At 62.1% G+C, this 56,408-nt stretch carries 56 protein-coding genes and 1 pseudogene (1 of these 57 running past the window's edge); 37 read left to right on the top strand and 20 right to left on the bottom strand.

Features of this window, described 5'->3' with window-relative positions; translation table 11 throughout:
- Together FJ548_RS12330 and ald are read right to left on the bottom strand one after the other, a co-directional pair.
- Window positions 1–336: the 5' end (the start) of an outer membrane beta-barrel protein gene (locus FJ548_RS12330; protein ID WP_181168785.1), read on the bottom strand. It extends 951 nt beyond the left edge of the window; 336 of the gene's 1,287 nt are visible here — the first part of the coding sequence; its start codon is at window positions 334–336; its stop codon lies beyond the left edge, outside the window.
- A 206-nt stretch (window positions 337–542) separates the two neighbouring features.
- Entirely contained in the window at window positions 543–1,658 is a 1,116-nt protein-coding gene (gene ald / locus FJ548_RS12325) for an alanine dehydrogenase (RefSeq protein WP_115143555.1), read from the bottom strand.
- 158 nt (window positions 1,659–1,816) lie between these two features.
- On the opposite strand from ald, the gene FJ548_RS12320 reads away from it, so the two are divergent.
- Window positions 1,817–2,290, top strand: a complete 474-nt coding sequence (locus FJ548_RS12320; protein ID WP_015317948.1) for an Lrp/AsnC family transcriptional regulator — start codon at window positions 1,817–1,819, stop codon at window positions 2,288–2,290.
- Here FJ548_RS12320 and FJ548_RS12315 read toward each other — a convergent pair.
- Window positions 2,287–2,937, bottom strand: coding sequence for a 5-formyltetrahydrofolate cyclo-ligase (locus FJ548_RS12315; protein ID WP_140777984.1), 651 nt, complete (start codon window positions 2,935–2,937; stop codon window positions 2,287–2,289). The genes FJ548_RS12320 and FJ548_RS12315 overlap by 4 nt on opposite strands.
- A 166-nt stretch (window positions 2,938–3,103) precedes the next feature.
- Here FJ548_RS12315 and FJ548_RS12310 point away from each other — a divergent pair, with 166 nt between their 5' ends.
- A complete protein-coding gene (locus FJ548_RS12310) occupies window positions 3,104–4,369 on the top strand; it encodes an NAD(P)/FAD-dependent oxidoreductase (protein ID WP_140777983.1) in 1,266 nt (421 codons plus the stop codon).
- 149 nt (window positions 4,370–4,518) lie between these two features.
- A complete protein-coding gene (locus FJ548_RS12305; protein ID WP_140777982.1) occupies window positions 4,519–6,498 on the top strand; it encodes a bifunctional 2',3'-cyclic-nucleotide 2'-phosphodiesterase/3'-nucleotidase in 1,980 nt (659 codons plus the stop codon).
- Window positions 6,499–6,940: 442 nt separating this feature from the next.
- Here the strand turns inward: FJ548_RS12305 and FJ548_RS12300 are convergent, their stop codons facing one another.
- Window positions 6,941–8,197: a cyclopropane-fatty-acyl-phospholipid synthase family protein gene (locus tag FJ548_RS12300; protein WP_140777981.1), complete on the bottom strand. Its 1,257-nt coding sequence runs from the start codon at window positions 8,195–8,197 to the stop codon at window positions 6,941–6,943.
- 418 nt (window positions 8,198–8,615) lie between these two features.
- Between FJ548_RS12300 and FJ548_RS30740 the strand changes: the two genes are divergently transcribed.
- From FJ548_RS30740 to FJ548_RS12275, 6 genes are all read left to right on the top strand, one after another.
- Window positions 8,616–8,750: a hypothetical protein gene (locus tag FJ548_RS30740; RefSeq protein ID WP_264296520.1), complete on the top strand. Its 135-nt coding sequence runs from the start codon at window positions 8,616–8,618 to the stop codon at window positions 8,748–8,750.
- Between the two features lie 170 nt (window positions 8,751–8,920).
- A complete protein-coding gene (locus FJ548_RS12295; protein WP_140697754.1) occupies window positions 8,921–9,211 on the top strand; it encodes a Dabb family protein in 291 nt (96 codons plus the stop codon).
- Between the two features lie 160 nt (window positions 9,212–9,371).
- Entirely contained in the window at window positions 9,372–10,262 is an 891-nt protein-coding gene (locus FJ548_RS12290; RefSeq protein WP_140777980.1) for a VOC family protein, read from the top strand.
- The gene (kdsA, locus tag FJ548_RS12285; RefSeq protein ID WP_140697748.1) at window positions 10,259–11,104 is read left to right on the top strand and encodes a 3-deoxy-8-phosphooctulonate synthase; all 846 of its coding nucleotides are present in this window, start codon (window positions 10,259–10,261) and stop codon (window positions 11,102–11,104) included. The genes FJ548_RS12290 and kdsA overlap by 4 nt, the downstream gene beginning before the upstream one ends.
- Before the next feature lie 86 nt (window positions 11,105–11,190).
- A complete protein-coding gene (locus tag FJ548_RS12280; protein WP_140611609.1) occupies window positions 11,191–11,394 on the top strand; it encodes a dodecin family protein in 204 nt (67 codons plus the stop codon).
- 85 nt (window positions 11,395–11,479) lie between these two features.
- Entirely contained in the window at window positions 11,480–11,845 is a 366-nt protein-coding gene (locus tag FJ548_RS12275; RefSeq protein ID WP_140697745.1) for a PRC-barrel domain-containing protein, read from the top strand.
- Window positions 11,846–11,904: 59 nt separating this feature from the next.
- Here the strand turns inward: FJ548_RS12275 and FJ548_RS30735 are convergent, their stop codons facing one another.
- The gene (locus FJ548_RS30735; protein WP_140697743.1) at window positions 11,905–12,027 is read right to left on the bottom strand and encodes a hypothetical protein; all 123 of its coding nucleotides are present in this window, start codon (window positions 12,025–12,027) and stop codon (window positions 11,905–11,907) included.
- A gap of 199 nt (window positions 12,028–12,226) precedes the next feature.
- Here FJ548_RS30735 and eno point away from each other — a divergent pair, with 199 nt between their 5' ends.
- The 10 genes from eno to FJ548_RS12220 all read left to right on the top strand — a co-directional run bounded on the left by eno (window position 12,227) and on the right by FJ548_RS12220 (window position 22,312).
- On the top strand, window positions 12,227–13,501 hold the full coding sequence (eno, locus tag FJ548_RS12265) for a phosphopyruvate hydratase (RefSeq protein ID WP_140611615.1): 1,275 nt from the start codon (window positions 12,227–12,229) through the stop codon (window positions 13,499–13,501).
- Window positions 13,502–13,662: 161 nt separating this feature from the next.
- Window positions 13,663–13,986: a septum formation initiator family protein gene (locus FJ548_RS12260; protein WP_140611617.1), complete on the top strand. Its 324-nt coding sequence runs from the start codon at window positions 13,663–13,665 to the stop codon at window positions 13,984–13,986.
- A 194-nt stretch (window positions 13,987–14,180) separates the two neighbouring features.
- Window positions 14,181–15,218 carry a pyruvate dehydrogenase (acetyl-transferring) E1 component subunit alpha gene (pdhA, locus tag FJ548_RS12255; RefSeq protein WP_140611619.1) on the top strand — a complete coding sequence of 346 codons (1,038 nt, stop codon included), beginning with the start codon at window positions 14,181–14,183 and terminating at the stop codon, window positions 15,216–15,218.
- 13 nt (window positions 15,219–15,231) lie between these two features.
- On the top strand, window positions 15,232–16,623 hold the full coding sequence (locus FJ548_RS12250; protein WP_140611621.1) for a pyruvate dehydrogenase complex E1 component subunit beta: 1,392 nt from the start codon (window positions 15,232–15,234) through the stop codon (window positions 16,621–16,623).
- An 18-nt stretch (window positions 16,624–16,641) separates the two neighbouring features.
- Window positions 16,642–18,015: a pyruvate dehydrogenase complex dihydrolipoamide acetyltransferase gene (locus FJ548_RS12245; protein WP_140777979.1), complete on the top strand. Its 1,374-nt coding sequence runs from the start codon at window positions 16,642–16,644 to the stop codon at window positions 18,013–18,015.
- 166 nt (window positions 18,016–18,181) lie between these two features.
- Window positions 18,182–18,817: an SGNH/GDSL hydrolase family protein gene (locus FJ548_RS12240; protein ID WP_140606856.1), complete on the top strand. Its 636-nt coding sequence runs from the start codon at window positions 18,182–18,184 to the stop codon at window positions 18,815–18,817.
- A gap of 15 nt (window positions 18,818–18,832) precedes the next feature.
- Window positions 18,833–20,278 carry a dihydrolipoyl dehydrogenase gene (lpdA, locus tag FJ548_RS12235; protein ID WP_140777978.1) on the top strand — a complete coding sequence of 482 codons (1,446 nt, stop codon included), beginning with the start codon at window positions 18,833–18,835 and terminating at the stop codon, window positions 20,276–20,278.
- Between the two features lie 102 nt (window positions 20,279–20,380).
- Complete coding sequence (locus FJ548_RS12230) at window positions 20,381–20,638, top strand: GlsB/YeaQ/YmgE family stress response membrane protein (RefSeq protein WP_140606858.1); 258 nt, start codon at window positions 20,381–20,383, stop codon at window positions 20,636–20,638.
- A 134-nt stretch (window positions 20,639–20,772) separates the two neighbouring features.
- The gene (gene lipA / locus FJ548_RS12225) at window positions 20,773–21,738 is read left to right on the top strand and encodes a lipoyl synthase (RefSeq protein ID WP_140606859.1); all 966 of its coding nucleotides are present in this window, start codon (window positions 20,773–20,775) and stop codon (window positions 21,736–21,738) included.
- 115 nt (window positions 21,739–21,853) lie between these two features.
- The gene (locus FJ548_RS12220; RefSeq protein ID WP_140606860.1) at window positions 21,854–22,312 is read left to right on the top strand and encodes a type II toxin-antitoxin system RatA family toxin; all 459 of its coding nucleotides are present in this window, start codon (window positions 21,854–21,856) and stop codon (window positions 22,310–22,312) included.
- 72 nt (window positions 22,313–22,384) lie between these two features.
- On the opposite strand, the gene FJ548_RS12215 is transcribed toward FJ548_RS12220, so the two are convergent.
- Together FJ548_RS12215 and FJ548_RS12210 are read right to left on the bottom strand one after the other, a co-directional pair.
- Window positions 22,385–22,873, bottom strand: coding sequence for a CinA family protein (locus FJ548_RS12215; RefSeq protein WP_140606861.1), 489 nt, complete (start codon window positions 22,871–22,873; stop codon window positions 22,385–22,387).
- Window positions 22,870–24,099 carry a bifunctional 2-C-methyl-D-erythritol 4-phosphate cytidylyltransferase/2-C-methyl-D-erythritol 2,4-cyclodiphosphate synthase gene (locus tag FJ548_RS12210; RefSeq protein WP_140606862.1) on the bottom strand — a complete coding sequence of 410 codons (1,230 nt, stop codon included), beginning with the start codon at window positions 24,097–24,099 and terminating at the stop codon, window positions 22,870–22,872. The genes FJ548_RS12215 and FJ548_RS12210 overlap by 4 nt, the downstream gene beginning before the upstream one ends.
- Window positions 24,100–24,239: 140 nt before the next feature.
- Between FJ548_RS12210 and dusB the strand changes: the two genes are divergently transcribed.
- From dusB to hflX, 8 genes are all read left to right on the top strand, one after another.
- Entirely contained in the window at window positions 24,240–25,268 is a 1,029-nt protein-coding gene (dusB, locus tag FJ548_RS12205; RefSeq protein WP_140606863.1) for a tRNA dihydrouridine synthase DusB, read from the top strand.
- Window positions 25,265–26,413 (top strand): nitrogen regulation protein NR(II), encoded by a 1,149-nt coding sequence (locus tag FJ548_RS12200; protein WP_140606864.1) that lies wholly within the window; start codon window positions 25,265–25,267, stop codon window positions 26,411–26,413. The genes dusB and FJ548_RS12200 overlap by 4 nt, the downstream gene beginning before the upstream one ends.
- The gene (gene ntrC, locus FJ548_RS12195) at window positions 26,410–27,870 is read left to right on the top strand and encodes a nitrogen regulation protein NR(I) (RefSeq protein WP_140606865.1); all 1,461 of its coding nucleotides are present in this window, start codon (window positions 26,410–26,412) and stop codon (window positions 27,868–27,870) included. Before FJ548_RS12200 ends, ntrC begins: the two co-directional genes overlap by 4 nt.
- A 129-nt stretch (window positions 27,871–27,999) precedes the next feature.
- Window positions 28,000–30,285 (top strand): PAS domain-containing sensor histidine kinase, encoded by a 2,286-nt coding sequence (locus tag FJ548_RS12190; RefSeq protein ID WP_181168783.1) that lies wholly within the window; start codon window positions 28,000–28,002, stop codon window positions 30,283–30,285.
- On the top strand, window positions 30,275–31,636 hold the full coding sequence (locus FJ548_RS12185) for a sigma-54 dependent transcriptional regulator (protein WP_140606866.1): 1,362 nt from the start codon (window positions 30,275–30,277) through the stop codon (window positions 31,634–31,636). The genes FJ548_RS12190 and FJ548_RS12185 overlap by 11 nt, the downstream gene beginning before the upstream one ends.
- Before the next feature lie 99 nt (window positions 31,637–31,735).
- Entirely contained in the window at window positions 31,736–32,599 is an 864-nt protein-coding gene (locus FJ548_RS12180; protein WP_140777977.1) for a D-amino-acid transaminase, read from the top strand.
- A gap of 145 nt (window positions 32,600–32,744) precedes the next feature.
- Window positions 32,745–32,990, top strand: coding sequence for an RNA chaperone Hfq (hfq, locus tag FJ548_RS12175; RefSeq protein WP_006202172.1), 246 nt, complete (start codon window positions 32,745–32,747; stop codon window positions 32,988–32,990).
- On the top strand, window positions 32,991–34,382 hold the full coding sequence (gene hflX / locus FJ548_RS12170; protein WP_140606869.1) for a GTPase HflX: 1,392 nt from the start codon (window positions 32,991–32,993) through the stop codon (window positions 34,380–34,382).
- Between the two features lie 60 nt (window positions 34,383–34,442).
- Here the strand turns inward: hflX and mazG are convergent, their stop codons facing one another.
- Together mazG and FJ548_RS12160 are read right to left on the bottom strand one after the other, a co-directional pair.
- Window positions 34,443–35,267: a nucleoside triphosphate pyrophosphohydrolase gene (gene mazG / locus FJ548_RS12165; protein ID WP_140606870.1), complete on the bottom strand. Its 825-nt coding sequence runs from the start codon at window positions 35,265–35,267 to the stop codon at window positions 34,443–34,445.
- An 80-nt stretch (window positions 35,268–35,347) separates the two neighbouring features.
- On the bottom strand, window positions 35,348–36,532 hold the full coding sequence (locus tag FJ548_RS12160) for an amino acid aminotransferase (RefSeq protein WP_140777976.1): 1,185 nt from the start codon (window positions 36,530–36,532) through the stop codon (window positions 35,348–35,350).
- Window positions 36,533–36,663: 131 nt separating this feature from the next.
- Between FJ548_RS12160 and FJ548_RS12155 the strand changes: the two genes are divergently transcribed.
- The 5 genes from FJ548_RS12155 (at window position 36,664) to FJ548_RS12135 (ending at window position 40,479) form a co-directional block, all read left to right on the top strand.
- A complete protein-coding gene (locus tag FJ548_RS12155; protein WP_140606872.1) occupies window positions 36,664–37,257 on the top strand; it encodes a histidine phosphatase family protein in 594 nt (197 codons plus the stop codon).
- A 125-nt stretch (window positions 37,258–37,382) separates the two neighbouring features.
- Complete coding sequence (locus tag FJ548_RS12150) at window positions 37,383–37,904, top strand: sigma-70 family RNA polymerase sigma factor (protein WP_246678634.1); 522 nt, start codon at window positions 37,383–37,385, stop codon at window positions 37,902–37,904.
- The gene (locus FJ548_RS12145) at window positions 37,901–38,674 is read left to right on the top strand and encodes an anti-sigma factor (protein WP_140606874.1); all 774 of its coding nucleotides are present in this window, start codon (window positions 37,901–37,903) and stop codon (window positions 38,672–38,674) included. Before FJ548_RS12150 ends, FJ548_RS12145 begins: the two co-directional genes overlap by 4 nt.
- A gap of 41 nt (window positions 38,675–38,715) precedes the next feature.
- On the top strand, window positions 38,716–39,432 hold the full coding sequence (locus FJ548_RS12140) for a Bax inhibitor-1/YccA family protein (RefSeq protein ID WP_140606875.1): 717 nt from the start codon (window positions 38,716–38,718) through the stop codon (window positions 39,430–39,432).
- 174 nt (window positions 39,433–39,606) lie between these two features.
- Window positions 39,607–40,479 (top strand): aldose 1-epimerase family protein, encoded by an 873-nt coding sequence (locus FJ548_RS12135; protein ID WP_140606876.1) that lies wholly within the window; start codon window positions 39,607–39,609, stop codon window positions 40,477–40,479.
- Between the two features lie 76 nt (window positions 40,480–40,555).
- Here the strand turns inward: FJ548_RS12135 and FJ548_RS12130 are convergent, their stop codons facing one another.
- Window positions 40,556–41,467: an agmatinase gene (locus FJ548_RS12130; protein ID WP_140606877.1), complete on the bottom strand. Its 912-nt coding sequence runs from the start codon at window positions 41,465–41,467 to the stop codon at window positions 40,556–40,558.
- A gap of 374 nt (window positions 41,468–41,841) precedes the next feature.
- Between FJ548_RS12130 and FJ548_RS30400 the strand changes: the two genes are divergently transcribed.
- Both FJ548_RS30400 and FJ548_RS30395 read left to right on the top strand, forming a co-directional pair.
- The gene (locus FJ548_RS30400) at window positions 41,842–42,255 is read left to right on the top strand and encodes a hypothetical protein (RefSeq protein WP_226890623.1); all 414 of its coding nucleotides are present in this window, start codon (window positions 41,842–41,844) and stop codon (window positions 42,253–42,255) included.
- Window positions 42,210–42,461, top strand: coding sequence for a GNAT family N-acetyltransferase (locus FJ548_RS30395; protein WP_246678632.1), 252 nt, complete (start codon window positions 42,210–42,212; stop codon window positions 42,459–42,461). The genes FJ548_RS30400 and FJ548_RS30395 overlap by 46 nt, the downstream gene beginning before the upstream one ends.
- A 13-nt stretch (window positions 42,462–42,474) precedes the next feature.
- Here the strand turns inward: FJ548_RS30395 and FJ548_RS12120 are convergent, their stop codons facing one another.
- The 7 genes from FJ548_RS12120 to FJ548_RS12090 form a co-directional block, all read right to left on the bottom strand.
- The gene (locus FJ548_RS12120) at window positions 42,475–43,293 is read right to left on the bottom strand and encodes an MBL fold metallo-hydrolase (protein ID WP_140777974.1); all 819 of its coding nucleotides are present in this window, start codon (window positions 43,291–43,293) and stop codon (window positions 42,475–42,477) included.
- Window positions 43,290–44,090, bottom strand: coding sequence for a TatD family hydrolase (locus FJ548_RS12115; RefSeq protein WP_140777973.1), 801 nt, complete (start codon window positions 44,088–44,090; stop codon window positions 43,290–43,292). The genes FJ548_RS12120 and FJ548_RS12115 overlap by 4 nt, the downstream gene beginning before the upstream one ends.
- Window positions 44,090–45,643: a methionine--tRNA ligase gene (gene metG / locus FJ548_RS12110; RefSeq protein WP_140777972.1), complete on the bottom strand. Its 1,554-nt coding sequence runs from the start codon at window positions 45,641–45,643 to the stop codon at window positions 44,090–44,092. The genes FJ548_RS12115 and metG overlap by 1 nt, the downstream gene beginning before the upstream one ends.
- Window positions 45,644–45,782: 139 nt before the next feature.
- Window positions 45,783–46,838: a DNA polymerase III subunit delta' gene (locus tag FJ548_RS12105; RefSeq protein WP_140777971.1), complete on the bottom strand. Its 1,056-nt coding sequence runs from the start codon at window positions 46,836–46,838 to the stop codon at window positions 45,783–45,785.
- A complete protein-coding gene (tmk, locus tag FJ548_RS12100) occupies window positions 46,835–47,509 on the bottom strand; it encodes a dTMP kinase (RefSeq protein WP_140606882.1) in 675 nt (224 codons plus the stop codon). Before tmk ends, FJ548_RS12105 begins: the two co-directional genes overlap by 4 nt.
- Before the next feature lie 82 nt (window positions 47,510–47,591).
- Window positions 47,592–48,755: a D-alanyl-D-alanine carboxypeptidase family protein gene (locus tag FJ548_RS12095; RefSeq protein WP_140698911.1), complete on the bottom strand. Its 1,164-nt coding sequence runs from the start codon at window positions 48,753–48,755 to the stop codon at window positions 47,592–47,594.
- Between the two features lie 97 nt (window positions 48,756–48,852).
- Window positions 48,853–50,079: a septal ring lytic transglycosylase RlpA family protein gene (locus FJ548_RS12090; protein ID WP_140777970.1), complete on the bottom strand. Its 1,227-nt coding sequence runs from the start codon at window positions 50,077–50,079 to the stop codon at window positions 48,853–48,855.
- 493 nt (window positions 50,080–50,572) lie between these two features.
- Between FJ548_RS12090 and FJ548_RS12085 the strand changes: the two genes are divergently transcribed.
- The 3 genes from FJ548_RS12085 (at window position 50,573) to FJ548_RS30730 (ending at window position 51,597) form a co-directional block, all read left to right on the top strand.
- On the top strand, window positions 50,573–50,998 hold the full coding sequence (locus FJ548_RS12085; RefSeq protein ID WP_140698917.1) for a hypothetical protein: 426 nt from the start codon (window positions 50,573–50,575) through the stop codon (window positions 50,996–50,998).
- A gap of 61 nt (window positions 50,999–51,059) precedes the next feature.
- Window positions 51,060–51,383: a hypothetical protein gene (locus FJ548_RS12080; protein WP_140698920.1), complete on the top strand. Its 324-nt coding sequence runs from the start codon at window positions 51,060–51,062 to the stop codon at window positions 51,381–51,383.
- A gap of 82 nt (window positions 51,384–51,465) precedes the next feature.
- A complete protein-coding gene (locus tag FJ548_RS30730) occupies window positions 51,466–51,597 on the top strand; it encodes a hypothetical protein (protein WP_281407067.1) in 132 nt (43 codons plus the stop codon).
- Between the two features lie 70 nt (window positions 51,598–51,667).
- Here FJ548_RS30730 and FJ548_RS12075 read toward each other — a convergent pair whose 3' ends face one another.
- The 3 genes and pseudogenes from FJ548_RS12075 to FJ548_RS29830 all read right to left on the bottom strand — a co-directional run.
- Window positions 51,668–52,975 carry an HlyD family type I secretion periplasmic adaptor subunit gene (locus FJ548_RS12075; RefSeq protein WP_140698924.1) on the bottom strand — a complete coding sequence of 436 codons (1,308 nt, stop codon included), beginning with the start codon at window positions 52,973–52,975 and terminating at the stop codon, window positions 51,668–51,670.
- Window positions 52,975–54,723, bottom strand: coding sequence for a type I secretion system permease/ATPase (locus FJ548_RS12070; RefSeq protein ID WP_140698927.1), 1,749 nt, complete (start codon window positions 54,721–54,723; stop codon window positions 52,975–52,977). Before FJ548_RS12070 ends, FJ548_RS12075 begins: the two co-directional genes overlap by 1 nt.
- A 24-nt stretch (window positions 54,724–54,747) precedes the next feature.
- A pseudogene (locus FJ548_RS29830) lies at window positions 54,748–56,408 on the bottom strand (hypothetical protein); the annotation flags it as partial.

Here is a 56,408-nt window from a genome sequence, read left to right as displayed (position 1 = left end):
GTCGGCGCCTGGGACGCTGATCGATGGGCCGATATTCCCGAAATTGGCATCGATAAAGCCGCCCAGCAGGAAGCGCTCGGACATCATGTAGTCGTAGCCGGCAGTCAGTTCGCCGAATACGCCATTGCCGCCGACGCCGTTCAAGTCGAAGCCCGGCACGCTGAACTTGTGCACGCTGGCGCCGAAACCGCCACCTATGCCGACATAAGCTCCGCTCCAGTTAAAAACGCTCGCTTCCACCGGCTGCACGACATCTGCCGCATTGGCCGCCGACATCAAGGCCACAGCAGAAACAGCGCCGAGGAGAATAGATTTCGCAGAAACGCGAATAAACATAGCCCGCACCCCTAATAATAAACCCAGCATGTCTCTATCAGAGAGTCGGCCAGCTTAGGTATGACAAAAATGCAACAATAGCGTGCAAAGCACCTTACGGCATGCACGGATGCCGTCAGCCGGCAGACGCGGTTGATTGCCCACCTCCCAAAGAAAAACCCGCCGGCATAGGACCGGCGGGTGACACTGGAGAATCTTGAGTGAAATCAGGCGGCTAGAACGGCCTTCGGCTCGACGAGTTCATAGCCAAGCGCTTCGGCGACCGCGCGGTTGGTAATCTTGCCCTTGTGGACATTGAGACCGTTGCGCAGGTGATGGTCGTCAATCAGGGCCTTCAGGCCCTTGTCGGCGAGTTGCAGGCCATAATGCAGCGTTGCGTTGTTCAGCGCGTGAGCCGAGGTGACCGGCACCGCGCCAGGCATGTTGGCGACGCAATAGTGGATGACGCCGTCGACCTCGTAGGTGGGTTCTGCATGGGTAGTCGCGTGCGAGGTCTCGAAGCAGCCGCCCTGGTCGATGGCCACGTCGACCAGCACCGAGCCTTTTTTCATACCGGACAGCATTTCGCGGGTGACGAGCTTGGGTGCAGCGGCGCCCGGGATCAGTACGGCGCCGACGACGATGTCGGCCGAGAAGCATTCTTCCTCCAGCGCCTCGACGGTCGAGTAACGTGTGTGGACACGGCCCGCGAAGAGGTCGTCGAGCTGGCGCAGCCGCGGGATCGAGCGGTCGATGATGGTGACGTCAGCGCCAAGGCCGGCGGCCATGCGGGCCGCGTGCAGGCCGACGACGCCGCCGCCGAGCACAGTCACCTTGCCGGGCAGCACGCCAGGGACGCCGCCGAGCAGCACGCCGCGGCCGCCATTGGCCTTTTGCAGCGCCGTGGCTCCGGCCTGGATCGACAGGCGGCCGGCGACTTCCGACATCGGCGCGAGCAGCGGCAGGCCGCCACGGTCGTCGGTCACGGTTTCATAGGCGATCGCTGTGACACCCGAAGCGAGCAGGCCCTTGGTCTGCTCCGGGTCCGGAGCCAGGTGAAGATAGGTGTACAGGATCTGGCCGTCGCGCAGTTGGACCCATTCATTGGGCTGCGGCTCCTTGACCTTGACGATCATGTCCGACTTGGCGAACACGTCGGCGGCTGTCTTGGCGATGGTGGCGCCGGCGGCGCGATAGGCGTTGTCATCGGCACCGATGCCGGCGCCGGCTCCGGCCTCGACCAGAACTTCGTGGCCATGGGCGACATATTCGCGGACCGAGCCAGGCGTGAGGCCGACACGGTATTCATGGTTCTTGATTTCCTTTGGGCAACCGACACGCATTTTTCTTCTCCCTGATCCGGCCCTTCCGGGCTCACTCCCTGAATGAACGGAGTGAACCATGAATCGGCCTGCAAGTGTTTGCGAATGCGCTTGCGCGGACAGTCAGGTTTCGATAATCGTTGCGCGAAATGGAATAATTTTCGCAGGAATCACGAAAAATGCCACTCGACAGGATTGATATCGCCATTCTGGAGACATTGCAGAAGGATGGGCGGATGCCGAACGCGGCGCTTGCCGAAAAGGTCGGCCTATCCCAGTCGGCCTGCTCGCGCCGGCTCGACAATCTGGAGAAGTCGGGAACCATCCGTGGTTATCACGCCCGCCTTTCCAACGCAGCCCTTGGCCATCAGATGACGGCGATCGTCCACATATCCCTGTCCGGACAGTTCGAGAAGACGCTGTCGGATTTCGAGGCGGCGATCAAGCGTTGCCCCAACGTGCTGTCGTGCCACCTGATGTCCGGCGAATACGACTACATCCTTCGCATCGCGGCAAAGGATCTGGTTGATTACGAGCGCATCCACAAGGAGTGGCTGTCGGCGATGCCGCATGTGACGAAGATCAATTCGTCCTTTGCGTTGCGCGAAATCGTCGACCGGACGGCGATGGGGCTGAAGCCGGAAATGGCTTAAGCCTCCGTCACGATCCGATCCATCGGAATGTCGTGCGGCTGCGGATAGATGGTCGCGATGCGCTGCAGGTTGTAGCCGACGCCAATGACCAATGGCTTGAACGGCATGGCGGCCAGCGTGCGGTCGAAGAAACCGCCGCCATAACCCAGGCGATAATTGGTGGGATCGATACCGACGATCGGCGAGATGACGATGTCGGGCAGCACCGGATCACCCTCGGCAGGGATCGGGATGTTCCAGACCCCCTTTTCCAATCGATCGCCCGGTTTGTAGGCGCGAAACATCAACGGCCGCCCCTTTTCGACGACGATAGGCAGTGCGGTACGGCCACCTCGTTCGTTTATGGCGGCCATCCAAGGCCGCAGATCCGGCTCGCCGCGAAACGGCCAGTAAAGGCTGACCATGCGGCCCGCTATGTCGCCAATGATCGCGTCAAGGCCATCCGCAATGCGTTGCGACATTGCTGTTCGCGTGTCGGCCGAAATTGCGAGCCGGGCGGCGATCAGCCTTTCGCGTTCAGCTTTGCGCCATCGCCTTACGTCGGTCCAGTCGCTCAGAGGCGCCCGGAACTCGGGATCGAGTTCGTGCATGAAGCAGGGCGGCGAGGAATACTGCGCCGGACCTTGGTCGTCATGATCATTGGCCATGCCTCACCTCATCGCGTGTTCGATGACGCTATACCTCGCGACACGATACAACATGTGCATTCACGACATGGAACGGCGAGTCTCAGGCACTGTACTTATGTTGCTGCATTGCACAAGAACGCCTACATCCAAGGCAGGCAATCTTGGCCCGTCGGGGTGAACCGAGATGAACGAAGCCAGACATCAAATTGTGGTAGTTGGCGCGGGTTTCGGCGGCCTCGAATTTACCCGCGCGCTTGCCGGCGCACCGGTTCGCATCACCATGATCGACAAGCGCAACCATCATCTGTTCCAGCCGCTGCTCTACCAGGTGGCGACGACGGCACTGGCGACCTCCGAAGTTGCCTGGCCGATCCGCCACCTTCTGCGCAAACGCAAGGATGTCACCACGCTGCTCGCCAATGTCGTCGGCGTCGACCGGGCCGGCAAGCGCGTGCTGCTCGATGACGGCAGCGCCGTCGCCTGCGACACGCTGGTGCTGGCCACCGGCGCGCGCCACGCCTATTTCGGCCATGACGAATGGGAGCCTTTCGCGCCCGGCCTTAAGACGCTGGAGGACGCCACCACCGTTCGGCGGCGCACCCTGCTGGCCTTCGAACAGGCGGAGCGGCAGACTGATCCCGCCAAACGCCAGGCGCTGCTGACCATTGCCATTGTCGGTGGCGGCCCGACCGGTGTGGAACTCGCCGGCACCATCGCCGAGCTGGCGCATGACACATTGCGCGGTGAGTTCCGCAACATTGATACGCGCGAAACGCGCGTCGTGCTGATCGAAGCCGGCGACCGGATCCTGGCCAATTTCGCGCCAAAACTTTCCGAATACGCCAGGAAGGCGCTCGAGCGGCTCGGCGTCACACTTGAACTCGGACAGGCCGTTACGTGCTGTGATGCGGAAGGTGTCGTCTTCGGCGACACGCATCTGCCGGCCCGAACGATCCTTTGGGCAGCCGGCGTTGCCGCTTCGCCCGCCGCCGAATGGCTGGGAGCGAAAGCGGACCGAGCGGGCAGGGTGCTCGTCGAGCCCGACCTCAGCGTGCCCGGCAGCCCGGAGATTTTTGTTATCGGCGACGCCGCCCTTGTCTTGCGGCCCGACGGACGCCCAGTACCCGGTGTGGCACCTTCCGCCAAGCAGGAGGGTCGACATGTCGCGGCCACTATCAAGGCCAGGCTGGATGGCGATGCCACCACGCGACCCTTCCACTACAAGCATGCGGGCGACCTGGCGACGATCGGCAAGCGCGCCGCCGCGATCGATTTCGGCTGGATTAAGCTTACGGGCTGGCCGGCCTGGTGGCTGTGGGGCATCGCACACATCTATTTCCTGATCGGGTTCCGTAACCGGCTCGCGGTTTCGTTGAGCTGGCTATGGATCTACGTCACAGGCCAGCGTAGCGCCCGGCTGATCACGCAGGGCGAGGACGACAAGACCTGAGTTTCGTCACGGTCCCATTCATGCGCGCGTCATCTGTTGCTGATGGGATGATGTCCGGGTGCACGCAGCTCCATGAGTGGACTTGAGCCGGTTTCGGCGCGAAGTTCGCTTGGGGCAGGGCGTGTCACGTCGTCTAAGAAGGAGAGAACATGTCACAGCTGCTCCATTCCGTTTCCCGCCGTGGTTTCCTTGCGGGGGCCGCCGCCACAGGGGCGTTGATCGTGCTTCATCCCTTCTCCGCCCGGGCGCAAGCCAATCAGGCGCACCTTCGGATCATGGAAACCACTGATATCCATGTGAACGTACTGCCCTATGATTACTACGCCGACAAAGCCAACGACACGATGGGCCTGTCACGCACGGCTTCCCTGATCGACGCGGTGCGCAAGGAGGCCGTGAATTCGATGCTGATCGACAATGGCGATCTTCTGCAGGGCAATCCGATGGGCGACTACATCGCCTATGAAAAGGGCCTCAAGGACGGCGATCTGCATCCGATCATGAAAGGCATGAACCTGCTGGGTTACGAGTGCTCGACGCTCGGCAACCACGAATTCAACTACGGCCTGTCCTTTCTGGACAAGGTGCTGGCCGGCGCCAATTTCCCGTTCGTGTGCGCGAACCTGATCCGGGGCACCAAGCTTGCCGCCAACCCGCGCGACGACAAGCTCTACTTCAAGCCCTACATAATCCTCGACAAGAAAATCAAGGACGGGTCGGGCGCCGAGCAGCCGATCAGGATCGGCATCATCGGTTTCGTGCCGCCGCAGATCATGGTCTGGGACCTCAAGAACCTCGAAGGCAACGTCAAGACGCGCGACATCGTCGAGGCGGCCAAGGCCTGGGTGCCGCAGATGAAGGAAGAGGGCGCCGACATCGTCATCGCGCTCTCGCATTCCGGCATCGACGTGAAGCAGGGCGACATGATGGAGAACGCTTCGTTCTTTGTTGCCGGCGTCGATGGCATCGATGCGGTCTTCACGGGCCACCAGCATCTGGTGTTTCCCGGCAAGAAGGATTTCCAGTCGCTCGAAGGCGTCGACACGCAAAAGGGCACTCTGCAAGGCAAGCCCGCCGTGATGGGCGGTTTCTGGGGCTCGCATATGGGGCTTATCGATCTGATGCTGGAGCGCGACGGATCGAAATGGAACGTCGTTTCCGCAACATCGGAGGCGCGGCCGATCTTCGAGCGTGTCGACAACAAGAACAAGCCGACCGTCGCCGACGACAAGCGCATCATCGCGGCACTCGAACAGGACCATCAGGCGACGCTCGCCTATGTGCGCCGCCCAGTCGGCAAGACCTCCGCGCCGCTCTATTCCTATTTCGCGCTTGTCGCCGACGATCCATCGGTGCAGGTCGTCAGCCAGGCGCAGACCTGGTACCTCAAGGATATTCTCAAGAGCACGCAATGGAAGGATGTGCCGCTGCTGTCGGCCGCCGCTCCCTTCAAGACTGGCGGACGCAGCGGCGCCGACTACTATACCGACGTACCGGCGGGCGACATCGCGATCAAGAACGTCGCCGACCTCTACCTCTATCCGAATACGATACGGGCAGTCGAAATCACCGGGGCGCAAGTGAAGGAATGGCTGGAAATGTCGGCCGGCATCTTCAACAGGATAGAAGCTGGCAAGGCCGACCAGGCGCTGATCAACACTGAATTTCCGTCCTATAATTTTGATGTCATCGACGGTGTTTCATACAAGATCGATCTGTCCCAGCCGCCGAAATATGATGCCAAGGGTGGGGTGGCGAATGCCGGCTCCAAACGCATCGTCGAACTGAAATTCAATGGAAAACCGATTGATCCGGCGGCGAAATTCGTCGTTGCAACCAACAATTACCGGGCCGGCGGCGGCGGCAATTTCCCCGACATCAATGCCTCGAAGATCATCTACGAGGCACCGGACACCAACCGCGACGTCATCGTTCGCTACATCGTAAGCCAGGGCACGATCAACCCGTCGGCGGACGGCAACTGGTCGTTCGCGCCGCTACCAGGAACCAGCGTCATGTTCGAGACAGGCGTCAAGGCAAAGGACTTCATTGCCGATCTGAAGTCGCTGAAGATCGAACCGGCGGGCGAGGGTGAAGCCGGTTTTGCTAGATATCGCATCCTGCTCTGATCCAGCGGCCGACAAGGGATCCGTCTTTGCCCGCGTCCCCCGCGCGGGAGATGACCTCGCCGCTTGCCCGATGGCATCATCGCATCTCCCGGCAGCCCCGTTGGGACTGCCGGGGTATGGCATCTGTTTGAAGGCTGATCGCGGCCTGCCGCTGGCAATGCAAAGCCGCGCTTGTGACGGGCAGGCCGGTCCGACGCCCTGATTGTGTGCGTCAAAGTTCTGCAAAAAAGGGCGGCCATGGGGCTGGTCATGCCCCTATGGCATCGGACCACTGGTGGCCTGAACGCTTGGGGCTGCTGGGAATCGGAGTGTTGTGAGTGCGTCCTGTGGGGTAACTGCTGGTGCACTGACACGGACCCCATAATGGGACCGCATCGCGGCAGGGATGCGGGCCTGTTCCCTGGCCGCACGGCGTCTGCAGGCCCTGGCGACGAGTGCGGACTTACGCTTTGTAGACCACCTGGCGCACATCGATGTAGCTGGCACGAAAACCAGCTTCGCAATAATGCAGATAGAACTCCCAGAGTTTCTTGAAGCGATCGTCGAAGCCGAGCGGCACGATCTTCTCCCATGACGCCCGGAAGCGATGCCGCCATTCGGCGAGCGTGCGCGCATAGTCGTCGGGAAACACGCGTTCGCGCAGATGCGCAAGGCCATGGTCCTTGCCGAGCGCCTTCAGGATCGACGGCGTCGGCAACATGCCGCCTGGAAATACGTAGCGCTGGATGAAATCCGGCCTGGCACGGTAGGTGTCGTAGGCGGCTTCGTTGATGGTGATGATCTGCAGGCCCGCAGTGCCGCCTGGTTTCAGGCAGGCCTTCATCTTGGAGAAGAACACGGGCCAATATTTCTCACCGACCGCCTCGAACATCTCGATCGATGTAATGCGGTCGTAAGTGCCTGTTTCGTCGCGGTAATCCTGCAGTTTGATATCGACCTTGTCGGCAAGCCCGGCCTTGGCGATACGCGCCTTGGCGAAGTCGTGTTGCTCCCGGCTGATCGTCAGCCCGGTAACGCGGCAGCCGATTTCGCGTGCCGCGAATTCGGCAAAGCCGCCCCAACCGCAGCCGATCTCCAGCACATGATCCTTCCCACCTATACCCGTATCCCTGGCCAGCGCCCGATATTTGGCAGCCTGGGCGCTTTCGAGGTCATTGGCGCCGTTCGCATAAAGTGCGGAGGAATAGGTCATGCTCGGGTCGAGCCATTCCCCGTAGAAGGCGTTGCCGAGATCGTAATGCGCCGAGATATTGCGCTTCGAGCCCGAACGTGTGTTGTCATTGAACCAGTGGCGAATGCGCTGAACCGTGTTGATCAGCCAGTTCGCCCCGCCGGCAACCTTCTCGCCGAGGGCGGAGTTGACCACGAACAATTCCAGGAAACTGGTCACGTCAGGGCTTTCCCAGTCACCGTCCATGTAGGATTCGGCAACGCCGATCGTGCCGCCGGAAAAGGCCCGGCCCGGCAGGCGCCAGTTCTTGAGCACCAGCTCGGCATCGGGGCCTGGCGCCTTGCCTCCAACAAGAACGGCACGGCCGTTCGGCATCCTGACCTTCAGCGAACCGCGCGGCAGATTCATCGCGGCAGACAGCACCATCCGCGCCTTGGCCGGCAGGCCCTTGACGATCTCGGCGAAATTGAATTCGTCGAGCCTGACCGCGTCGTCCGGCGTCGTGCCAGAATGTTCCTTGTGAGCCATGCCCCACCCCTCCGCGGCGCCAGCGGACGATCGCCGGTTCCGTTTCTCGCAGTTCATTCGCCAGGTTCGAATGCCGTGCCTGATCCTGGCAGCTCATCGGATCGGTCACATGCGGGTCCAAACAAAAGCGCATGCCCTTTTTTGACCAGAGCTTCAGCGCTTCCAGCGAATTCCCGCGACAATCTTCCATGCCATGAAGGGGAACTTCAAGAGGCAGGCCGCGAGCTGGGCTGTGCCACGGGCGTCTGGCATCTGTTCGCCTTGCATCGACTTGTTGCTGCCAGGCTGCAGACACCGTCAGGGCGTGCTGAACGGCTCCTGTCCGCAGCCTGTTTGGAGTGCAGGATTGGCGCCGGCGGCGATTGGATAGATCAAAAAAGTCTATGTCCGCCGCAGTGCCTTTGCGATAGCTTTAGCCATGCGTTACGTAATCGTCATTGCGGCAATCGCGTTTTTCCTGATCTGGGACGGTCTCTACAATCAAGGCCGGTATCTCGACATCACGGTCAGGGAGATTTCCCATGTGACGCGCTACGTCACCGGCAAGGCCTAGTATTCCCTCCAAGGATAGCAGCCAGGTGCTTCACCCGAGGTGTCCGTCGCCGTGAGATGATGTTCTCGGCCTGTCCGGGGCGCGTCGCAAGGACGCGTGGCGCCACGAACGGTTGACGCGAAGAGACCGCCGTCACAAAAGACCTCGGCATTCAGATCGAGGAGGCGGGATTGATCCGGCATATCGTTTTCTTCAGCGCGAGGCGCAAGGAAGATGTGGAGGCAGTGCGTACCGGGCTGTTGGCCCTCGGCAATATTCCGCACTCCAGTCTCTTCGAGGTCACTTTGAACACCAAGGTCGATCCGTTGTCGGATGAAGTCGACGTCGTCGTCTATGCCGAGTTCGCCGACGACGCAGCGCTCGCCGCCTACAAGGCGCATCCGCTTTATGCGCAGACCACCAGCAAGGTGAAACCATTGCGCGAACTGCGCTATTCCGCGGATGTCGTAGCCGGCGGCTGATCGAGCGTATGCCTCGACAGATGCCGTTTGCGGCGCTCATGGGGCATCCTGGACGTCAATCCCCAGGGGCGGCAGAGGAGAGGCTACGTCTGGCGCCGCCATGGCGGGGATTGCAATCACGTCTTGAACCGTTTTGCGGAATGATGCACATCGCGCCTGCATGACCCGAACAACAGCAGCCGGCATTCATCCGCTCGATCATCTGGTGCTGCCGACGCAGAGCCTCGATGTGGCCCGAGCCCGGCTCAGTTCACTTGGCTTCGTCGTCGCTCCGAACGGCATTCATCCCTTTGGCACGGAAAACTGTTGCGTTTTCCTGGCCGACGGCACCTATCTGGAGCCGCTGGCGATTGGCAGTGAACTGGCAGCAATTGATGCGGTTGCCGCGGGCAATGTCTTCGTCGCGCGCGACCGCCTCTATCGCGACAGCCGCGGCGATGAGGGATTTTCTGCTGTGGTTCTGGGTACCGACAGTGCCGATGCCGATCATGCGCGCTATGTCGAGGCCGGACTGTCGGCGGGGGACACGCTGAGCTTTTCACGCGCTTTTACCGACACGGCGGGCCGAAGCGATACCGCATCGTTCAAGCTTGCCTTTGCCGCGGCCCAAGGCCAAACGGACGCCTTTCTTTTTGCCTGCCAGCGGATCAATGCGCCTGATGTGGACCGCAGCGCTTTGCAGGCCCACGCCAATGGTGCCATTGGCATTGTGGAAGTGGTGGCGATCAGCGACCAACCGGCCGAACAGAATCGGCTGATTTCCGTGGCGGTGGGGAGTCCCGCCGCCAGTGGGCAGGGCCGTACGTATCACTTGCCGAATGCAATCCTGAGCGTAGTCGATCCCGCGTCCTTCACCGCGCGCTTTGGTGTTTCGGCCGGTTCACCCACCAAGCTTCGCTTTGCCGCGGTCGTCTTTGCTGTCCGCAGCGCGGGTGCCATGTCGAGGCTGCTTGCAGCCGGTGCCATCCAGCACGATATAGCAGGCACTGACATTGTCGTGCAGCCGGCGTCCGGGCAGGGCGCCGCTTTCGTTTTCCGGGAGATCCAATGAGCAACCCCCTGGCGCCCAATTCGTCGGTAACCGTCGGCAATGTCGTGTTCGACAACAAGGCAGCCCTGGCGCTGATCGCCGGCCCGTGCCAGTTCGAATCGCGCCAGCATGCCTTCGACATGGCCGGCGCGCTGAAGGAGCTGACCGGCAGGCTCGGCATCGGCCTCGTCTACAAGACCAGCTACGACAAGGCCAACCGCACGTCGCTGTCGGCGACGCGCGGCGCCGGTATCGACGCCGCACTTCCCGTCTTCGACGAGCTGCGCAAGGAATTTTCGCTTCCGGTGCTGACCGATGTCCACACCGAGGAGCAGTGCGCGATCGTCGCGCCGCATGTCGATGTGCTGCAGATACCGGCTTTCCTGTCGCGTCAGACCGACATGCTGGTCGCCGCCGCCAGGACGGGCAAGGTGATCAATGTGAAGAAGGGGCAGTTCCTTGCTCCCTGGGACATGAAGAACGTGGTCGGCAAGATCACCGGTTCCGGCAACCCCAATGTCTTGACCACTGAACGCGGCGCGTCCTTTGGCTATAACACGCTGGTGTCGGACATGCGCGCTTTGCCGATCATGGCCGAGATCGGCGCTCCGGTGATCTTCGACGCCACGCATTCGGTCCAGCAGCCGGGCGGGCAGGGCGGATCGTCTGGCGGAGAGCGCCGCTTCGTCGAGACGCTGGCCCGCGCGGCCGTCGCCGTCGGCGTTGCCGGTGTCTTCATCGAGACCCACCAGGATCCCGACAATTCGACCTCTTCCGATGGGCCGAACATGGTGCCGCTCAAGGACATGCCGGCGCTTCTGGAAAGGCTGATCGCATTCGACCGGGTGGCGAAGGGCCGCTGAGCCGGCGCTTCCTGGCGGTGCTTGTGGTTGAAAGGGGCCGGTTGTACGCTTGGCCGGCAAATGAGCGTCCTGGCAGGAGGAAAGCCATGTCCGTCGCCCGTGTCACCGAAATCACCTCATCGTCGAAGAAGAGTTTTCAAGACGCCATCGAGAAGGGAATCGCCCGCGCCTCGAAAACCCTGAAGAACGTCGAGGGCGCCTGGATTCAGGATCAAAAGATCGTCGTCGCGGGCGGCAACATTTCGGCCTATCGCGTCAACATGAAGGTGACTTTCATCCTGGCGGAGTGACCGGGCCGCAGCCGAAAAAAGTCGGGAACTTTCGCTCTCGCCCCTCATTGTCAAGCAGAAATCAACGACAACGAGGAGCATGATAATGACGACCCAGACAGGCCATACCGAAGCCATCGCGGCTTCACGAGTCATCGGCACATCGGTTTACAATACCGAGGGCAAGAGCATCGGCAGCATCGAGGACATCATGCTCGACAAGACGTCGAATGGCATCATGTTCGCGGTGATCGGGTTCGGCGGCTTTCTCGGCATTAGCGAGAAGTATCACGCGATCCCCTGGGCGAGTCTCGACTACGACGAGGACATGGGCGGCTATGTGGTGCCCTTCTCCAAGGAGCAGCTGAAGGCGGCGCCTGCCTATTCGATCAACGAACTCGCCGGCGCTGATGGGGAACGTGCACGCGACGCATCCTATGAGTATTACAAGGTCGCGCCCTATTGGCATTGATCGCACAAATAGGGAAGGGCTCCGTTTCGACGGAGCCCTTCCTTGTTTCAACGCAACGCCTATTCGCTAATGTGCAAGGCCGGCAAAGCACCGGCCTTCGGCTGTGACGGCTGATTGTCGCACGACGTCAGGAATGCAGCCGCGATCAGAAACAGACTGACAATACCGCTCAACTCAGACATGGCGAAACTCCTCCTGTTTCGCCCCGCGCGACAACAGCCATAGCCCGGAATGCGCGTCTGACGGCATGACTTATGATGACAGAGATTTGCGCTTCGTGAATCGGACGGGCGGCACTATTTGGCCATGGCCCGATTGCCTTTTGCGTCGCTTTGGCTAAGACGGGCGCGACCTTTCGTCAGATCAATCGGGGACATCGCAATGACCGCCATCATCGATATTGTCGGGCGTGAAATCCTGGACAGCCGTGGAAACCCGACCGTCGAGGTCGATGTCGTGCTCGAAGACGGTTCGATGGGCCGTGCGGCGGTGCCGTCGGGCGCCTCGACCGGGGCGCATGAAGCCGTCGAGCTTCGCGATGGCGGCGCCCGTTATCTCGGCAAGGGCGTGCTCAAGGCCGTGGAGGCGGTCAATGGCGAGCTGTTCGAGGCGATCGGCGGCATGGAAGCCGAAAACCAGATCCATATCGACCAGACCATGATCGAGCTCGACGGCACGCCCAACAAGAGCCGGCTCGGCGCCAACGCGATCCTCGGTGTTTCACTGGCGGTTGCCAAGGCCGCGGCCGATGCGGCAGGCCTGCCGCTCTACCGCTATGTCGGCGGCACCAAGGCGCACATCCTGCCGGTGCCGATGATGAACATCATCAATGGCGGCGCGCATGCCGACAATCCGATCGACTTCCAGGAGTTCATGATCCTGCCGGTCGGCGCGCCGACTTTGCGCGAAGGCGTGCGCTGGGGTTCGGAAGTCTTCCACACGCTGAGGAAGAAGCTGAAGGATGCCGGCCACAACACCAATGTCGGCGACGAGGGCGGCTTTGCCCCGAACCTGAAGAGTGCGCCGGTAGCGCTCGATTTCATCATGGAATCGATCGAGAAGGCCGGCTTCAAGCCGGGCGAGGAGATCTCGCTCGGCCTCGATTGCGCAGCGACCGAGTTCTTCAAGGACGGCAACTACGTCTATGAGGGTGAGAAGAAGACGCGTGATCCAAAGGCGCAAGCCAAGTACCTTGCCAAGCTCGCCGCCGATTATCCGATCATCTCCATCGAGGATGGCCTGGCCGAGGACGACTGGGAAGGCTGGAAATACCTGACCGACCTGATCGGCAACAAGACGCAGCTGGTCGGCGACGACCTGTTCGTGACCAACACGGCGCGCCTGCGCGACGGCATCCGCATGGGGGTCGCCAATTCGATCCTGGTCAAGGTCAACCAGATCGGCTCGTTGACCGAAACGCTCGACGCCGTCGAAACCGCGCACAAGGCCGGCTACACCGCCGTCATGTCGCACCGCTCCGGCGAGACCGAGGATTCGACGATCGCCGATCTCGCCGTCGCCACCAATTGCGGACAGATCAAGACGGGTTCGCTGTCGCGCTCCGACCGCATGGCCAAGTACAACCAGCTTATCCGTATCGAGGAAGAGCTCGGCAAGCAGGCGCGTTATGCCGGCAAGTCGGTCATTAAGGGCTGAGCCGCGGCAAGCGAGTTCGAACAGCGGATGTAAAGGGCGGGGTCATTCCCGCCCTTTTTCATTTCAGTGTCGCTGGCTGGGCATCCGTAACCGTCCGTTAAGCACAATCGGGCGAAAAAGATCGCGAGCCGCTTGAGTTCGCGGCCGCGAGGGAACGGGCGATGTGGACGCGTCAGCACAAGCAGAGAAATACCGGCCGGCTCATCATCCCCTCGCTTTGTGTGGTGTTCCTGGCCTATTTCGGCTTTCATGCCTACCATGGTGAATTCGGCATCAACTCGAAATATCAGCTCGAAGCGCAAACAGTTGCGCTGCAAGCCCAGCTCGACGCCATCAAGGCGCGCCGGATGGAACTCGAACGGCGCGTTCGGCTCATGCATGACGGCACCCTGGAGAAGGACATGCTTGACGAGCAGGCGCGCAAGGCGCTCAATCTGTCCCAGGCTGACGAAATCACCATCATGTTGCCGGCGTCGGCAAAGTAACTGAATTTCAGTTAATCGTCGATATTTTCAATGATTTTAGCCGCTTAGCTGCATGCCAGCCATGCAATTTCGACATGGCGGAACGCCTTCTCACGTGTTAGCCTTGCATAAATCGGTGGGGAGAGCTGATCTTCCCGGGGGCGGATTTCATCCTGCCCTGATGTCCGCAAAGAGACGCCAACAGGGAGTGATGCATGGCCACCGCCGCCAAAAAAGCGCCTGCCAAATCGAAATCCGACGGTAAATCGGGGCTTTCAGCGCCCAAGCCGGTTGAATTCACCAAGGACGAAGAGCTTGCCGCTTACCGGCACATGCTGCTCATCCGCCGCTTCGAGGAAAAGGCCGGCCAGCTCTACGGCATGGGCTTCATCGGCGGCTTCTGTCATCTCTATATCGGTCAGGAAGCTGTCGTCACCGGCATGAAGATGGCGCTGATCGAGGGCGATCAGATGATCACCGCCTATCGCGATCACGGCCATATGCTGGCTATGGAGCTGTCGCCGCGTGGCGTCATGGCCGAGCTGACTGGGCGCCGCGGTGGCTTGTCGAAAGGCAAGGGCGGCTCCATGCACATGTTCTCCAAGGACAAGCATTTCTATGGCGGCCACGGCATTGTCGGCGCGCAGGTTTCGCTCGGCACCGGTCTCGCTTTCGCGAACCGCTACCGCGACAACAAGAACGTGTCGTTGACCTATTTCGGCGACGGCGCCGCCAACCAGGGCCAGGTCTATGAGAGTTTCAACATGGCCTCGCTGTGGAAGCTGCCGGTGATCTACATCATCGAGAACAACCGCTACGCCATGGGCACCTCGGTCTCGCGCTCTTCAGCCGAGACGGATTTTTCGCATCGCGGCGCTTCCTTCAAGATTCCTGGCATCCAGGTCGACGGCATGGATGTGCGCGCCGTCAAGGCCGCCGGCGACCTCGCCGCCGAATGGTGCCGTGCCGGCAACGGCCCGCTGATCCTCGAAATGCAGACCTATCGCTATCGCGGCCACTCCATGTCCGACCCGGCGAAGTATCGCTCGAAGGAAGAAGTGCAGAAGATGCGCTCCGAGCATGACCCGATCGAGCAGGTAAAGGCGCGGCTGATCGAGAAGAAGTGGGCGACCGAGGACGAGTTGAAGACCATCGACAAGGAGGTTCGCGACATCGTCGCCGACGCCGCCGAATTTGCCCAGAACGATGCAGAGCCGGATCCGTCCGAGCTCTGGACCGATATCGTATTGTAAGAGGGGCCAGGACATGCCGATCGAAATTCTCATGCCCGCTCTCTCGCCGACCATGGAAGAGGGCAATCTTTCCAAGTGGTTGAAGAACGAGGGCGACAAGGTCGTCGCCGGCGACGTCATCGCCGAGATCGAGACCGACAAGGCGACGATGGAAGTCGAAGCCGTCGACGAAGGCACGCTTGCCAAGATCGTGGTTCCCGCCGGCACCGAAGGCGTCAAGGTCAACGCCGTGATCGCCGTGCTTGCGGTTGATGGCGAAGACGTCGACAAGGCCGGCGAAGGCATCGGTGAAGAGGAAAAGCCAGCCAGGGCTGAAGCAGCCGCGCCCGCGCCGGTTGCCGCCAAGAGTGAGGCCGCGGCCCCTGTCGCCGCGGCGCCCAGGGCTGAAATCGCCGCCGATCCGGATATTCCGGCCGGCACCGAGATGGTCTCGACCACGGTGCGCGAAGCGCTGCGGGACGCCATGGCCGAGGAAATGCGCCGCGACGGCGACGTCTTCGTCATGGGCGAGGAGGTCGCCGAATACCAGGGCGCCTACAAGATCACGCAAGGGTTGCTGCAGGAATTCGGACCCCGGCGCGTCGTCGACACGCCGATAACCGAGCATGGCTTTGCCGGCGTTGGCGTCGGAGCGGCGATGGCCGGGCTGAAGCCGATCGTCGAGTTCATGACCTTCAACTTCGCCATGCAGGCGATCGACCAGATCATCAACTCGGCTGCCAAGACCCTCTATATGTCCGGCGGCCAGATGGGGGCGCCGATCGTATTCCGCGGGCCGAACGGTGCCGCGGCCCGCGTTGCCGCCCAGCATTCGCAGTGCTACGCCGCCTGGTACAGCCACGTTCCCGGCCTGAAAGTGGTGATGCCTTACACCGCCGCCGACGCCAAGGGTCTGCTGAAGGCCGCGATCCGTGACCCCAACCCGGTCATCTTCCTCGAGAACGAAATCCTCTACGGCCAGTCCTTCGACGTGCCGAAGCTGGATGATTTCGTGCTGCCGATCGGCAAGGCGCGCATCCACAAAACGGGCAAGGACGTTACCATCGTCTCGTTCGGCATCGGCATGACCTACGCGGTCAAGGCCGAAGCGGAATTGCGTGGCATGGGCATCGACGCCGAGATCATCGACTTGCGCACCATCCGTCCACTCGATCTCGACACCGTCATCGCCTCGGTCAAGAAGACCAACCGGCTGGTCGTGGTGGAAGAAGGCTTCCCGCAGAACTCCGTCGGCGACCATATCGCCAACCAGGTGTCGCAGCGCGCCTTTGATTTCCTGGACGCGCCCGTGATCACGATTGCCGGCAAGGATGTGCCGATGCCCTATGCGGCGAACCTGGAGAAGCTGGCGTTGCCGAATGTCGGCGAGGTCATCGAGGCCGTCAAAGCCGTTTCATATCGCTGAACCGGGCGGGAGGACAAAATGCCAATCAACATCACCATGCCGGCGCTCTCGCCCACGATGGAAGAGGGCAATCTTTCGAAATGGCTGGTCAAGGAGGGCGACAAGGTTTCGCCCGGCGATGTCATTGCGGAGATCGAGACCGACAAGGCAACGATGGAAGTCGAAGCCGTCGATGAGGGAACGGTTGCAAAGCTCGTCGTCCCCGCCGGCACGGAGGGCGTCAAGGTCAACGCGCTGATCGCTGTGCTCGCCGCCGAGGGCGAAAATGCAAGCGCTGCCGCCAGGACCGGTGGTGGTGCCGCGCCAGTGAAAGCCGAAGCAGCGAAGGCGGATTCTCCCAAGACAGACGCACCAAAGGCCGAGGCCCCGAAGTCTGAACCTGCCGTTACCGCACCAAAGGCGGCTCCGACCGGCAATGGTCATGCGGCCGGCGAGCGCACCTTTGCATCGCCGCTTGCCCGCCGTATCGCCAAGGAGGCTGGCGTCGATGTCTCGGCCGTGACCGGCACCGGCCCGCATGGCCGTGTGGTGAAGGCCGATGTCGACGCCGCGATTGCCGGCGGCGGTGCCAAGGCAGCCCCTGCGGCTAAGGCTCCAGCTGGCGCGCCTGCTGCTGCCTCAGCTGCCCCAGCGCCGAAAGCGATGTCGGACGATCAGGTGCTGAAGCTGTTCGAGGAAGGCTCCTACGATCTCGTCCCGCACGACAATATGCGCAAGACCATCGCGCGGCGGCTGGTGGAGGCCAAGACCACCATCCCGCATTTCTACCTGACGCTCGATTGCGAACTCGACGCGCTGCTGGCGCTGCGCTCGCAGCTCAATGCGGCCGCACCGACAAAGAAGACCGATAAGGGTGAGGCACCCGCCTACAAGCTCTCGGTCAACGACATGGTGATCAAGGCCATGGCCATGGCTCTGAAGGCGGTGCCGGACGCCAATGCCTCGTGGACCGAGAGCGCCATGGTCAAGCACAAGCACGCCGATGTCGGCGTTGCCGTGTCGATCCCCGGTGGGCTGATCACGCCGATCATCCGCAGGGCGGACGAAAAGACGCTGTCCACCATCTCCAACGAGATGAAGGATCTGGCCAGCCGTGCCCGCAGCCGCAAGCTGAAGCCGGAGGAATATCAGGGCGGCACCACGGCGGTGTCCAACCTCGGCATGTTCGGCATCAAAGACTTCGCCGCGGTGATCAATCCGCCGCATGCGACGATCCTGGCGGTGGGTGCCGGCGAGGAGCGGGCGGTGGTCAGGAATGGCGAGATCAAAATCGCCACGGTGATGTCAGTGACGCTGTCGACCGACCACCGGGCAGTCGATGGAGCGCTGGGTGCGGAACTGCTCGTTGCCTTCAAGCGGCTGATCGAGAACCCGATGGGCATGCTGGTCTAGGCAAAGGAGAAGGCGGTGCGGAAATTCTTCACCAGCCTTTTCGCCCTCATTCTCTCCGGATTCGCCGGCGGCCTTCTCGCGCGGGAAGCTGGCCGTCATCACCGACGCCAGTTTGTAAGCTGGCGTGTGAAGCGCGGCTTGGCTGGTGGAAGGGCGGATTGAACGGATGAAGACGGTGCTTTGCTACGGTGACTCGCTGACCTGGGCCTACAATGCCGAGGGCGGCCGTCACGCGTTTGAGGATCGCTGGCCAAGCGTGCTGCAGGCTGGGCTTGGCGGAGGCGTTCAGGTCATCGCCGACGGCCTGAATGGCCGCACCACGGCCTTCGATGATCATCTGGCTGGTGCCGATCGCAACGGCGCCAGGCTGCTGCCGACGGCTCTGACCACGCATGCGCCTATCGACCTGATCATCATCCTGCTCGGTGCCAACGACATGAAGCCGTGGATCCATGGCAATCCGGTCGCGGCCAAGCAAGGGATGCGGCGGCTGATCGACATCGTGCGCGGCCACGACTACCCGTTCGACTGGGAAGCGCCGCAGATACTGGTCGTCTCGCCTCCTGTTGTCAGCCGCACCGAAAATGCCGACTTCAAGGAAATGTATGCCGGCGGCGATGACGCTTCGAAGTATCTGGCATCGCAGTATGAGGCGCTGGCCGACGAGGCCGGTTGCGGTTTCTTCGATGCAGCTACCGTAGCGCAAACCACGCCGCTCGATGGCGTCCATCTCGACGCCGAAAACACCCGGAACATCGGCAAGGCGCTGACGCCAGTCGTGCGCGTGATGCTGGAATTGTGATTGAAGGAGAAAACCGTGGCTGAGAACTACGACGTCATCATTATCGGCTCCGGTCCCGGCGGCTATGTCGCGGCGGTGCGTTCCGCCCAGCTTGGCTTCAAGACGGCGATCGTCGAGCGCGAGCATCTCGGCGGCATATGTCTCAACTGGGGCTGCATTCCGACCAAGGCGCTGCTGCGCTCGGCCGAGATCATGCACTATTCGGATCATTTGAAGGATTATGGGTTGAAGCTCGACGGCAAGGTGAGCGCCGACACGGCGGCCGTGGTCGATCGGTCCCGCAAGGTTTCGCTGCGGCTCAATGGCGGCGTTGCCTTCTTGATGAAGAAGAACAAGGTCGACGTCATCTGGGGTGAGGCCAAGCTTTCCAAGCCGGGCGAGATCGTCGTGTCCAAGACGGCCAAGAAGCCGATGGAACCGCAGCCGCCGGTGCCGAAGGGCGTCAAGGGTGAGGGCACCTACAGCGCCAAGCATATCATCCTGGCGACCGGCGCCAGGCCGCGCGCGCTGCCCGGCATCGAACCGGACGGCAAGCTGATCTGGACCTATTTCGAGGCCATGGTGCCGAAGGAGATGCCGAAGTCGCTGCTGGTGATGGGTTCGGGCGCCATCGGCATCGAGTTCGCCTCCTTCTATCGCACCATGGGTGCGGAGGTGACGGTGGTCGAACTGCTGCCGGCGGTAGTGCCGGTGGAGGACGCCGAAGTCTCGAAATTCGCGCAAAAGCAGTTCGAGAAACAAGGCATGAAGATCATCCTCGAAGCCAAGGTGACCAAGGTCGAGAAGGGTGCCAACTCGGTCACCGCGCATGTCGAGATGAAGGATGGCAAGGTCGAGAAGATCACCGCCGACCGCATGATCTCGGCCGTCGGCGTGCAAGGCAACGTCGAGAATCTCGGTCTTGAAGCGCTTGGCGTGAAGACGGATCGCGGTTGCGTCGTTGTCGACGGTTACGGCAAGACGAACGTACCCGGCATCTACGCCATCGGCGATGTCGCCGGCCCGCCGATGCTGGCCCACAAGGCCGAGCATGAAGGCGTGGTGTGCGTCGAGAAGATCGCCAACTTTCCCGGCGTGCATGCCATCGACAAGCTCAAGATTCCCGGCTGCACCTACTGCAATCCGCAAGTCGCCTCCGTTGGTCTCACGGAAGCCAGGGCCAAGGCCGAAGGCAAGGATATCCGCGTCGGTCGTTTCCAGTTCGCCGCCAACGGCAAGGCGATCGCGCTCGGCGAGGATCAGGGCTTCATCAAGACCATCTTCGACAAGAAGACGGGTCAGTTGCTCGGCGCGCACATGGTCGGCGCCGAAGTGACCGAACTGATCCAGGGTTTTGTCGTGGCGATGAACCTCGAAACGACCGAGGAAGAACTTATGCACACCATCTTCCCGCATCCGACGCTGTCAGAGATGATGAAGGAAAGCGTGCTCGACGCCTATGGCCGCGCGCTGAACGCATGATAAATTGCTTGCACGAGACTCAGATGCGCAGGCCGCAGGAGCTCGCTGGCAAAGTAGTTCGTTTCCGGATGCATTTTCACCCATCACACAAGGAGAGGGCATATGCACTTGAATGGCGTCGGCTGGATAGCAGCGATCATCATCGGAGGCTTGGCGGGCTGGCTCGCCGAAATGGTCATGAAGAGCAACACCGGTATCTTCATGAACATGGTTCTCGGCATCGTGGGCGCAATCGTGCTGAACGCGATCCTGCAGGCCCTGAACATCGGCGTCTTCGGGGTCGGCTGGACCGCCTATCTGATCACCGGCTTCATCGGCGCCTGCCTGCTGATCTGGGTAGGGCGCCTGGTGCGCCGCTAGTCGATACCATTCCGCTATGCGAAAACGGTTGTGGCGGCATGTGCCGCCGCAGCCTTTTTCTTTGTGTTGAAAAGTCCTAGATGACGTGGAAGTGACGATCGCCGGCGGCGGTCGCGAAGAAAACCAGGGTTAAGATGGTCACCGTCCTCGATACGATCGCCAACGCGCCGCGGCTGCGGCATCCCGAGAAGGCGCACAAGCCTGACCAGGAGGTGTTGCGCAAGCCCGACTGGATCCGCGTCAAGGCGCCGGTCTCCAAAGGCTATGCCGAGACGCGGGAGATCGTGAAATCCCACAAGCTGGTGACCGTCTGCGAAGAGGCCGGTTGCCCGAATATTGGCGAGTGCTGGGAAAAGAAGCACGCCACCTTCATGATCATGGGCGAGATCTGCACGCGCGCCTGCGCCTTCTGCAACGTCGCCACCGGCATTCCGACAGCCCTCGATCCCGATGAGCCGGCCCGTGTCGCGCATGCAGTCAAGCAGATGGGTCTTAGCCACGTCGTCATCACCTCGGTCGACCGCGACGACCTCGCCGATGGCGGCGCGCAGCACTTCGCCGATGTTATTCGGGCCATCCGCGCCGCAACGCCGTCGACCACGATTGAAATCCTGACGCCCGATTTCCTGCGCAAGGACGGCGCGCTGGAGATCGTCGTGGCGGCCAGGCCCGACGTTTTCAATCACAATCTGGAAACCGTGCCGTCGAACTATCTGAAGGTCAGGCCGGGCGCCCGCTATTTCCACTCGATCAGGCTGTTGCAGCGGGTCAAGGAACTCGATCCGTCGATCTTCACCAAGTCCGGCATCATGGTCGGCCTGGGCGAGGAGCGGAACGAAATCCTGCAGCTAATGGACGATCTGCGTTCGGCCAATGTCGACTTCATGACGATCGGTCAGTATCTGCAGCCGTCGAAGAAGCACCATCCGGTGATCCGCTTCGTCACGCCGGAGGAGTTCAAGTCCTTTGAGACGATCGGCCGGACCAAGGGGTTTCTGCTGATGGCGTCGAGCCCGCTGACGCGTTCATCGCACCACGCCGGCGACGATTTCGCCAGGCTGCGCGCGGCGCGCGAAGCCCAGCTTGAGAAATCGCTCTAAACGCATGTCGCCCAAAAGTGACCTCGATTTTGGAAGAACGACATGCATGAAAACAACGAATCTAAAGCGCGTCGCATGAAGCCGTTTCGACGCGAAGTGCTCTAGAGCCGGTTTCATGCCGAAATTCGAAGCCACCCGCCGCGTCGCCCATACGCCGCAGCAGATGTTCGCGCTGGTCGCCGACATCGAGGCCTATCCGCAATTCCTGCCGCTGTGCGAAGCGCTGACGGTGCGCTCGCGCAAGGAGCGCGACGGGCGCACCATCCTCGTCGCCGACATGAGCATCGGCTACAAGGCGATCCGCGAGACCTTCACCACGCAGGTGCTGCTGAAACCCGACGAAAACGCCATCGACGTGAAGTACATTGACGGCCCGTTCAAATATCTGAGCAATGTCTGGCGTTTCGAGCCCGATGGCGACGGCTGCGCCGTCCGTTTCTTCATCGATTACGAGTTCAAGAGCCGCATTCTGGGCGCGCTGATGGGCACCATGTTCGACCGTGCCTTCCGCATGTTCGCCGAGGCGTTCGAAAAGCGCGCCAACGTCATCTATGGTGTCGCGCCCTCAGCCTGATGCAGGTCGCCCAAAACTACGCAGCGGTTTTTGGAACAACGACATGCACATCACCAATCGCGCCGTGGCGCTTTAATGCCGGCCAAGAGCTTTCAGCCCAAGTTCCAGTGCGTGCCTGACCGTTTCGCGGCGAATGAAATCGCGGCCCTTGTCAGCAAAGAGCATCCGTTCTGCAGTGACCATCTTGCCGTCCAAGCCGACGCCGAACCACACCAGGCCGACGGGCTTTTCCACTGAACCGCCGCCAGGCCCGGCGATGCCGGTGACTGCCAGGGTTAGCCCGGCCCACGATCGTGCAAGCGCACCGGCTGCCATCTCGACCGCTGTCTCGCACGATACCGCACCATGCGCGTCGAGTGTGGCGGCGCCAACACCAAGCATGTCCATCTTGGCTTCATTGGAATAGGTGATGAAGCCCCGGTCGACCACCGCGGAGGAGCCGGCGATGTCGGTCAGCGCGGCGATGATCATGCCGCCGGTGCAGCTTTCCGCCGTCGCCACCATGATGCCGCGCTCCCGGCAGGCCTCCAACAGAGCGATTGCCAGCTCGCTATTGCTCATTCCGGCACCTCGCCGGGAAACACCACGCTGGCCGTGGCGATCGCCGCAATGCCCTCTTCGCGGCCGATGAAGCCGAGCTTCTCGTTGGTCGTCGCCTTGATCGAGATGCGGTCGGCGGCAATGCCCAGCATCCGTGAAAGGGCTGATGTCATCGCCTCGCGGTGCGGGCCGACGCGCGGCGCCTCGCAAATCAGCGTGATGTCGGCATTGGCGATGCGCCCGCCGCGCTTACGCACCAGTCTCGCCGCGTGTTCGACGAATATCCGGGACGCGGCACCTTTCCATTGCGGGTCGGACGGCGGGAAATGCGTGCCGATGTCGCCGGCGCCGCATGTCGCCAGCAGCGCATCGGTCAGGGCGTGCAGCCCGACATCGGCGTCAGAATGGCCCGACAGCTTCTTCTCATGCGGAATGGCGACGCCGCACAGGGTGACGTGGTCTCCGGCTTCGAAGGCATGGACGTCGTAGCCGTTACCGGTGCGGATGTCGGGAAAGTGTATCGGCATGTTGGAAAGCCTCTGATGCGCCATGGCGATGTCCCGTGCCCATGTGAGTTTGACATTGTCTGGCGAGCCGGGAACGAGCTTGACTGGAATATGCGCCCATTCGGCGATGGCCGCGTCGTCGGTAAAGTCCAGTCTGCCCAGCAGATGCGCCTTGTTGTGCGCGGCAAGAATTGGCGCGTAGGGGAAACCTTGCGGCGTTTGCGCAGCGTGCAGCCCGCTGCGGGAAACAGTCTCCGCGACCACGCCGGAGGTTGATTCTCGCTTCAGCGTCTCGGCGACGGGCAGGGCGGGCAGCGCCCCTTCGTGTTCGGTGATGGCGGCGATGGTGCGGTCGATCAATTCCGCGTCGACGAACGGCCGGACGGCGTCGTGAATCAGAACCTGGCTTGGCGCGTGCTCCATCAGCGCAAGCAACCCGAGCCGGACGGACTCCTGCCGTGTCGGGCCGCCCATGACGGCTGTCACCCGCCCGGCGGCGGCGCCGGCCGCTTGCCGGAACAGCTCATGATCGTCGGCATGGATGGCGACGACGATCCGGCCCGTTCGGGGATGAGCCAGGAACATGTCCAGCGTGTGCGCAATGACGGCGCGCCCGCCGATGCTTTGGTATTGCTTGGGTCCATTGGCCTGCCCGGCACGCGCCCCGCGGCCGGCGGCGACGATTACCACCCCGACTTCGCCATCCGCCTCCGAAACGTGATTTTCACTTGCGTCCGTCATGCCGATTGGTCCTAGTCGCGGCCAAGGCCGAAGGCCAGCATTTTCCCAATTGCGCCTTAATGTGGCGTCATTCCGCGTTGCACATTGCGGCGGTTCTGGCTAGAGAATGTGCAACGAATGGACATGCTTGGTTTTTGTGCATGATTAATGTGACCAAACTGGCCGCACCTCTCGATGTCGGTGGCGTGAGTATCCGCAATCGCGTTTTCCTCGCGCCGATGTCGGGAATTACGGATGAGCCCTTCAGGCGCCGTGCCCATGCGCATGGCGCGGGTCTTGTCGTGTCCGAAATGGTGGCCAGCGGGGAGCTCGCCAAGGGCCGGGCGGGTTTCGACCTGCGCATACGACATTCAGGCTTGCCGGTCCACATGGTGCAGCTTGCCGGCCGCGAGGCGATCCATATGGCCGAAGGCGCGCGTATAGCTGCCGGCGAGGGCGCCGACATCATCGACATCAACATGGGCTGCCCAGCCAAGAAGGTTACCGGCGGCTATGCCGGCTCGGCGCTGATGCTCGATCTTGATCATGCGCTATCGCTGATCGAAGCCGTGGTCGGAGCGGTCAAGGTGCCGGTGACGGTCAAGATGCGGTTGGGCTGGGACGAAGATGCCCTCAACGCGCCCACACTTGCGCGACGCGCCGAACAGGCCGGTGTCACGATGGTAACGGTGCACGGCCGCACGCGCTGCCAGTTCTATCAGGGCAAGGCCGACTGGCGTGCGATCGCTCGCGTCAAAGAGGCCGTATCCATTCCGGTGGTCGCCAATGGCGATGTCTGCTCCCCGGCCGAGGCGGCCGCCATTCTCGATCAGTCCGGCGCCGATGCGGTGATGGTCGGCCGCGCGCATTATGGCGCGCCCTGGATCGCCGGTGGCATTGCTGCTGCGGCAGCCGGTGAAACGGCGGCCAACGTGCCGCAGAATCCCGCCGTATTGGCCGATTACGTCGTCGCGCACTACGAGGACATGCTGGCGCTTTATGGTGTCGAGAGCGGCTTGCGCCAAGCGCGCAAGCATCTGGGCTGGTATCTCGATCGCCATGCTGGTGGCGTCGCCGACGACAGCCGGAAGGCGATCCTGACCGCGTTCGAACCGGCCCGCGTCATCGCCCTGCTGCGCGATGTGTTTTCGCGCCATCCGCAACCCTTGAAGCTGCGGAGCGCCGCATGAACGCCACCGCTGGCCAGGGCGCTGATAGGGCGAATGCCGCCCAGATCGTCCTCAACACCATCCGTCGCCCGGTGATCATGATCAGCGAGGAAGGATTCATCACCTTCGCCAACGCCGATGCCGAGGATTTCTTTCGCGCGAGCGCGACCATGCTGGCGCGCAACACCCTGTCCAAGCTCATTCCCTTCGGCAGCCCGTTGTTGACGCTGGTCGACCAGGTGCGTGAGCGACGGGCTCCAGTCAACGAGTACCGGGTCGACGTGTCGTCGCCACGCCTCGGCATCGAGAAGGTGGTCGATCTCTATGCCGCGCCGGTGACGGAATTCCCGGGCTCCGTCGTGGTGATGTTCCAGGAACGGTCGATGGCCGACAAGATCGACCGGCAGATGACGCATCGCGGTGCCGCGCGCTCGGTGACCGGCCTGGCGGCGATGCTGGCGCATGAGATCAAGAACCCGCTCTCCGGCATCCGCGGCGCCGCCCAATTGCTCGAACTGTCCGCCTCCGACGAGGACCGCGCGCTGACCCGGCTGATCACCGACGAGACCGACCGCATCGTGTCGCTGGTCGATCGCATGGAGGTATTTTCCGACGAGCGGCCGATCGACCGCTACCCTGTCAACATCCATGTCGTGCTCGACCATGTGAAGGCGATCGCCAAGAATGGTTTTGCAAAGAGAATCAAGATTCTGGAGGACTATGATCCGTCGTTGCCTCCGGTATTCGCCAACCGTGACCAACTCATCCAGGTGTTCCTCAACCTGATCAAGAATGCCGCCGAGGCGATCGGCAGCGACCCACAGGGCGAGATCGTACTGTCGACCGCCTTCAGGCCAGGTATTCGCGTTTCCGTTCCAGGCACACAGGACCGCGTGTCGCTGCCGCTGGAGTTCTGCGTGCGCGACAACGGCTCCGGCGTCTCGGAGGATATCCTGCCTATCCTGTTCGATCCCTTCATCACCACCAAGCCGAACGGCTCGGGGCTGGGGCTGGCGCTCGTCGCCAAGATCGTCGGCGAGCATGGCGGCATCATCGAATGCGATTCGACCCCGCGCCCGCGCGCGACGACCTTCCGCGTCCTGATGCCGGCCTGGAAGGAAACCGCGCATGGCGGCGATCAAGACGCTGAAGGAGACCGCAAATGAGCGCACGCGGCAATATTCTCGTCGCCGACGACGACGCGGCGATCCGCACGGTGCTCAATCAGGCGCTCTCCCGCGTCGGTCACGAGGTGCGCGTCACCTCCAATGCCTCGACATTGTGGCGTTGGGTGGCGGCTGGCGAGGGCGACCTCGTCATCACCGACGTGGTAATGCCGGACGAGAACGCCTTCGACATGCTGCCGCGCATCAAGAAGGCGCGGCCGGAGCTGCCCGTTATCGTCATGAGCGCGCAAAACACTTTCATGACGGCGATTCGCGCCTCCGAAACCGGCGCGTACGAATATCTGCCAAAACCCTTCGATCTGACCGAGCTCCTCAACATCGTCAACCGGGCGCTGTCGGAGCCGCGACGGCCGAAGATCGATGCGCGGCCGGAAGAGCAGCCCGAAACGATGCCGCTGGTCGGCCGCTCGGCGGCCATGCAGGACATCTACCGCATGCTGGCGCGCATGATGCAGACCGACCTGACGGTGATGATCTCGGGCGAATCCGGCACCGGTAAGGAACTGGTGGCGCGCGCGCTGCATGAGTATGGCCGTCGCCGTGGCGGCCCTTTCGTTGCCATTAACATGGCGGCAATTCCGCGCGATCTCATCGAATCGGAGCTGTTCGGGCACGAGAAGGGCGCTTTCACCGGTGCTCAGAACCGGTCCACCGGCCGCTTCGAGCAGGCCGAGGGCGGCACGCTGTTCCTCGACGAGATCGGCGACATGCCGATGGAGGCGCAGACGCGCCTGCTGCGCGTGCTGCAACAGGGCGAGTACACGACGGTTGGCGGCCGCACGCCGATCAAGACCGACGTGCGCATCGTCGCAGCCACCAACAAGGATCTGCGCACGCTCATCAATCAGGGGTTGTTCCGCGAGGATCTGTTCTATCGCCTTAACGTCGTGCCGCTCAGGCTGCCGGCGTTGCGCGAGCGTTCCGAGGACGTGCCAGATCTCGTGCGTCACTTCTTCAAGCTCGGCGAGATGGAGGGGCTGCAGACCAAGCGCATCTCGTCCGGCGGTATCGAACTGATGAAGCGGTATCCGTGGCCGGGCAACGTGCGTGAACTGGAAAACCTCGTTCGCCGGCTGGCCGCGCTCTATTCGCAGGATGAGATCTCCGCCGAAATCATCGAGGCGGAGCTGAAGACCGGCGAGCGTCCCGTGGTGCCCGGCGGCGGCAACCTCATTCCCGACGACCTATCGATCGGCCAGGCGGTGGAGCACTTCCTGCAGCGCTATTTCGCCTCGTTCGCCGGCGAACTGCCACCCGCTGGCCTCTATCAGCGCATCCTGTCCGAGGTCGAATATCCGCTGGTGCTGGCCTCGATGACGGCAACCCGCGGCAACCAGATCAAGGCCGCGGAACTGCTGGGGCTGAACCGTAATACGCTGCGCAAGAAGATTCGCGAACTGGGCGTCAACGTCTACAAATCATCGCGGCCGGGCTGAGCGCTGATCCGACATCGCCTCTTTTCGGGGGACTAAACGGCGAAAGATTTCCGTCGTTGTCACACTTGTTGCATAATCGCCACAATGCGTTGCATAGATCGGACGCAATCACTGGCTCCAGACGGCGACATGGCTCCGCAGGCACCGACCCTCAACAAACAGCTTTTCAGTGAACCCGGCGCGCGCGACGGGCGCCGCCTGCTGGCGCTGCCCGGCGTGGTTGCGGTCGGCGGAGCGTTGGTCATGGCGGCCATTTCATTCGCCATCCTGGTCGGTGCAACGCCGATTGCGCCAGACGCCAAGACGACATGGGCGCTGATCGGGCTCAATGCCGCTTTCGTCCTCGTTCTCATCGCGCTGGTCGGACGCGAGGTGCATCGCATCGTCATGGCGCGCCGTCATGGCAAGGCGGCCTCGCGGCTGCATGTGCGCATCGTCGCCATGTTCGCGCTGGTTGCAGCCATTCCCGCCATCATGGTGGCGATCATCGCCTCGATAACGCTCGATATCGGCCTCGACCGCTGGTTCGAGATTCGCACCAAGACGATCGTCAATTCTTCGCTATCGATCGCCGACGCCTATGTGCAGGAAAATGCCCGCAACCTGCAGGGCACGACATTGTCGATGGCTTATGACCTCGATGCGTCCCGCACGCTGTATGGTCTTGATCGGACTGGTTTTCTTGATCTGATGAATAAGGAATCCGTGGGGCGTGGACTGGCCCATGCCGCGCTGATCAAGCCCGACGGTTCTTTCGTCATGAGCGCCAAGACCGATGCCGATTTCGCCATGCCGGAACCGCCCGAAGGTGCGGTCAGCAGCGCCAGCGACGGCAAGCCGGTTCTGATCGAACCGCGCACCCGCAACATCATGGGCGCCATCGTCAAGTTGCGCGAGATCGAGGGGCTCTATCTCTACACCATCCGCCTTGTTGATCCCGAGGTGATCAAGGCGCGGCAGATCGTCAGGTCCAACACGGACGAGTATCGCAATCTCGAAGACAACAGGCGCACCTCGCAGGTTGCCTTCGCGCTGCCTTACCTGTCGCTGACGCTGATCATCATCCTGTCGGCAATCTGGACCGGCATTGCCGTCGCCGACCGTCTTGTGCGCCCCATCCGCCAGCTCATCGGTGCCGCCGACGAGGTCGCGACCGGCAATCTCGACGTCGCGGTGCCCGTCAGGCCTTCGGACGGCGATGTCGCCTCGCTCGGCGACACGTTCAACAAGATGCTGCTGGAGTTGAAATCGCAGCGCAACGAAATCCTGTCGGCAAAGGACCTGATCGACGAGCGGCGGCGCTTTTCGGAGGCCGTGCTCGCGGGCGTCACCGCGGGCGTCATCGGCGTCGATCCCTACGGCATCATCACCATCGTCAACCGTTCGGCCGAATCGATGCTGGCCATCTCCGCCAGCGCCGCGCTCGGCCAGAACCTTTCCGCCATTCTGCCGCATGTCGGCCGCGTCTTCGAGATCGGCCGCAAATCCGGCAAGCCGGTCTACCGCGAGCAGGTGACCTTCTATCGCGCCGGCGCCGAGCGGACCTTCAATGTCCAGATCACCATCGAGGCTGGCGACGACGGCTCCGAGGAAAAATCCTATGTCGTGACGGTCGACGACATTACCGACCTGGTCCAGGCCCAGCGCTCTTCCGCCTGGGCCGACGTGGCGCGCCGCATTGCCCACGAGATCAAGAATCCGCTGACGCCGATCCAGCTATCGGCCGAACGCATCAAGCGCCGCTATGGCAAGGTCATCACCGAGGATCGCGAGGTCTTCGACCAGTGTACCGACACGATCATTCGGCAGGTCGAGGACATCGGCCGCATGGTCGATGAATTCTCGGCTTTCGCACGCATGCCCAAACCCGAGATGAAGGCCATAGACCTGCGCGAAGCGCTGCGCGAGGCTTCGTTCCTGGTCGAAGTCAGCCGCGCGGACATTATCTTCGAACGGATATTCGGCAACGAGCCGCTGAAGGGCACTTTCGACAGCCGGCTGATGGCGCAGGCCTTCGGCAATGTGATCAAGAACGCCGCCGAGGCAATCGACGGGCTGGAACAAAAGGACGGTTCGCACGGCATAATCCGGATTCAAGCCGGCCGTCAGAATGGCGCAATTCGAATCGACGTCATCGACAATGGCAAGGGCCTACCGCGCGAGAATCGCCAACGGCTGCTCGAGCCTTATATGACCACACGCGAGAAGGGGACCGGGCTTGGTCTCGCTATCGTCAAGAAGATCGTGGAAGACCATGGCGGCAGGCTGGAACTCCATGATGCGCCCGCGGATTTCCATGGCGGGCGCGGCGCGATGATCAGCATCATCCTGCCGCCTGCGGCCGGCGCGCCACCGCGCGGCGAAAGCAGGGCGGAACACGAAAGAGAAACTGAAAAGGTCGGTAATGGCGTCTGATATTCTCATCGTCGACGACGAGGAAGACATCCGCGAGCTCGTCGCAGGCATCCTGAGCGACGAAGGTCACGAAACCCGTACGGCATTCGATGCCGACAGCGCGCTGGCGGCCATCGCCGATCGGGCGCCGAGGCTGATTTTCCTCGACATCTGGCTGCAGGGCTCGCGTCTGGACGGGCTGGCCTTGCTCGACGAGATCAAGACCATGCACCCGAACCTGCCGGTGGTGATGATCTCCGGTCACGGCAACATCGAAACAGCAGTCTCCGCCATCCGGCGCGGCGCCTATGACTTCATCGAAAAGCCGTTCAAGGCCGACAGGCTGATCCTTATCGCCGAGCGTGCGCTCGAGACTTCGAAGTTGCGGCGCGAGGTTTCCGATCTCAAGCAGCGCAGCGGCGAGACTTTCGACCTGATCGGCATGTCGTCGGCGATGAGCCAGCTGCGCCAGACCATCGAGCGCGTCGCGCCGACCAACAGCCGTGTGATGATCGTTGGCCCTTCCGGGTCGGGCAAAGAACTGGCGGCACGCGCCATCCATACACTGTCGGCGCGCAAGGGCGCACCGTTCGTGACGCTGAGCGCCGCCAACATCACGCCCGAACGCATGGAGATCGAGCTGTTCGGTACCGAATCGAACGGCACCGAGCGCAAGGTCGGTGCACTCGAGGAGGCCCATCGCGGCATTCTCTATATCGACGAAGTGGCCGATATGCCGCGCGAGACGCAGAACAAGATCCTGCGCGTTCTGGTCGAACAGCAGTTCGAGCGGGTAGGGGGCACCAAACGGGTCAAGGTCGACGTCCGCATCATCTCCTCGACCTCGCAGAACCTGGAAGCCATGATTGCCGACGGCCGTTTCCGGGAGGATCTTTACCACCGTCTGGCCGTGGTGCCGGTCATGGTGCCGGGCCTGGCCGAACGGCGCGAGGATATTCCCTATCTCGTCGATAATTTTATGAAGCAGATCGCCCGCCAGGCCGGCATAAAACCGCGCCGCATCGGCGATGACGCGCTGGCCGTGCTGCAGGCGCATAACTGGCCGGGCAACGTCCGCCAGTTGCGCAACAATGTCGAGCGCCTGATGATCCTGGCGCGTGGCGACGATGTCGATGCGCCGATCACCGCTGACCTTCTGCCTTCCGAGATCGGCGATGTCATGCCACGCACGCCCAATCAATCCGACCAGCACATCATGGCGCTGCCGCTGCGCGAGGCGCGTGAACAGTTCGAGAAGGACTATCTGATCGCCCAGATCAACCGGTTTGGCGGCAACATCTCCAAGACCGCCGAATTCATCGGCATGGAACGCTCAGCACTGCATCGCAAGCTGAAGTCGCTGGGCGTCTGACGCGCGACATCCAATCAGCCGCGCCTGGGCCAAGCATTTGCCGGTTACGGCCAAGGCGGAATCGCATAAGAAAGCCCGAGAGTTTTCCAGGGGTCGCCAATGCCGCGCATTGCCTATGTCAACGGGCGCTACGTCGCTCATGCGGACGCCGCCGTCCACATCGAGGACCGCGGCTACCAGTTCGCCGATGGCGTCTACGAGGTCTGCGAGGTGGCCCGTGGCTTCATCGTCGACATGCCACGCCACCTTGCCCGGCTCAACCGCTCGCTGACCGAACTGTCGATCGCCTGGCCGATCGCACGCAACGTGCTGCCGCTCATCCTGCGCGAGGTGGTCAACCGCAACCATGTCGTGAACGGCCTAGTCTATGTCCAGGTGACGCGCGGCGTCGCCAGCCGCGACTTCGTCTTCCCTTCGGCGGACATCAAGCCGTCCCTGGTGGTGACCGCGAGGAAGGCCGATCCCGCCGCAGGCACCAAACGCGCCGAAACTGGCATTGCCGTCATCACCGTGCCCGAGAATCGCTGGGATCGCGTTGACATCAAGAGCGTCGGCCTGCTGCCCAACGTCCTGGCCAAACAGAAGGCGAAGGAAGCCGGCGCGCAGGAAGCCTGGTTCGTCGACACCGATGGCAACGTCAAGGAAGGTGGCTCGTCGAACGCCTGGATCATCACCAGGGATGGCGTCCTGGTAACGAGGCCGGCCGAGCACGGTATCCTGCGCGGCATCACCCGCACCACCATGTTCGAGGTGGCGGCCAAGCTCGGCTTGAAGATCGAGGAGCGTGGCTTTTCCGTTGCCGAAGCCAAGGCGGCAAAGGAAGCCTTCATCAGTTCCGCGACGACAATTGCGATGCCTATCGTGGCTATCGACGGCGATCCGGTCGCCAATGGGCACCCCGGATCAATAACACTTTCGTTGCGGCAGGCCTTTTTTGACATTGCGGAAAAAAGTCCAGCCTGATAACCGCACAGGTGGAATGAACATCAATATATCTCGTTCTGCTTGTCGTTACTGACGGCAAGACGATGTTTGCGCGCTTGACATGGGCCCGACAATTTGGCGCATTGGCTTGCAAACCGAAGGGGATCGGCGAAAGACAAGAACAATGGCGGAACGATCGCAAAACCTTCAGGACCTGTTCCTGAATTCAGTTCGCAAGAGCAAGAACCCGCTCACCATCTTTCTCATCAACGGCGTGAAGCTGACCGGCGTGGTCACTTCGTTCGACAATTTCTGTGTCCTTTTGCGCCGCGACGGTCACTCTCAGCTCGTCTACAAGCACGCCATTTCCACGATCATGCCGAGCCAGCCGGTTCAGATGTTCGATGGCGAGGAAAGCCAGGGCGCCTGATTGGCACGTGAGAAAGACGCGGACGGCACGGTCCGCGGAAAACCAGCGCACGATCCCGGGACGGAAGCCAAGGGTCCAACCCGGGCCGTTGTCATCGTCCCGGTCCTGACCCGCCAGCCACGCAGTGACGACGAGACCAATCGTCCGCGGCTGACGCGTTCGGCCGACGCGCGCCACGACGAGGCGGTCGGCCTCGCCAGCGCCATCAATCTCGATCCGGTCCACACGGCTGTGGTGACGGTCAACGACCCGCGCCCGGCGACCTTGCTCGGCAGCGGCAAGGTCGAAGAGTTCGCCGAAATCGTCAAGGAGAACCGCGCGGAGCTGGTCATCGTCGACCATCCGCTGACCCCGGTGCAGCAGCGCAATCTGGAAAAGGAATTCAACGCCAAGGTGCTGGACCGCACCGGCCTGATCCTGGAAATCTTCGGCGAGCGCGCCCGCACCAAGGAAGGCACGCTGCAGGTCGAGTTGGCGCATCTGAACTACCAGAAGGGCCGGCTCGTGCGCAGCTGGACCCACCTTGAACGCCAGCGCGGCGGCGCCGGGTTTCTCGGCGGCCCCGGCGAAACGCAGATCGAGTCCGACCGGCGGCAGCTGCAGGAAAAGATCATCAAGCTGAAGCACGAGCTGGAAACAGTGCGGCGCACACGCGACCTGCACCGGGCCAAGCGCAAGAAGGTGCCGTTCCCGGTGGTGGCGATCGTCGGCTACACCAATGCCGGCAAGTCGACGCTGTTCAACAAGCTGACCGGGGCGGGGGTGTTGGCGCAGGACATGCTGTTCGCCACGCTCGATCCGACGCTTCGCCGCGTGCGTCTGCCACATGGCACGCCGATCATCCTGTCGGACACTGTCGGTTTCATCTCCGACCTGCCGACGCATCTGATCGCCGCTTTTCGCGCCACTCTGGAAGAGGTGGTCGAGGCCGATCTCGTCATCCATCTGCGCGATATTTCCGATCCCGACACGGCAGCGCAAGCCGAGGACGTCGAGCGCATCCTGGCCGGCCTTGGCGTCGATGCCAGTGACACGAAGCGTGTGATCGAAGTCTGGAACAAGATCGACCGACTCGACGAAGGCAACAGGAGCCGGCTGCTTGCCGATGCAGCCGACGGCATCAAGGGTCCGCCGATCGCCATATCGGCGGTGACCGGCGAAGGCATCGAAGCGCTGAAGACGATCATCGAGACACGGATGGCCGGCGAGATCGAGGACCTGACGGTGACGATCGAGCCAGCCCAATTCGGTCTTGTCGATTGGCTTTACCGCAATGGCGATGTCGTTTCGCGCACCGACAATGATGACGGCAGCGCCACCATCTCGCTCAAGGCCACGCGGAGCGCCCGCGAAGAGATAGAGAGCCGATTGCGCCGCAAGAACAACGGGTAGATCGGAGCAATTCCAGGAAAAGTCTAGCCGTTTCCCGTCTGGAATTGCTGGTCTATAGGCCTACTTTACGCCCTTGGCTTCCTGCCAGAGCACTTCCATCTCCGCCAGATCAGCGTTTTCCAGCGTGTTGCCGGACTTTTCCAGGGCCTGCTCGACATAGTGGAAGCGCGACCGGAATTTTTCGTTGGTGCCGCTCAACGCGGCTTCCGAATCGAGCTTGAGGTGCCGGCCGAGGTTGACGACGGCAAACAGCATGTCGCCGAACTCATCCTTGATCGACGCCGTGTCGCCCTTGGCCAGCGCTTCGCGCAGTTCGCCGATCTCTTCCTCGATCTTGTCGAGGATCGGGGCCGCCTCGCTCCAGTCGAAGCCCACACGGGCAGCTTTCTCCTGAAGTTTCAGCGCCCGCGTCAAGGCGGGCAGGGCGACTGGAACGCTGTCCAGAAACCCCTTGCCGTTGTCTTCGGGGTCGAGGCCCCGGTTGAGGCGAGCCTGCCGCTTCTCAGCCTTCTCCTGCGCCTTGATCTTTTCCCACATGCCTTTGGCCATGCCGGCGCTGCGGGTCTTTTCGTCGCCGAAGACGTGCGGATGGCGGCGGATCATCTTGGTGGTGATGGCCTCAACCACGTCGCCGAAGGTGAATTCGCCGGCTTCCTCGGCCATCTGCGCGTGGTAGACGACCTGCAGCAGGAGATCGCCGAGTTCGTCGCGCAGGTCGTCGAGGTCGCCGCGCGCGATGGCATCCGCCACCTCATAGGCTTCCTCGATCGTATAGGGGGCGATGGTCGAGAAATCCTGCTCGATGTCCCACGGGCAGCCCGTCTTCGGCGCGCGCAGTGCCGCCATGATCTCGATCAGCCGCGAAATGTCTTTCGATGGTGTCATGGTAGCGGATGCTATCCTGCGGCCGCCGCGCGGCCAATGCTGTCAGCCGGCGAGGGCGCCTTGTCCACAGGTGAGCCGCTTCAGTCGAGTACGGAGACGATGGCCTTGGCGAGGTCATCCATGCCGTCTTCGGGCAGTCCGGCGACATTGATGCGGCTGTCGCCGACCATGTAGATGCCACGTTCGATGCGCAGCCGCTCGACCTGCGCTTCCGTGAGGCCAAGCCGCGAGAACATGCCGCGATGGCTGGCGACGAAGTCGAAGCGGTCGGAGTTGGATTGCCGGCGCAGTGCCTCCGCAAACTGGACACGAAGACGGAGCATGCGCAGGCGCATCTCTTCCAGCTCTGCTTCCCAGTCGGTACGCAAGGCGGCGTCTTCCAGCACGATGCGCACCGCCGCCGCCCCATGGTCCGGCGGCATCGAATACATGGCGCGTGCCGCCGACAGCATCTGGCTCATCGCCATATCGGCCTGCGCGCCGTCCCTGGCCAGGACCATTGCCGCGCCGACACGATCGCGGTAGACGGCAAAATTCTTCGAGCAACTGGACGCGACAACCATTTCGGGAACTTTCGCCGCCAGCAGCCGCAAGCCGAGGGCGTCGGCCTCGAGACCGTCACCGAAGCCCTGGTAGGCGATGTCGACAAACGGCAGCAGGCCATGCTCGACGACCAGTTCGGCAACGGCAGCCCACTGGGCAGCATCCAGGTTGGCGCCGGTCGGGTTATGGCAGCAGCCATGCAGCAGCACCACGTCGCCGCTCTTGGCCGTCCGCAGCGCCGCCAGCATGTCTTCGAAACGAACCGCGCCCGAGGCCGCATCGAAATAGGGGTATTCGCGGATCTGCAGCCCGGCGGCGCGCATCACCGGCATATGGTTCGGCCAGGTCGGGTTCGACAGCCAGACGGTTGCGTCCGCGCGCGTCCGCTTGAGCAGTTCCGCCACAAGCCGCAGCGCCCCGGAGCCGCCGGGCGCCTGCGCCGCACGAATGCGCGACATGTCCGCGCCCGGGCCGAAGGCGAGCTTGGCCATCACCATGTTGAACCCGGTGTCGCCGGCAAGTCCGAGATAGGTCTTGGTATCCTGGTCCTGCAGCAGCCGCTTTTCGGCTTCGCGCACTGCACGCATCACCGGCGTCTTGCCGTCGCGAACCTTGTAGACGCCGACCCCAAGGTCGACTTTGTTGGGACGCGGATCCGCGCGATAGAGGCCGATCAGGGCAAGAATCTTGTCGGCGGGAGCTGGCTGAAGATCTTCGAACATCGCTATGGTTCCGTTGGCGCGGCGGAGTGATACGCAAATCGAGCGCGCTTCACCAGCGGTTTTGGTTACGTCAAGGCAAAAACCGGCACCTGACCGTGCCGCTTTCAACGGCTCGAGGGAAGGCACGCTCTATGCTCGTACGGCTGACGATGATCTGCAACGGTGCCACGGCCGCGACCCGGCAGGGTGCGTTCCCGGAGGATGAGCCGCTGGAGCCGCGATCGCTGACGCTGGCGAAGGCTATGCGCGGAACATTGCGCCGTGCCGACCGCGTGTGGACAGCCCCGGCGCTTCGTGCCCGGCAGACCGCCGAGGCGCTGGCATTGGACGCATCGGTTGAACCGCTTCTGGCCGATCGATACCATGGCCGATGGGCCGGCGGGCGTTTCGAGGACGTGCAGACGGAGCAGCCCGCCGACATCACCGCCTGGCTCACGGACCCCAATGCGGCGCCGCACGGTGGCGAGTCGCTTGCCGATGTCGCAGGCAGGGCTTCGGACTTGATGGGGCGACTGATCGCCGAGCATGGCCACACAATCGCAGTGACGCACGCCAGCATCATCCGCGCCGCGATCCTGCATGTGCTTGGTGCGCCGCTTACCGCCGGCGGGAAGATCGACATCGAGCCGCTCAGCATCACCGATTTTCGCAGCGACGGCCGCAGGTGGGTGTTGCGTGCCTGCGGCGTAACTGTGCCCAAACCGGCAACACCGCTTCGGGCCTGACAGCGCTCTACGAAGCCCAGGCGAGGCGAGGGCACCGAACGTACTCCGGCAAACCCGGATAATAATAATAGCGCTGCCGGGATTAAAATCCCCACATGCTCCGTAAACAGGGCATGAAACGGTCGATGCCACGCTTCGATATTGTTGGACAGCTCGGGCCGCTGCGGCGTTACGCCCAGTCGCTGACGCGTAACAATGCGGAAGCCGAGGACCTCGTGCATGACGCGCTGGTGCGCGCCTATGAGCGGCGCGGCACCTTTCGCTCCGGCGGAAACCTGCGGGCGTGGCTGCTCTCGATCGTCCACAACGCGTTTGTTGACCGCATGCGCTCGCGCCGCTCGGAAGCGCTGCGTGTCGAACAGGCCAGATATCTTGCTGCCGCCAGCACACCGGCGCCGCAGGAGCACTCGGTGCGCCTGGCGCAGGTGCGGGACGCGTTTTTCAACCTGCCGGAAGAACAGCGTTCGGCGCTGCATCTGGTCGCCATCGAAGGGCTTTCCTATCAGCAGGCGGCCAATGCCACCGGTGTGCCGCTGGGCACGCTGATGTCGCGCATCGGCCGGGCGCGCGCCGCCTTGCGCCAGATGGAAGACGCCGCCCCGACGTGCGGCAAAAATCATCTCAGGATTGTGGGAGGCGACTCATGACCGCTCTTGTCGACCCCGTGACCGACACCGACCTCGATGCCTATGTCGACGACCAGCTTGATGTCACCCGCCGCATCGAGGTCGAGGCCTTCCTGTCGATCCGCCCGGAGGCGGCCGCGCGCGTAATGTCGGATCTCAGGACCCGCGATGAACTGCGTGTTGCGCTCGCCGGCTCGAAAGGCATGGCGCGGCCGGCGACCGCTGATGCGGCCCGCCGGTTGGAGAGGGGGCTTGCCCGCGGCCGAATCTTCGGCGTCTTGCAGCGCGCTGCCGCCGTTGCGGCCTTCGTTGCCGCCGGCTGGCTGGCGAACGGCATAATCGGGCCGATGTCGGTGACCAAGGTCGTCGCTTCGCCGCAGCCGCCTGCCTATGTCGACGATGCGGTGCGGGCACACAGGACGACGCTGGTGCGCGAAACCATGCCCTCGCAGCAGGAAGCACCCAACTACAATGCCGGCGAGATCCGTGCAGCGACCGCGATCGTCATGCCTTCGCTGCCCAAGGACTGGAAGGTGCGCGACGTGCAGGTCTATCCGTCACGTTTCGGCCCGAGCGTCGAGATGGCGGCTGATACCACGGACATGGGCCTGGTGTCGCTGTTTGCGATCCGGCCGGGAACCTTCGACGTGGTCAAGCCGACCATTGCGCTCTCAGGCGACATTTCCGCGGCCTACTTCCAGATCGGCGAGGTCGCCTATGCGGTGGTCGCGCGCAGCGGGGTTCATGATCTCGACCGCGCCGCCGAGACGCTCGCCAAAACGCTTTACTGACCGATCCACGCTTTACTGACCGATTCACAAAGGAGAACCCAATGAATACCCCCAATCTGGGATACCGCGTGGGAACGGGCACCCAAACCGGTGCCATGTACGACGAGGGCCTGCGGCAGCACATGCTGCGCGTCTACAACTATATGGGTCTCGGCCTCGTGGTCACCGGCCTGGTCGCCTTCATGGTGTCGTCGACGCCGGCGCTCTATGTGCCGATCTTCTCCAGCCCGCTGAAGTGGGTGGTGATGCTGGCGCCGCTCGCCTTCGTCATGCTGTTTTCGTTCAAGATGCAGACCATGTCGGCTGCCAGCGCCCAGATGATGTTCTGGGCGTTCTGCGCGGTGATGGGTCTGTCGCTCGCCTCCGTGTTCCTGGTCTTCACCGGAACCAGCATCGCGCGCACCTTCTTCATTGCCGCCACCATGTTCGGTGCCACCAGCCTTTATGGCTACACGACCAGGCGCGATCTGACGCAGTTCTCGTCGTTCCTGATCATGGGCCTGATCGGCGTGGTGATCGCCAGCATCGTCAACATCTTCCTCGGCTCGACCGCGCTGCAGTTCGCCATCTCGGTGATCGGCATCGCTGTCTTCATCGGCCTGACCGCCTGGGACACGCAGACGATCAAGGAACAGTATGCCGAGAATTTCGATGCCGAATCTCGACAGAAGCTGGCCGTCTTCGGCGCCTTCTCGCTCTATCTGAACTTCATCAACATCTTCCAGCTGCTGCTGAATTTCACTGGCGAGCGCGAGTAACGACTGTCCGCTGTGGGCAAGGGCGAGGATTGTCGTCCTTGATGCGGAGAGGTGGCCGGAGGAGAAATCCTCCGGTCACAATTCGTTCCGGCAAGACCCGGCTACATCTTTGAGTCCCCGAGAGCTTTTGCTAGTCTGCGCGCCGCACCAGCCTTCAACATCGCGCGAGGACATGTGGCAGACAGCCAAACGCTTCATGGCGACGGCATCTCGGCTGTTATAACCGGGCAGGGTGCCGAACTGGTTTCGCTACGGGATGCGCAGGGGTTTGAGTTCCTGTGGCAGGCCGGACCAGCCTGGCGCCGCCATTCTCCAGTGCTGTTCCCGATCGTCGGCCGGCTGAAGAGCGACCAACTGCGCCATCGCGGCAGGACCTATCCGATGACGCAGCACGGCTTCGCGCGCGACAAGCCTTTCGACTGGGCGGAGAGGGGACCTCGATCCTGTACGTTGGTTCTCACCGACGATGCCGACACGCGTGCGCACTACCCCTTCGCCTTTCGGTTGGCCGTGACCTACACGCTGGAGCCCCAGCAGCTCCGTGTGACCTTCGAGATCACCAATACTGGTGACGAGCCGTTACCGGCCTCGATCGGCGCACACCCGGCATTCAATTGGCCGTTGTTGCCGGAATTGCCCAAGGAGGCCTACCGGCTGACCTTTGCCGAGGCCGAACCGGCGCCGATCCGCCGGCTCAAGGATGGCCTACTGCTCCCGAAGTCGTGGCCAACACCGATCAAAGGCAGGACACTGACGCTCTCCGAACGGCTGTTCGACGACGACGCCGTCATCCTGGATCAGCCTGCCGGCACCAGCGTGCGCTATGGGGCCGAGCGTGGTCCGGCGATCGAAATGACATGGTTGGGATTTGAGGAACTGGGCATCTGGTCAAAGCCAGGCGGTGCCCCGTTCCTGTGCATCGAACCCTGGCACGGTATCGCGAGCCCGGTGGACTTCGACGGCGAGTTCAGCGACAAGCTTGGCGTCATGCTGATCGAGCCTACCGCCAAACACGTTCTGACATATCAGATCCGCATCGTCGAGTGAGCAGGGCGCCCGATAGGGTTGGTGATGAATCGTTCCTTTTTGGACAGCCTTTTTAGATCGGTGCACGAGCGAGGTTTCAAACCTGCCGGACGATGGTGCCGATCACATTGACGAGAAGGCGCGCGGCGGTCAGCGCCGACAGGCCGTCAATGTCGGCGGGCGGATAGAACTCGACGAGATCGAATCCGGCGATCCTGGCCCGCTTGCCGAGACCCGCGATCAGATCGATGACCTGCGTGTAGGTGAGGCCGCCGGGCGTGCGCGCCGCCACGCCCGGCATGATGCCTGGGTCGATGCTGTCGCAATCGAGGGTGACGACGACCCGCGCTCCTTCCGGAATATGCCGAAGGGCGGCTTCGACGCCCTGGGCGTGAATCTGGCGTGCGGTCACGAAACGGCTGCCATAGCGCTGTGCCGCTTCGACGTCGGCGATACGTGCGCTGCCGACGCTGCGCAGGCCGACCTGTACGATGCCGGCGACATGCGGCATCTCGCTCGCACGATGCATCGGGCTGGAATAGCCGTAGCGTTCGCCATGGACCTCGTCGCGCCAGTCGATATGGGCGTCGATCTGCAGGACCCAGATCGGTCCATGGTCGGCAAAGCTGGCGAGGAAGGGAATGGTCACGGAACAGTCGCCGCCGAGCAGGATGGGCACGCCCGGCAAGGACAGGATCTCGCGCGTCTTTGCCTCGATACGGGCCCGGTTGCCGGCATTGTCGTGCAGGATGGTCAAGATGTCGCCGGCGTCGATGCAGCAGATCGCCTTGCTGTCGAACAGCGGCCCGCCGAGATCGAAATCCCAGTGCTCGATGAGTGCGGCATCGTCCTGGCTCGCGGCCCGGATCGCGTCGGCGGCCAAGGCATGGCCGCTGCTGTCCTTGCCTGGATAGGTGCTGCCGTGGCCGGCTCCGAAGATAACCGCCCGGGGCGTCTGGCCACTAGCGTGGTGATCGGGAAAGCCCAGGAACGAGGTCGATACGGTCATGATGAACTTTGGAGCCGAACGTGTGCAGGATGGTTGGGATCGGACGAAATCCTACGCCAAGCTGTTCAGGGCGCAAGGTGCCGGCCCGCGCAAGATCGCCAGCGGCGGCTCTTCCACAACCACGTCCGAAAGTCGCATAAGATAGATTATGGAACTTAAACATTTCCCGACGGCTGGGAATTGCCGCTGATTTTCATGGGTTTGGCATCGATCGATGCGTGTTGCCTTGAGCTGATGGCCAACGCTACGCTGCGTGAATGACGACAGCAAGGCGTGAGATCGAAGTGGCGATTGAAGTGTTCGTACATGGCTACAGCACGGGCAGAAGCCGAACCTTTCCCTACGAAGCCAGCCGCGTCGGACCATTGTGGCTGATGCGCGATGCCGAGCGCAAGAATCCTCGCGACTATCGCAGCGAGGAATGGGTCGTCCATGACGTCGCCGCCGAGGAAGCTGATGCGATCGTGCGGCAGCATGCGCGGCCGGGTTTTGCTGTTTCCGTCGTGATCGCGAACGACGAATCGGATGGACCAGCCCGAACCGCCTACAAAGCGCTCGGCTATCGGCTGCTGCGGACGGAAGGCTTTTTCGTTCAGCCCCTGCGCTGGATACCGAGCCCGCCAGCTCTCGTCTTGATCGAACGTGTGCGCACAGCCGAACGGGCCGCGCAGTTGCGAAAGATCATGCGCAGGCGGCCGATCGCGACCGATCTGCTCGGCGACGGCGCGCCGTTCCCCAGTATGTGGCGGTCGAAGGCGACGATATCGTTGGGCGCGTCCGCAGCGTGAACGCTGTCGGCGCAACCTGGTGCGCGGACATGTATGTCGAGCCTTCACAACGGCGTCGCGGCATCGGCAAGGCGCTGATGGTCCGTGGGTCGCGATGCTCGGTGTTGATGGCGACCCACGCCGGAGCGCTGCTTTATCCCAGCATGGGCTATGAGCGGATTGGAATGCTGCTGATATTTGGCCCAAGGAGCCGAACGTCCTCATGAGGGACCGTTCGTATCACGCTGATTCATAGGGAATTTCGATCACCATGCCGTCATAGGCCGGGGTGACGTTAGCAGGCACTTCGCCCTTGACCGTGGCGTAGTCGAGCGGCACGTGCATGTGCGTCAGCACAGCCTGTTTCGGCGCCAGCTTTTCGATCCATTCAAGCGCCTGGCCAAGCGACAGGTGGCTCGGATGCGTCCTGTATTGCAACGCGTCGATGATCAGAACTTCAAGGTCGCGCAACCTTCCGACGGTGGCATCGGGAAAGTCGCTGATATCAGGGCAGTAGGCCAGCGTCCCGACGCGAAAGCCGAGCGAGATGATATCGCCGTGGACCTGTGGCAAAGGCTCGAGGGTGAGGGCACCCCCCTCTCCCTCGATCACCACCGGCTTGGCGTGGTCGATGATATGGGCTTCGACGATCGGCGGATAGGAACTGCCGGCTGGCGTCTCGAAGCAATAGCCGAACGCCTGGCGCAGCCGCAGCATCGTTGGCTGGTCGGCGTGGATATCGATCCGCTGGCGCTGATCGAGGACGAAGCCGCGTAGATCGTCGATGCCGTGAATGTGGTCCGCGTGCGGATGGGTATAGACGGCCGCGTCAATGCGCCTGACAGAGGCCATCAACATCTGCTGGCGGAAATCCGGTCCGGTGTCGATGACGACGGTCGTGCGATTGCCGTTCGCGGCGATCCGCTCGACCAGCGCTGCCGTGCGCGTGCGCCGGTTCCTTGGATTTTCCGGGTCGCATTTGCCCCAGTCGCCAGTGATGCGCGGCGTACCTGGGGACGAGCCGCAGCCGAGAACGGTGACGCGCAGGCTGTCGCTCATGCGTTGGACGCCCGCTGGTCCGGGCGCGGCATTTTTCCAAACAGCCGAAAGAAGTTGTTCGTCGTCAATGCAGCGATTTCAGCCTCACCGACCCCGATCGTCTCGGCCAGCACCTTGGCGGTTTGCGCGACATAGGCCGGCTCGTTGCGCTTGCCGCGGAATGGTACTGGCGCCAGGTATGGCGCGTCGGTCTCGACGAGCAGCCGGTCATGCGGCACATCGGCGGCGATGGCGCGCAATTCGGCAGAATTCTTGAATGTCAGTATGCCTGAGAACGACACATAGCCGCCAAGCGAAACGCCCACCTCGGCCAGCTGGCGACCCGACGAGAAACAGTGCAGGATGAAAGGAAAGGCACCCTTCCCCGTTTCCTGCTCGAGAATATCGGCCATGTCCTCGTCGGCGTCGCGCGAATGGATGACCAGAGGCAGTCCGGTTTCGCGAGCGGCGGCGATGTGGGCGCGAAAGCCCTGCGCTTGCGCATCGCGCGGCGCCTTGTCGTAGAAATAATCAAGCCCGGCCTCGCCGATCGCCACCACCTTGGGGTGAGCCGATAAACGGACAAGGTCGGCGGCAGTGACGTCCAGCTCTTCTGCGGCATTGTGCGGATGGGTGCCGACCGAGCAATACACTTCGTCGAAAGTCTCCGCGATTTCCACAATTTGCTGAAATCGCTTCACACGGGTCGATATCGTCACCATGCGGCCGATGCCGGCCGCCACGGCGCGGGCGACAATGGCCGCCCGCTCCTCGGCGAAATCTGGAAAATCCAGATGGCAGTGGCTGTCGACGAGCATCAGGCGTTCGCGTCCGGCTGGTCGACGTAACGCGGAAACACACCTTCCGGCACGGGCAAAGCGGAACCCGGAACAAGCGCATGGTCGGCGTGGACGTGCACGAAGTCGCGCCTGTCCGCCGGCACAGCCAGCAGGTCAAGCAGCTTCGAGGCCGATCCCGGAATGTAGGGCTGGCACAGCATCGCCACGCGCCGGACCACTTCGGCTGTCGTCCACAGCACCGTTTCCATGCGCTCCGGATTGGTCTTTTTCAGCGCCCATGGCTCCTGCCCGGCGAAATACCGATCGGCTTCCGCCACGACGCCGAAGATCGCCGCCAGCGCCAGATGGATACCTTGTTCGGCCATCGCCTTGCGCGCGGTGGCAAGAGCGGCCGTCGCCTGATCCAGGATCGTGCTGTCGGCATCCGTCAGGTCGCCGCGCTTCGGCACCACGCCACCGCAATTCTTGGCGATCATCGACAGCGAGCGCTGCGCCAGATTGCCGAGGCCGTTGGCGAGATCGGCGTTGGTGCGGTTGACGATCGCTTCATGGCTGTAGCTGCCGTCCTGGCCGAACGGCACTTCGCGCAGGAAGAAATAGCGCACCTGGTCGAGACCGTAGTGCTCGATCATGGTGAACGGGTCGATGACGTTGCCGACCGATTTCGACATCTTCTCGCCGCGGTTGAACAGGAAGCCGTGGCCAAAAACGCGCTTCGGCAGCGGGATGCCGGCCGACATCAGGAAGGCTGGCCAATAGACCGCATGGAAGCGCACAATATCCTTGCCGATGATATGTGCATCGGCCGGCCAGAAGCGCCAATTGTCAGCCTTTTCATCGGGATAGCCGACACCGGTGATGTAATTGGTCAACGCGTCGACCCACACATACATCACGTGCTTGTCGTCGCCAGGCACCGGCACGCCCCAATCAAAAGTCGTGCGCGAGATCGACAGATCCTTCAGCCCCGATTTGACGAAGCTCATCACCTCATTGCGCCGCTCGGCCGGGCCGATGAAGTCGGGCTGGTTTTCATAGAGGGCAATGAGCTTGTCCTGATAGGCCGAGAGGCGGAAGAAATAGCTCTCCTCCTCGACCCATTCGACAGGCGTTCCCTGCGGTCCGTAGCGGATGTTGTCGGGACGGACCTCCGTCTCCTCCTCGCCGTAATAGGCTTCGTCGCGCACCGAGTACCAGCCGGCATAGCCGCCCTTGTAGATATCGCCATTGGCGTCCATCGCCTTCCAGATCGCCTGCGAAGACGCGTAATGCCGTTCTTCCGTGGTGCGGATGAAATCGTCGTTGGAGGCGTTGAGCGCGGCCGCCATGCGCTTGAAATCGGCCGAATTGCGGTCGGCCAGTTCGCGCGCGGAAATGCCTTCGCGCTTCGCCGTCTGCAGCATCTTGATGCCGTGCTCGTCGGTGCCCGTCAGGAAGAAGACTTGCTTACCGTCAAGCCGCTGGAAACGCGCAAGCGCGTCGGTGGCGATTAGTTCGTAGGCATGGCCGATATGCGGCTTGCCGTTCGGGTACGAGATCGCGGTCGTGATGTAGAATGTGTCGCGTGACATGAATGAACCGTCATGAATGTCTGAATGGAAGCCGTGGCGGTGGATATCGCATCGGAATGGCGATTGCCATCCCGAGACCAATGCATGCCGCCAAAAGTGGCGCCGGTTTTTGGGGCAACGGCATGCATCAAAAAGGCCGTCACATTCGCATCGCAGACTTCAGGCGGTCGATCATGGTCAGGGCGTGCTGCTTCTTGTCGAGATTGTAGGTGTCGGTTTCGGATATAGCGTCCAGCGCCTCGTGCCAAGTGTCCGACAGCGCTTTGGCACGCGCAAGGTCTCCGTCCAGGGCAGCGCGGCTTGCAACGTCGGACAGAAGGTCGAGGGCACGGCGATTGAAGATCTCGAACTGGATCGCCTGATCGCGTCCGGCCACGGCCTCGGCAAGGCGGTAGGTTGCGCCGACGTCGCTCTTTCCTGCCGCCACAAGCGCATCGAGCGTCTGGGCGATCTCCAGCCCGCCATACTGGGTCAGCAGGATGGCGTTGCGGGCGCTGCCCGTTGCCCGTTCGACCAGCGCCGCCTGTGCTGCCGGATCATCCGGCGGCGGTGGCTCGGCGGTCTGCAGCACCGCCAGCAAATCGTCGGCATCGAGCGGCGTCAGGCGTACCACCTGGCAGCGCGAGCGGATCGTCGGCAGCAGGCTGCCCGGCGCATGGACGATGAGAATGAACAGCGTTCTTGCCGGCGGCTCCTCGAGGTTTTTCAGCAAGGCGTTGGCGGCATTGGCATTCATGTCGTCGGCGGGATCGACGATCACCACCCTGTAGCTGCCGTCATGCGAGGTCAGCGACAGGAAGCGGCTGACCTTGCGGATCTCGTCCACGGTGACGACGGTCTTGAAGCTCTTGGTCTTATCATTCAGCGGACGGGTCAGGTGCAGCACGCCGGGATGTGCGCCGGTTGCGATCTGGCGAAACAGCGGCGACGCCGGATCGGGCACGGCAAGCCTTTCCGGGGCCTGATCGAAGGCCGGGTATTTCAACAGATGATGCGCAAGATGGAAGGCCAGCGTCGCCTTGCCGATGCCTACCGGTCCGGCGAAGATCAGCGCATGCGGCAGCTTTCCCGACCGATAGGCGGCGGCGAGCATGCCGGCCGCCTGCCCGTGTCCGACAAGACGGGGCGTTTCGGCGGGCTCGGGTACGCCGTCCAGCGTATCGTGCTGTTCCGGCGCGATGCGTTCGAAGATCATACCGGTGCGGCCTGCCTGTTGCGCGCGGGTGCCCTCGCCTCGAGTGCCGCAAACACGGCCGCGGTGACGACATCCTCCACCGTGTTTGGATCGGCCGACGCGTCGACGACGATGCAGCGTCCCGGCTCGGCCGCGGCGATGGCCAGGAAGGCATCACGCCGGGCCTGATGGATGGCGAGCGTCTCTTTTTCGAAGCGGTCGGCGCCCGCGTCGCTGCCGCGCCGCAGCGTCGCGCGCCTGAGGCCCTCGGCCGGATCGATATCGAAGATCAGCGTCATGTCCGGCATCATGCCGTTGATCGCGACCTGCTCCAGCGTCTCCATGAACGCCGGATCGATTCCACCGGTAACCCCCTGGTAGACGCGCGAGGAATCCAGAAAGCGGTCGCACAACACGATGGTGCCGCGCTCGACCGCGGGTCGGATGACCTGCTCGACATGGTCGGAACGCGCGGCGGCGAAGAGCAGCGCTTCCATCTTCGGCCCGAATGGCTCCGCGGCGCCTGAAAGCAGCACATGCCTGACCGCTTCGGCGCCTGGCGAGCCGCCCGGTTCGCGCGTGAGCAGGACATCGTATTTCTTGGCGCGCATCTTTCTCGCCAGCCGCTCGATCTGCGTCGACTTGCCTGCGCCCTCGCCGCCTTCGAAGGTGATGAAAAATCCGCGCGCCAATCGAAAGAGCCTTTGTCCATGTTGGAGTGGATTGTTGCGCTCTAGATAGTCCGCGTTCGGGAAAACGTCCATGCCGTCGGTGCTATCGCAGCCAGCCGATTGCGAGTTCCTTGACGGCATCGAGTGCGCGCTGCGGCAAGGTGCCGACACTGATCGACTCGGCGGCGAAGAGTGGCGTCTCCTGGCTCAGCGTATCGCCGATCCAGACGCGCAGCGCGCCCACCGGCTGCCCTGCCTCCACCGGAGCGGCGACCGGGCCGGTGTAGACGATCCGGGCCGTCAGCTTGTCACGGTTGGTGATCGGCAGGAAGATGTCGATCGGCCCTTTTGCCTTCAGCGTCACGCCGGATTTCGCCCCGCCAAAAACCTGGGCCTCGCCGATCACCTCGTCCCTGGCGAATATCTCGGTCTTCTCGAAGGACCGCGCGCCCCAGTCGAGTAGCTTGCGCGCCTCTTCGGCGCGTTCCTTGTCGTTGGCAAGCCCGCTCATCACCGCGATCACCCGGCTGCCGTTGTGGCTGGCCGAAGCGACGATACCGAAGCCGGCCGCCTCGCTGGCACCGACAACCAGGCCATCGGCGCCGATGTCCATGGCCAACAGCGGGTTACGGTTTTTCTGGGTGATCTTGTTCCAGGTGAAATCCTTCAGCCCATAGTAGCGATAATAATCCGGGTAATCGCGCCACAAATGCAGGGCAAGCTGCGCCAGCTCGCGCACCGTCGTCTGCTGGCCGTCCGCCGGCAGACCAGTCGAATTGACGAAAGTCGATGTCTTGAGGCCGATCTGGCGGGCGCGTTCGGTCATCTGCGCGGCAAAATTGTCCTCGGACCCAGCCATGCCTTCGGCGATGACGATGCAGCCGTCATTGGCAGCCTGTACGGTCACGCCCTGGATCAGGTCCTCGAGGCGGATCGCCGATTTGAGCTTGGCAAACATCGTCGACGTTCCCGACGGCGCGCCGCCCTTGCGCCAGGCGTTTTCGCTCACGACGAACGTGTCGTCGAGCTTGAGACGCCCGGACTTGAGGGCGTTGAAAACCACTTCCATGGTCATCAGCTTAGCCATCGAGGCCGGCGGGATCGGCTTGTCGGCATCTTTCGAGAACAGCACCGTGCCGGTATCGGCATCGATCATGAAGGCCTGTGCGGCCTTGGTCTCGAAAAGCTGTGCGCGGGCCGGGGTCAGAGAAAGCAGGAGACCGAGAAGAAGAACCCCGGCAAAAGGCTGAAGCAAGCGAAACTGCATGAAATTCGACCCATTGGCCGGTCCCTCCGGCAAGCCAGCGAAACTATCCGGCTTTTTCCGGGACGGATCAACTGTTCAGTGGAATCCGTCTCGCGTATCAGTCGCGCACAGCCAGCGCATCGGGCGCGCCATGCGTCCACGCCGCCTGCAGCAATTCGTCCACGCCGCCGTGGCCGTCAGGATAGAGATTGACCGCATACCAGTCATTGCCGTCGAGATTGGAACGCTGGATCTCTATCCGGCCAAAGGGCTCGAGTGCGGCGGCCACGCGCTTGGCTTCAGCGGCATTGTCGAAGGTGCCGGCGGCGACATAGTCGGAATTGGACGCTGACGCCTTCGGATTGGATTTCTTCCACGACCGCAAGATGTCGACCGGTGACATGCCGCTGTCGTCCAACGCGGCAAAAACATTTGCACGCCGCACGCGTTCGTCCGTATAGGACAGCGAAGCCACGGCGAACGGCGATCGCGGCGGCAGCATAATGTCCGGGCGCTCAGGCACGATCGGACCGAAATCGGGCAGTGCCACGTCGCCGAAAGCTGGCGCCTGCGCCGACAGGGCAGCCGGCTGAGCGAAGGCCGGGCCGGAATCCGTCATCTGGCCCGGGAACGGCGCGGCGACAGCACCCACCGGCAGGCTCGGCGACGGTCCGTTCATGGCGACCATGACACCGCTCGGCAGGCCGTCCGATGGGTCCGGGCGCCTGTTGCCGGGGTGGTAGGAGGCCATCAGGTACTGGTCGTCATCGCCGTCGAGCGGCGCGCGCCCGACATATTCGACCTTCACCTCGGCGGTGCCGACATTGGCATAATCGAGCATCTCCGCGGCACGCTGCGACACGTCGATGATACGGCCTTCGTGGTAGGGTCCGCGATCATTGACGCGTACGATGACCGAGCTGCCGGTCTTGAGATTGGTGACGCGGGCATAGCTAGGCAGCGGCATCGTCGGATGTGCCGCCGTCAGGTGGCTCATGTCGTAGACTTCGCCGTTGGCGGTCAGCCGGCCGTGGAAGGCATCGCCATACCAGGAAGCAAGACCGACCTTGGCGTAGCGCTTTTCTTCCTTCGGATAATACCATTTGCCGCGAACCTGGTAGGGCTTGCCGAGCTGGTCGCGGCCGCCGCCACGCCGCATCAAGGCAACGCGCGGGCTGGCTTTCACGCCATATTCGGTTTCGGCGAAATATTCCTTGGATCGATGCTTGGGATTGACCATCGCCTTCGGCTGCGGCGACGCGCAGGCCGCCAGCAAGGCAGCCGACACAGCAAACAGCGCAATCGTGGAAGCGCGACGAAGACGCGGGCGCGTCGCAGCCTGCATTTTCCTGAAATCCCCTACAGTCTCAATCAAAGATGCCGCCGTTTGACATCAGAGGAGCCAAAGCACTCACTCGACAATACCAAAGGCGACTAGAACCCCGATCCTTTTTGCGCAGGAATTGTTTATCACGGTATTAACCGATTGTGGCCGGAACCGGGCAAGATTGTGACGCTGCTTGCCGGGGATCGCCTGTCTGGATCATGCGCGCTGCACGGAAGCCGGTTGACAGGTCTTTGCTAGGCACACTAGAGCAGGCGCCTGTGATGAACAGTCACTGGAGGGATGGCCGAGCGGTTTAAGGCACCGGTCTTGAAATTCGGTCATAGCAGTCCTCTCCCTCCCCTTACTGTCCCGCCGTGTCCTTATGTTTCAGTCATTTGCGCCGTTTGTTTTCCGGCGTGTCCTGCCCGGTTTTTGTTGGTGCTACCGAATTGGGTAGCAAAATGGTAGCAACGCATTCACTGTTCGTTCCAGAGATTATGAAGGAACTAAAATGGCATCGCTTGCGTATCACTACGAAACAATGGGGCGCCTTTTAGAGCATCTTGTCGCTGGAGGTTTGAGGCGGATTGATCTGGAAACCAGCGATGCGATGGACATCATGACGCACAGAATTGGCGATGAAGAAGAGGTGCTGGCGACATTCAATGACGTGGTCGTCTGGATGCTCGACGAAGGTTTGATAAGGGCGTCGAGCATTCAACAAACCGGGGAATTGACGACTGCCTTCAACGGGGTCCAACTCGCGTCCAAGGGTATTTCACTCATTCAACAGAAACCGGACGATAGCGAACTCGGAGGGAGTATCGAGGAAAAACTCACCGGGGGCAAGAAAGGTGAGCTTTCCACTTCCGTCTACGTGAAGATAGGTTCGTTCGTTGGCGGAGCAGTCGGCGGCTTCACTAAGGCCATCTCATAGCAGTTTCGAACGCGCACGGCCGAGTGGCGTCCCAATTATCGAAGGGTCAAAAGTCTCACAAATGAGCACACCCAACCTGCGAATACGCGACGAAGACACTATGCGAATGCTACGCGATGTGGAGCATCGCATTCGCGCAAGCGAGTTCTGGCGCGGCAAGCCGAAGGGCGCGGAAGCGGCCATCCGGAGGCTTTATCTGACAGGAGCCGGCGACTGTGGCGGGGCCGACTGGCCATCCGATGCGCCGCAAGACGAGATCGACGCCCGCATTGCGGCTGAACGTGCGCTGGTATGGAGATTCGCCGCCCTGTGGAGGCGCGATCCTGAGTTAGCGCGGACAGTGAACTGGCAATGGCTCAATGCGGAAGAAGAGCGGGTCGCCTAACGTGACAGCCATAAATCGAAGGAAAGCACCGCTACCCGTCGCGCATTTTGGAGGCCGTCAACAGCTTCAGGCGTGATCCCGCGTGATCCTAATCGACACCCACTGGCATTTCGACCACACTGACGGCAACGAGTGGCTGAGCGAAGAAGGCGCCGTCATTCTGACGCAGGAGAAGGCGCACAATCACCTTTTGTCCGCCCACAAGGTTCTGTGACTTGGAGTAGACGTCCGCCCTCCGTCCTTGGCTGGGGTACTTTCTTCGGCCTCAACCGGCACATCATTCGTCATTCCTCCCTGAACGCCCGCTTGATTTGATCACGCAAAGGCTTCACCAGATAGGACAGCATCGTTCGATCGCCGGTCGAAAAGAAAGCTTCCACCGGCATACCGGCCGCCAGGGTCAGACCTTTCAGTCTTGCAAGCTCGGTGCGCGGCAGGCTGACACGAACAGTGTAGAAGCCGGCGCCGCTTCGCTCGTCGACACTGAGGTCGGCCGAGATCTCGCTCACCCTGCCATTCAACTCTGGCGTCGTCCGCTGGTTGAAGGCAGAGAACCGCAGGGCTGCTACCTGGCCAAGCGAGAGCTGGTCTATGTCCTGCGGCGCGACACGTGCCTCGACAGTCAGTTCGTCTGCCACCGGCACGATAAACATGATGACTTCGCCCGGTGAAATGACGCCGCCGACCGTGTGAACGGCAAGCTGGTGAACCACGCCGTCTTGCGGACTACGAATATCGATCCGTTTCAACTGGTCTTCCGCCGCCACCTTGCGTTCGACGAATTCTGAGATTTTTGCCTCGACATCACGCAGATCGGTGGCGACCTCGCTGTGCAAATCCTGATCGACCTGGATGATCTGCAACCGGGTTTCCGCGATTCGACCTTTCGCTTGGGCAATCGATGCGGTCAGTTGCCCATGCTCACCCTCGAGCCGGACAGCATCACGCTCGAGCGCGGTCAAGCGGTCGATTGAAACAAGCTTCTTTTGCCAGAGGCTGCGAATGCTTTCGAGCTCTGTGCCGATGAGCTGGATTTCATGGTTCTTGGCCAATCGTTGTTCACTGAGGCCGGAGACCTCCTCCGAGAGCTGTGCGACACGCTCTTCCAGCTGCGCCTTTTGGCCAGCGCGGGCCTGCCTTCGAAATTCGAAGAGCGACTGCTCGCCTGCGATGGCGCGCTCAACGGTTGCATCGTCCTCCCGCGATGTCAGGGAGGATGGAAATACTATGGCTTCACTGCCATCGCGCTCGGCTTCAAGACGGGCCAGATGCGCTTCGAACTCATCTAGGCCCTTACTGACGATCGCCAGATTGGCTCGAGTGATCGTTTCGTCGAGACGCACAAGCACCTCGCCCGACTTCACGGCGCCGCCCTCCTTCACCAGGATTTGGCTGATCACACCGCCAGTAGGATGCTGCACCTTCTTGACATTGGAATCGACGACCAGCCTTCCAGAAGCGATCACTGCGCCTGATAGCTGGGTGACGGCAGCCAGCCCTCCCCCGCCTCCGACAAACAGGACGCAGGCGGCGACACCTCCAATCAGGTAGCGGCGAATGGTCCTTTCGACTGTCGGAACCGCGGCGGCCATCAGGACGCGTTCTCCTCGGCCGCAGGCACAACCTTCAAGGGGACACCAATCTGGCGGGTGACCTTGTTCAAAACCTCATTCTTAGGTCCACAGGCCTGGACACGGCCGTTCGCCATGACCAGAACCTGATCGAGGCTTGCCAACGCACTTGGCCGATGTGCCACGACAACAGCGATGCCACCCCGAGCACGCACGCCTTGGATTGCCTCCGTCAAAGCAGCCTCGCCTTCGGCATCGAGATTGGAATTGGGCTCGTCGAGAATGACAAGGAACGGATCGCCGTAGAGAGCCCGCGCAAGTGCCACTCTCTGCCGCTGTCCGGCAGACAGCGCCGATCCCGCCTCCCCGATCCGGGTTTCGTAACCTTCCGGAAGATGGACGACCAGATCATGGACACCGGCGGCGCGCGCTGCCGCCAGCACCTTGTCCGAGGGCGCCTGCGGCTCGAAGCGCGCTATGTTCTCAGCAATGGTACCGTCGAACAGCTGGACGTCCTGCGGCAGATAGCCGACATGCTTGCCGAGCTCTTCCGGCGACCACTGGTCGAGCGTCGCACCGTCCAGCCTGACGGTTCCACGCACCGGCAGCCAGACGCCGGCGATCGCCCTGACGAGTGAAGATTTTCCCGAAGCACTCGGCCCGATGATACCGAGCCCAGCGCCCTTTTCCAGCGCAAAGCCAGCATCCTGGACAACCAGGCGATGCTCCCCTGGCGGCGCCACACTGATGCCTTCGACAGCAAGACCAGATGATGGTGCCGGCAGCGAGACGCTTGACGAGGCCTCAGGAAGCAGAGCCAACAACTGGCTCAGCCGAGCCCATGCCTGCCGAGCACTGACGAAGCTCTTCCAATGCGCGATCGCGAGCTCGATCGGCGCCAGCGCCCGGCTCATCATGATCGAGCTGGCGATCATGATGCCGCCTGTCGCCTCCTGGTGGATAACGAGATAGGCGCCAATCCCCAAGATGCCCGACTGAAGCATCATCCGTAGAATCTTCGAGACGGTCCCGAGCGTTCCGGCCAGATCGCTCGCCTTGGCATTGGTGCCAAGATACTCGGCGTTGACGCTTGACCAGCGTTCAGCGATGCGCGAGCCAAAGCCCATCGCCTGAAGGACTTCGACATTGCGGCGCGTCGCTTCCGCAAGCGTATTGCGCGCAGCGGCTTGGCTGTTGGCCTTTTTGGCCGGCTCCCTTGTTCGAACCTCGGCAAGCAACGTCAGCCCGAAAAGAACAAGGGCGCCAGCCAATGCCGCCATGCCGATCCAGAAATGGAAGAGGAAGCAGATACCGAGATAGAGCGGCATCCACGGCAGGTCGAAAAGCGCCGTCGGTCCGGCGCTGGACAGGAACAAGCGGACTTGGTCGAGATCACGTAACGATTGCAAGCCGTCGCCCGCAAGCTTGGTGCGTAACGGCAGGCGCATGAGGGCGGCATAGACCCGCCCACTCATGCGCGCATCGAGCACCATGCCGATACGCACCAGAAGCCGCGACCGGATCAGCTCGAGGATACCCTGGAAGATGAAAAGCATTGCCGCAAAAATGGCGAGCCCGACAAGCGTCGGCACGCTGCGGCCCGGTATTACGCGGTCATAGACCTGCAGCATGAAGAACGAGCCGGTCAGCGCCAGGACATTGACGACGCCACTCATCAAGGCCACTCCCACAAACGCATGTCGGAAGGACGCCAGAACCGCTGCAAGCGTTGCTCGCGGCGGCTCTGATGAGTTGCGTTGCGTGGTCACCGTCACTTGACTCCCACCAAAATACTAGGCGGCGATAAACTGGAAATCGTCCTGGTGAAGGCTCGCCACGGCGACGTTCTTTAAGGTCAGAGTATTGCTGCCGTCATGGGCAATGACGGTGTCGGCCCCGACCTGGGTCGCCGCGGCAAGCACCGAGGCGAAGTCGGCAAACACGTCGTCGGCGAATTGGATGACATCCCCCGATCCGGCTCCGGCCACGAAGTCTGTGATCGTGTCCAGGCCGAAACCAGCCCGGAAGATGAAGGTGTCGCTGCCGATCCCGCCGGTTAGCGTATCGTTGCCGATGCCGCCGATCATGGTGTCGGCGCCGCCGCCGCCATTGAATGTTTCAGAGGCAATGCTTCCGGCCATGTAGTCATTATACTGCGTACCGATAACCTCCTCGATGTTCGACACCGTATTGACGCCGCCCGCGATAATTAGCGACCCAGCCGCGAGGTCGAGACTTACGCCAGAGCCAACAATGAGCGCAGAAAAATCGAGGGTGTCATGGTCGGCGCCGCCGTCGAAGACGTTGCCGTGAATATCGATCGTGACCGCCGCGTTTCCGGTGACGCTCAGCGCAAGGCTAAGTGTGTCGTCGCCATCTCCACCGCTCAAAAGGTTGTTCTGTATTTGAATGGTAAGTGAGCCGCCTGAACCTGATCCGCCACTAAGTGCGTATGTAAAAGAACCGTATGAATACCCACCCGAGCCGCCGGAAGCGCCGACATACGCGGATCCATGCACATCGATCTCGATCTGATCATTTCCCGCTCCGCCGAGCAACGAATTATCGTGAACGGCAACCGTCGCAAAACCGCTACTTCCACCGTTGCCACCTAAGGCGCCAGAGCCGCCATATCCTGGAGAGTCCGGATAAGGTGAAGGAACATCGGCGTAGTAGTTATATCCGCCGAATCCGCCCGCCCCTCCCGAGCTGCCAATTCCGCCAACAGCAGTCGCTTTGACGATTATTGCGTCGTCGCCTGTTCCTCCGTCCACGTGATTGTTGGCGATTTCTGCAGTTGCGGCACCGCCGCTTCCGCCGGCCCCTCCATGTGCGCCATTTCCCGCAGATCCGCCATACGACCAGCCACCAGCGCCCCCACCACCGCCATGCCCACCCTCGCCACCATCTGCGTAGGCAAGTAGATCAATCGAGTCGGCTCCCGCTGCGCCGTTTATCGTGGAATTCAAAATGTTGGCTATAGCCGCCCCACCGGTACCGCCAGAGGCGCCTGATCCGCCATTTGCGCCTGAATCGCCGTACGAATAATAGGAGTATCCGTTGTACCCCCAGTGCACCCAAGCGCCTGCGCCGCCTCCCCCGCCAAAGCCACCGCTTCCGCCTAGGCCGCCATATGCGTCCGCCTCTATTCGAAGCGTGTCTCCAGATCCCGCACCTTCCAGAAGGAGTGAGGACTGGCTTGCCAACGCCCCCGAGCCGTTACTGCCTGGGGTGCCATTTTGCCCTGCCGTCGCCGTGCTATTAAATTGCGTTGTCGAGATTCCTGCACTTCCGTTGGTGCCATTCACACCAGCGCTCCCTGCGATGTTCAAAACTCTCTGGATCGTCATCGGAACGTCGTCGTTGGTGCCGGTGATGGTGATCGTCACGGTCTGGTCGTCGGACAGAGGCACGCCGGAATTGTCGGTCGCCCTAACGGTGTAAGTCAGCGTCA

It is taken from the genome of Mesorhizobium sp. B2-4-17, assembly GCF_006441275.1.
GTDB lineage: Bacteria > Pseudomonadota > Alphaproteobacteria > Rhizobiales > Rhizobiaceae > Mesorhizobium.
This window is presented reverse-complemented; position numbering and strand designations above follow the sequence as displayed.

Bases quoted from the DNA above. Each gene is read 5' to 3' on its own strand.
- ald (WP_115143555.1), bottom strand. From the start codon at position 1,658: ATGCGTGTCGGTTGCCCAAAGGAAATCAAGAACCATGAATACCGTGTC.
- FJ548_RS12320 (WP_015317948.1), top strand. From the start codon at position 1,817: ATGCCACTCGACAGGATTGATATCGCCATTCTGGAGACATTGCAGAAG.
- FJ548_RS12315 (WP_140777984.1), bottom strand. From the start codon at position 2,937: ATGGCCAATGATCATGACGACCAAGGTCCGGCGCAGTATTCCTCGCCG.
- FJ548_RS12310 (WP_140777983.1), top strand. From the start codon at position 3,104: ATGAACGAAGCCAGACATCAAATTGTGGTAGTTGGCGCGGGTTTCGGC.
- FJ548_RS12305 (WP_140777982.1), top strand. From the start codon at position 4,519: ATGTCACAGCTGCTCCATTCCGTTTCCCGCCGTGGTTTCCTTGCGGGG.
- FJ548_RS12300 (WP_140777981.1), bottom strand. From the start codon at position 8,197: ATGGCTCACAAGGAACATTCTGGCACGACGCCGGACGACGCGGTCAGG.
- FJ548_RS30740 (WP_264296520.1), top strand. From the start codon at position 8,616: ATGCGTTACGTAATCGTCATTGCGGCAATCGCGTTTTTCCTGATCTGG.
- FJ548_RS12290 (WP_140777980.1), top strand. From the start codon at position 9,372: ATGACCCGAACAACAGCAGCCGGCATTCATCCGCTCGATCATCTGGTG.
- kdsA (WP_140697748.1), top strand. From the start codon at position 10,259: ATGAGCAACCCCCTGGCGCCCAATTCGTCGGTAACCGTCGGCAATGTC.
- FJ548_RS12280 (WP_140611609.1), top strand. From the start codon at position 11,191: ATGTCCGTCGCCCGTGTCACCGAAATCACCTCATCGTCGAAGAAGAGT.
- FJ548_RS12275 (WP_140697745.1), top strand. From the start codon at position 11,480: ATGACGACCCAGACAGGCCATACCGAAGCCATCGCGGCTTCACGAGTC.
- FJ548_RS30735 (WP_140697743.1), bottom strand. From the start codon at position 12,027: ATGTCTGAGTTGAGCGGTATTGTCAGTCTGTTTCTGATCGCGGCTGCA.
- eno (WP_140611615.1), top strand. From the start codon at position 12,227: ATGACCGCCATCATCGATATTGTCGGGCGTGAAATCCTGGACAGCCGT.
- FJ548_RS12260 (WP_140611617.1), top strand. From the start codon at position 13,663: ATGTGGACGCGTCAGCACAAGCAGAGAAATACCGGCCGGCTCATCATC.
- pdhA (WP_140611619.1), top strand. From the start codon at position 14,181: ATGGCCACCGCCGCCAAAAAAGCGCCTGCCAAATCGAAATCCGACGGT.
- FJ548_RS12250 (WP_140611621.1), top strand. From the start codon at position 15,232: ATGCCGATCGAAATTCTCATGCCCGCTCTCTCGCCGACCATGGAAGAG.
- FJ548_RS12245 (WP_140777979.1), top strand. From the start codon at position 16,642: ATGCCAATCAACATCACCATGCCGGCGCTCTCGCCCACGATGGAAGAG.
- FJ548_RS12240 (WP_140606856.1), top strand. From the start codon at position 18,182: ATGAAGACGGTGCTTTGCTACGGTGACTCGCTGACCTGGGCCTACAAT.
- FJ548_RS12230 (WP_140606858.1), top strand. From the start codon at position 20,381: ATGCACTTGAATGGCGTCGGCTGGATAGCAGCGATCATCATCGGAGGC.
- lipA (WP_140606859.1), top strand. From the start codon at position 20,773: ATGGTCACCGTCCTCGATACGATCGCCAACGCGCCGCGGCTGCGGCAT.
- FJ548_RS12220 (WP_140606860.1), top strand. From the start codon at position 21,854: ATGCCGAAATTCGAAGCCACCCGCCGCGTCGCCCATACGCCGCAGCAG.
- FJ548_RS12215 (WP_140606861.1), bottom strand. From the start codon at position 22,873: ATGAGCAATAGCGAGCTGGCAATCGCTCTGTTGGAGGCCTGCCGGGAG.
- FJ548_RS12210 (WP_140606862.1), bottom strand. From the start codon at position 24,099: ATGACGGACGCAAGTGAAAATCACGTTTCGGAGGCGGATGGCGAAGTC.
- dusB (WP_140606863.1), top strand. From the start codon at position 24,240: ATGATTAATGTGACCAAACTGGCCGCACCTCTCGATGTCGGTGGCGTG.
- FJ548_RS12200 (WP_140606864.1), top strand. From the start codon at position 25,265: ATGAACGCCACCGCTGGCCAGGGCGCTGATAGGGCGAATGCCGCCCAG.
- ntrC (WP_140606865.1), top strand. From the start codon at position 26,410: ATGAGCGCACGCGGCAATATTCTCGTCGCCGACGACGACGCGGCGATC.
- FJ548_RS12190 (WP_181168783.1), top strand. From the start codon at position 28,000: ATGGCTCCGCAGGCACCGACCCTCAACAAACAGCTTTTCAGTGAACCC.
- FJ548_RS12185 (WP_140606866.1), top strand. From the start codon at position 30,275: ATGGCGTCTGATATTCTCATCGTCGACGACGAGGAAGACATCCGCGAG.
- FJ548_RS12180 (WP_140777977.1), top strand. From the start codon at position 31,736: ATGCCGCGCATTGCCTATGTCAACGGGCGCTACGTCGCTCATGCGGAC.
- hfq (WP_006202172.1), top strand. From the start codon at position 32,745: ATGGCGGAACGATCGCAAAACCTTCAGGACCTGTTCCTGAATTCAGTT.
- mazG (WP_140606870.1), bottom strand. From the start codon at position 35,267: ATGACACCATCGAAAGACATTTCGCGGCTGATCGAGATCATGGCGGCA.
- FJ548_RS12160 (WP_140777976.1), bottom strand. From the start codon at position 36,532: ATGTTCGAAGATCTTCAGCCAGCTCCCGCCGACAAGATTCTTGCCCTG.
- FJ548_RS12155 (WP_140606872.1), top strand. From the start codon at position 36,664: ATGCTCGTACGGCTGACGATGATCTGCAACGGTGCCACGGCCGCGACC.
- FJ548_RS12150 (WP_246678634.1), top strand. From the start codon at position 37,383: ATGCCACGCTTCGATATTGTTGGACAGCTCGGGCCGCTGCGGCGTTAC.
- FJ548_RS12145 (WP_140606874.1), top strand. From the start codon at position 37,901: ATGACCGCTCTTGTCGACCCCGTGACCGACACCGACCTCGATGCCTAT.
- FJ548_RS12140 (WP_140606875.1), top strand. From the start codon at position 38,716: ATGAATACCCCCAATCTGGGATACCGCGTGGGAACGGGCACCCAAACC.
- FJ548_RS12130 (WP_140606877.1), bottom strand. From the start codon at position 41,467: ATGACCGTATCGACCTCGTTCCTGGGCTTTCCCGATCACCACGCTAGT.
- FJ548_RS30400 (WP_226890623.1), top strand. From the start codon at position 41,842: ATGCGCGATGCCGAGCGCAAGAATCCTCGCGACTATCGCAGCGAGGAA.
- FJ548_RS12120 (WP_140777974.1), bottom strand. From the start codon at position 43,293: ATGAGCGACAGCCTGCGCGTCACCGTTCTCGGCTGCGGCTCGTCCCCA.
- FJ548_RS12115 (WP_140777973.1), bottom strand. From the start codon at position 44,090: ATGCTCGTCGACAGCCACTGCCATCTGGATTTTCCAGATTTCGCCGAG.
- metG (WP_140777972.1), bottom strand. From the start codon at position 45,643: ATGTCACGCGACACATTCTACATCACGACCGCGATCTCGTACCCGAAC.
- FJ548_RS12105 (WP_140777971.1), bottom strand. From the start codon at position 46,838: ATGATCTTCGAACGCATCGCGCCGGAACAGCACGATACGCTGGACGGC.
- FJ548_RS12095 (WP_140698911.1), bottom strand. From the start codon at position 48,755: ATGCAGTTTCGCTTGCTTCAGCCTTTTGCCGGGGTTCTTCTTCTCGGT.
- FJ548_RS12090 (WP_140777970.1), bottom strand. From the start codon at position 50,079: ATGCAGGCTGCGACGCGCCCGCGTCTTCGTCGCGCTTCCACGATTGCG.
- FJ548_RS12085 (WP_140698917.1), top strand. From the start codon at position 50,573: ATGGCATCGCTTGCGTATCACTACGAAACAATGGGGCGCCTTTTAGAG.
- FJ548_RS12080 (WP_140698920.1), top strand. From the start codon at position 51,060: ATGAGCACACCCAACCTGCGAATACGCGACGAAGACACTATGCGAATG.
- FJ548_RS12075 (WP_140698924.1), bottom strand. From the start codon at position 52,975: ATGGCCGCCGCGGTTCCGACAGTCGAAAGGACCATTCGCCGCTACCTG.